Raw genomic sequence first — 49,908 nt, 5'->3', positions numbered from 1 at the left:
TAAAACTAATGTACCACTTTTATAAAAGATCTACTATATCATAAAAAAGTTATATCAATAACCAACGACTGCCGCATCAACGATACGCGGATCAGACGAGCCATAGACACCATTTGGGGTAATCATAATCGACTGGGTTGAGCCCATGGCTGATTTTGGACTGACCGTATGACCCATTGATTCAAGCTTTTTAACCGTATCAATATTCAGTGCTTTTTCGACCCGAATCTCATCAGGCAGCCATTGGTCATGGATACGCGGTGCGTGAGTGGCTTCAGCGATATTCATATCATGATCGATGACGTTCGAGATTATTTGGGTGACAGTGGTAATGATGCGGCTACCACCAGGGCTACCCGTGACGATATATGGTTTACTGTCTTTAAAGACCAGTGTCGGACTCATAGAAGATAATGGGCGTTTATTGGCTTCAACGGCATTTGCTTCACCGCCCAATAATCCATAACCATTAGGCACACCCGGTTTGGCAGAAAAATCATCCATCTCATTATTGAGCAATATCCCCGTACCTTCAGCGACAAGACCTGTGCCATAAGAAAAGTTCAGCGTATAAGTATTGGCTATTGCATTGCCATCTTTATCAACGATAGAGAAATGCGTGGTCTGATCACTCTCATAGGGTAGAGGGTTGTTGGCTTTGATGGTAGACGCTGGCGTGGCTTTGTCTGGATTGATTAAGGTGCGCAGTTTATCCGCATAAGCCTGAGAAACTAAACCGCTGGCAGGCACATCGATAAAGTCAGAATCACCTAAATACTCTGCGCGATCTGCATAAGCTAACTGCATCGCTTCCGCCATTAAATGAATGGTTTGCGCACTGTTTTGCCCGTATTCTTTTAGCGGATAACCTTCTAAAATATTTAAAATCTGCACGATATGAATGCCACCAGAAGACGGTGGTGGCATGGAGACAATCTCATAACCACGATAATCGCCTTTGACGGGCTCGCGAGCGATAGCTTCATAATTTGCCAAATCCTGTAAGCTCATGCTACCGCCAGCCTCGTTGACCGCTTTGACCAACTTACTTGCGGTTTCTCCTTTATAGAATCCATCGGCGCCTTTTGCGGCAATCAGCTTAAGCGATTTTGCCAATTCAGGCTGTTTTAAACGCTCACCGGGTTGATAGGCATTACCATCAGGTTTAAAAAATATCTTTTTGGTACTTGGCCATTTTTGCATGCGATCGCTTAATGCTGTGAGTGACTCAGACAGACCTGCTGTGACTTCTATACCGTCCTCAGCCAGTGCAATCGCTGGTGCCATCACTTGTCCGCGGCTCATGGTGCCATGATCTTCTAACGCTTTAAGTAATCCTGCAACCGTTCCCGGTACGCCAACTGCTAGACCGTGATAACGAGACAAGTCGCTGACCGCATTGCCATCCTCATCGAGATACATATCACGCGAGGCGCTACTCGGTGCTTTTTCACGGTAATCGAGTGCCACCGTTTTGCCTTGCTTGGCGTCATAGATCATCATAAAACCACCACCACCGATATTCCCAGCACGTGGTAATGTCACTGCTAAGGCAAAGCCAACGGCGACGCCAGCATCAACCGCATTACCACCGTCTTTTAAAATCTTGAGTCCAATATCAGAGGCGAGGGCTTCTTGGGTGGCGACCATGCCGTTCTTTGCCCAAACAGGGTGGTGAATCGCATCTTCAGAATAGATGGCTTGATCGGCATTGGCATTGTTAATCGTGGAAGTGAGGGTAGTGGTTTTGGCTCTTGTCACACGCTGAGTTTCAGATATTACAGTAGGATTATCAGCCATAATCGCTAGATTGATGGCGCTAGTGTTAATCGATGTTTGGTTAATGGCAGTTGATTGATTGGTGGTTGGCTCAAGCGCGTGAGCAGATAGTGATACTAAAAATGTGCTACTGATTAACAAAATAGCCGCTTTAATATTTGCTCTACCTTGAGGATTATTGTCAGCAGTGCGTATGTTGTTTTTTGATATCGAGGTTGGCATTGTAAAGTCCTTTTTACTTGAGCGAGAAAGCCATAGTGAGAAAGTTGTTTTGTATAAAAAAATCTAAGTATTTTCTTAATAAATAGGTTCTAATATTACTAAATTGTAACGCATTGTGATATAAATAACGGTACTAATGTACACTAATTATAGACTGGCTATTTATACAAAGAGATTACTATGTCATCAAATCATATTAATAATCATAATCGACAGCGCTACTCTGAGATGACGAGTCATCATTCGTCTATCAATAATAACGACCATATATATCAGGTAGGTAAATTGACGTCTATCGTCTTGTTGGTTGGCACTACGTCTCTGGCTCTTTTGGGCTGTCAATCAAGCCCAGCGGTATCATCGCCTGCGGCATCAAAAAGTATGATTGATTTTAGTACCGCTGATAGAGCGCAGAGCCAAGCACAAGGACGCGCGTTTAATGCCAGCCTCACAGCCAAAGCTGAGCGTTATCAGCAATTATTTGACCAAGAAAAATACCCCAATACTGACAATCAAGCAAAGTCACATTTACTGTCGGCTATTCGTCAGCATCTGGCAACAGAGCACGTGGCAGTCGCGCAAGCCAATTATCAAGCCGTTCCTTTTATTGATCCAGATAGCATTGATGCAGGCTCTAGTAGCTTACTTAGAACAATTATAGAAGCCTATGTTTATAAGCCTGACGGTGACTATGATGAAAGTGATTATGAGGACAGGCAAACTGAGGCTATGGCAGAGTTAGCAGCGGTAAGTGCAGAGTCGAATAAATGCAATGACAATGAGGACGATGACGCTTATGAAGTCTGTGTTGTAGAGGATGTTAACTATGACGAAAACGGTTATAGTCGCAGTGACTATCAATTAGAGAGTTACGGCGAAGGGAACTATGACACCGACGATTATGAATCAGACAGTGCTTTTTCAAAGTTATCAAAATTAAACCCAAAAAGCATGATAGAGCAGTATGAAGCCATACAAACGGCTAAACAACAACCAGAGGCGGTAGAACAAGGTAGCCAATCAGCAACATCTACGGGCGTCATTGGTCAAATGCTGAGTATGTTCCATCGCACGCCGGAACAGATAGCTGCGTCAAATGCTTATCAATATCAAAATTTAACGTTCAATAGTGTCAGTCAATACAAACCCAAACAGCGACAACTGCAGAGCGTCTATAGCTATGATTATGTGACACCAACGATTAGCTCATCTATACAGATACCGCTAGCGTTCGATTTTAACCATAGTACAGTTACGGTAGACCCATCAGCAATCATGCCTATCGTAGCATTGGTTAATCCTGAAAACACCCCTTTACCTAACCAAATGACCTCACATACCGTTAGTTTTGGGTTGCCTGAGAGTATTACTGCGCAGCTGCCGCCAGCAGTGCTTTACGATGCTGCCATTGCTGCCATACAGAGCAGCATGGCAGAGCTAGCGCCTGAGCATTTTAGCGCGGTAGATATTCGCAGTGATGCCTTTGCCAAAGAAGTCGGTGCGAGCCGAGCGGTAAAAGTCTATTTTGGCAGCAAGCAAAGCGGTGAGATGATCGGCAAAACCCTAAAATACATGACAAAGTCACTACAGGATTATGTCGATGCCAATCCACAGAAATATCCTGATGGCGCTATGCTAAAAACTGTGCTGGCGAAAGTGCAGCTATACAATAAAGGCTACCAAAGTGCGGATGTAGGTTCGCTTTTGCAGCTAATTGAAGCCATAGGTCCGATCTCTTTTAATCAGATAAATTACTATTATTTAGACCGCTCAGATCGCCTGCTTGCTAAGCAGCAGCGGGTAAATATCGGTGGTGACTTGATGGGTTCGACAACCAGCGTGCTGAATCAAATACGCTATGATAAAAGCAGCTTTAATAACCATGCACTAACGCCTTTATTGGCTGAGTCTTTTGGCGCAAATGCTAAAACTGCTATCGATGGCAATGCATGGATGGCAGAGCAACGCCAACAAAAAGACAGACTGCAAACGGCACGTGATGCCCGCTATGACTATAGTGGGAGCAGCGATGATTACAATGATGATGATTATAGTAGCGATTATGCAGATGGTGATAGCGGCTATGAGGCAGCAGAATATGACAGTGCTGATAGTCAAGATGACACTGATATCGAAGACGATGCTGACAACAGGGTAGATGATCAATAACGCTATCTTGTTATGTTCAAGCCCATATTTATTAAGGATAAAAAATGAAAAAAGCAGATCAAATCATTGCAAGTCGTCTTTCGTCAGCGAGCCTTGCGTCAGTTCTTAATGGCAATCGCCTATTTGCTGGTGCATTGGTAACAGGAGCACTATTATTAACGGGCTGCCAATCTACCAGTCTTGACCAATTTAATGCTATGACTGCTAAGCAAACGCCAGTAGCAGCAAAGACAGCATTGGCGACTGCGTTACAGAAACAGCGCCGCCAGTCCTTTAGCTATCATAGCAATCTGGAGATCAGTAACGAGCAGCAGTTTAGCGATATTGATACTAAAATAGATGCCAAAGCGCCAGTCGCCTCAGGCTATATCGATGAATACTGCGAAGACACACACGATCAAGCGTATGCCGCCTTAATTACCCAAGCAGAAGCGCAAAATAAAGACATTTTGGCGGCAGATTATGATGCTCAGCGAACGGTGCTAAAAAGCACTTATCTTGAGTGTACGGATGCCTATGAGGCATGGGTAGAGAGTAAATATGATAGTGAAATCACTGTGCCAGTATTTTACCAACAGTTATTTGACAATTACGACGACCGATCGACAGCGCAAGATATCAAAAAAGCAAAGTTGCTAGATGCTTATGTGCTAAAGCCGCTGTCTATCAATGCACAAGGCGTCTATCAGCCAATGGCTGGCAAGGCGACGATGCTGGCGAGCGTGCAGTATCAAGCGCGTAATCATCAAAGCAGCATGAATCAGCCGATTTATCTGGATTTGAAAAACGGTAATATTTATCTATGGGCAGATAATTTTGCGATGTTTAATTCAGAACTGTTAGATGACAAGCTCGGCACAAAGTGGCGCAACAAGTGGTTAAAGCTAGTCATTGATGATGGCACCTTACCCAAAGGCTTTGGTAGTGAGTTGATAAAAAGCCACTTTGCCGCGTTAGATGCCACTTTTGATGCCGCACCTATTAGCCAGTTTGATTATGTCGCCCCTAATACGCTAGCCTCGCTCTCTCCCAAGTTACCCGCGCATCAGCTACCAGCAATGCTAGCAAGTAACCAAGTCATTCGCCGTGTACAAAGCGCTGAGAGTTATGAGCAGTTTTATCAAGATTATATGCGCATCGTTTACGAGCGGATTAGTCAGCGATATCCAGAACTGGTTAAAGAAAGCGCGGCTGACGAGGTAGGCAACACAGATGCTGATACATTTACCAGTAAAGCGTTAGTGCAGCAAATGTTGGCAATGATAAAGAGTGGCATGGATAGTGGCAGTGAGCCAGTAGAGGAATCAATGGCAGAGGCAAAAGAAAAGACGGCAGAAAGTGCAATACTATCAAATGTAGATACGCAAGAGTTGTATGGATTTGATAAGCGTGGTCAGCTCAAATGGCAGCATATGCGCAGTGAGCTTCCGAGCGAAACTGCCGCTAGTAAGAACATGGTCATAGATGTTTTGCAGCAGTATTCCGCTATCAGCGCCAAAAACATGGTATTTCCCAATTTACCAAGTGATGTGCAAGTGCCTAATGCCAGTAATAGTATTGATATGCGCGAGTATGGTAATGAGCTGATGCAGTATTATCGTGATGGCAATGGTACTGCGATAGGAAAGATGATGTTTAGTGTCATGCCGATGGCTAAAGAGAAGTTTGGGGCGATTGATTAAATAAAATTAAATCAGACTAAATCTACGACATTGAGGACGAGATAATGAATTTTGTGACCATTGATGTTGAAACTGCAAACAGCGACGTAGGGTCTATTTGTCAAATAGGCTTGGCTAAATATTTGAACGGTAAGTTAATTGATACCTACTGTACGTTAGTATGTCCTCAGACTTCTTTTAGTCGTCAAAATATAGAAGTGCATGGTATTACCAGTAATATGGTAAAAGATGCGCCGTCTATGTATGACATTTATGGGCAAATATTAAAATTTGTCGGTGAAAATGTTGTCGTTAGCTATACTGACTTTGATCAAAGGGCGTTGACAAAAAGTCTAGAGCTTCACAAATTACCAATACCAGAGCTACAGTGGGTCGATGCCACAGTGTTGGTACGTAAGACGTGTCAGCGTTTTGCGGTCAAAGGTTATAATCTGGCGAATGTCTGTAGAGAATGGAGTTATCAGTTTGACCATCATGACGCGCTAGAAGATGCCAAAGCATGTGGCTTTATAGTTGTAACCATTCTTAGAGAAAATGGTTTATCAATTCATGATTGGGTAGAATATAGTAAATACAGTCGCAATTATCCTCAGCAACAACGTGCAAATAGTAGAAACTACCCCAGTAATATCACAAAAGTTGGAGATGAGTCGGGGCGATATGCCGGACTCAATATTTGCTTTACAGGTAACCTTAGTATCAGTCGAGGAGATATTGCTGAGATAGCAGCCAAAAATGGTTTTAATGTCAAAGCGGGTGCTTCGAAGACATTAGATTATCTTGTGGTTGGTGCTCAAGATTTAACGTTGCTTGCTGGTCATGAAAAAAGTAGTAAGCATCGCAAAGTAGAAGAACTGATTCAGAGTGGTTTAGATATCAAAATTCTTGAAGAAAGCGCCTTTTTACAGTTAATTAAAATATCAAAGTAATGCGAGCCTCAACATTAAAACTAAAAAGCGCACCGTTTATACGATGCGCTTTTTTATGTGTTCATAATCAGTCTTATAGGACATTCAGCATGAATGCAAAACAGCCTATTAATGACGAATTACATGCCTTGATGTGGTTTGCCATGCATTTTACCGTGCTTTGAGCCTTTATAACCTTTAGCCATTTTTTCGGCTTGCAATTTGGCAAGCTTGGCGCGCTGCTCAGCGGTTAATACTTGCGAGATAGCATGTTGAGTTTGTACACGCTCAATAAAGCGTTGTTTGGTTTTAGCTGCTTGCTGATCAGCTAAGCGATTGACTGCGGCTGTATTTAGAGTGCTACTATTAGTCAATGCTTGCATTTGTTGCTGCATTTGCGCCCGTTCTGCTTTGTTTTTTGTACGGTCAGCTTTACGATCGCTGTGTTGTGCTTGCATGATGGCTTTGATTTGTGCTTGTTGCGTTGCTGTTAGATCTAGCTGCGACATTGGATCTCTCATGCCGTCTTTTTTCATACCATCTTTATGCTGCATTTTACTGGTCGTTGGTGTGGTGTCAGTGGTTGCATTAACACTGGTACAAGCCGTTACGGTGAAAATGCTAGACATTGCTAATACTGAGCCCATTAATAATTTTTTCATCATCATTACCTTGATTTATGGTGCAAACGTTATTGGTTGCGAAAAAGTCAGTTTTTATCTGATCAGCCTATGCATGGTAAGTGTCCCGGATAGCCACTTCCATCATTGCATATCATCAGTATTTGTCGCTGATAGCCGTTATGTTACGACACTTAAAGGTTACGAACATTTATGAAGTATTAAGAAAGGTAACGTTTATAGCGAATCGATAAGCAATTGACTGATAATATGGCTAATAAAGCGATATAACGCTTAAGGAGACAGATGTGCCACACATATTACTAGGCGATGATGACGAAGAATTGACCCAGTTATTACAAGAGTACTTGCACAACCACGGGGTGACATGCGACTGCGTTCACGATGGTGAGGCGGTCATACAAAAACTTAAAGCGGCGATGAATAATGAGGCTGCTTACGATCTGCTAGTGTTAGACATTATGATGCCAAAAATCGATGGTCTTAGTGTGTTGCGTCAGTTGCCCAATATCAGTGATATCCCCGTGATTATGCTGACTGCCAAGGGAGAAGAGATTGATCGTATTATTGGGCTGGAGCTGGGTGCTGACGATTATATTACCAAGCCCTGCAATCCACGAGAGCTTTTGGCACGTATCAATGCCGTCATCAAACGCACCAATGCAGCGGTATCAGAGCATATGCCGTTACCAGAGAGCCGTTTAACGCTGGATCAAAATCAGCGGCTTTGTCAGATAGATGGCATAGAGCTACAAGTCACCGGCACAGAGTTTGATCTCTTGGTCGCGCTACTTAAACAAAAAGGCGAGGTCGTGAGTAAAGCGTGGCTGTCAGAGCATGTGTTGCAGCGAGAGTTACAGCCATTTGATCGTAGCCTTGATGTCCACGTCTCGCGATTGCGCAAAAAACTTCAACCTTTCCACGATGAGCCGATAAAAGCGATTCGTGGTAAAGGCTATCAGTTGGTGCTGTGATGACGGACTCCTCAATAAAAGCGTCAATATTTAAGATACGTATGACTCTATTTTGGCGTCTATTTTTAAGCTTATTGGTGACGATTTTGATCACCTCGGTTTTATCCATTATGGTGGAGCGCTGGCTCAGTGAAAAAGAGCTGAACGCTCGGATGGATGTGCAGATTGAGCGCTTATTGGTCAAGCGTGAAAAGCTGGTTGCAGCGTTAGAAATAGGCGATTTACCCACGGTTAGAGATATGTATCGTCAAGAGCGACGATTGATGAGTCAGATAAGTGTTTACGATGAAGAAGGGGCGATTATATTTCCGCGTTATCGCAATAGAGATGAGCGTAGGCAAAAAGGTATGCAGGGTAGTCGGCGTGAAGTAGATCAACTATCAATGCAGCCATCAGTGCAATCAATGGCAGCTCAGCCCAATGTGGACAAGAACAGGACTAATATTCACGATAATAATAATAAAATGTCGAATGATAAGTCGTCATTCTTAAACCATATTCTGCAACCGATGATGCCAAATAGCGCTACGCTAGCTGATTTCGACAGTCGCCCTGAGCTGGCTGATGTGACGGTCATCTTACCAGATGAGCAGTCTGTCATTATACAGTTACGTCCGCATTTGCGTTTTGCTGATGTTATGGCGCTGCAACGTGGCAACTTTCCCATACGTTTGCTATTTATTCTCGTTTTTAGCGTCTTGGTTTGTATTTGGCTGAGCCGTACAATGACTCAGCGTATCCGCCGTGTACAAAATACCGTACACCGTCTGATTGATGGCGATTATCAGACCCACCCAGACCTATCAAAAATGGGAGATGATGAGCTTGGTTTACTCGCAAAAGACGTGGCTAAACTATCAAAACGGTTGGCCGAGAGTGAGCTGGCACGCAAACAGATGCTCAGTGATATCTCGCACGAGCTACGATCGCCACTGGCGCGTCTAGACGTTGCGACTGAGCTGACTCGCGACTTTGCACCGAATGCCAGTCGTTATCTCGACCGTATCGATAAAGAGTCGGCGCGGATGAATGAGTTGATTGAGCAAATCATTCATATTCAGTCTCTACAAATGCAGCAATATACCATCGATAATATAGAAAACGAAGCGGTTGATATTTCTGACATCATCAGTGAAATTGGACAAGACGTTTGCTTTGAGTTTCAGCATAAAAACGTGCGTTGGCAATGGCAGCCGAGTCATGCATTGGTGGCAGACGCTTCATCTACCACTGATTCAACAACCCCTTGGACAGTGCTTGGCAATCAAGAACAGCTGCATAGTGCGCTTGAAAATGTCATTCGTAATGCTTTTATGCATACAGCCTCTGACTCAACAGTTATTGCTGACATTAAAAAAGTGGAGATGGAGGGTAATAAGCCTGCACTTCAAATCAGCATCACAGACGAGGGTGGTGGCATCGCGGATAATGACTTGGCGCGTATTTTTCAGCCCTTTGTACGGCTTGACTCGGCTCGCCATCGTGAAACGGGGGGTTATGGTTTGGGGCTGGCAATCGTTCATGCCGTGGTAATGGCACACAAGGGTCAGATTCATGTCTATAATCGCCAAGATGATATCCAAGGGCTGGTGATGCAAATAACATTGCCTGTTAACTCTGAAGGGGACTAAGAGCAGCATAAAGTGGCGAACACGCGCTTAAAACATCTCTAAAGTGTGTGTATAAGCGTGTGTTTTATTAAGTTTCAAAGCGGATTATTTCAAAAAAAGTGGGAGCATTTAATATAAGCAAGGAGCAAAAAACATCTATATATTCATTTTTTGTTATATAATTGGATGAACGGTAATAAATGCCCGATGAGCGGCATTGTCTCTCTCTATATATTCGGTAATACTAATATATAGAGAGAGCGATTAGGGCTTTTCAAGATAAAAAGTGTTAGTTGTTGGTTAACAAGATAAATGATGAACTAAAAACATTTACTCATTGCCAGCCGATAACGTGTTTTATTTTGTGATATCGACTCTCTGCAAGATGGATATTATCTCTGATTTTTAAATCTGACCAGTCTGTAAGGGAGTGCACACTATGAACCGCATCTATAAAGTAATATGGAATGAAGCCTTGAGCTGTTTTACCGCAGTTGGTGAATATGCAAAGGGGCGCGGCAAATCTTCCAAATCTAGCGTGAGCGCAAACGCGACCATCAATACGACTTCTAATCTTTCTTCTACCCAATTTTTCCGACTATCCACGATCGCCATAGGGATGCTGGCGGCTGGATTTACAATGTCACCGCAAGCTTTTGCGCAAGTGAACGTCGGCGGTGGTACGGGATCTGGTACAGCAATTTCTTCTTGTAATACAAACAGTACTGAAGCGAATGCTGAAGGCAGCTATTCGATTGCCATTGGCTGTGAAGCGGACGCTGGGCAAAACTTCAATCTGGTCGATAGAGGCAATCCGTCATTTACTTGGACGGGTGGTTCACAAAACAATTCTGGTAGTACCGCCATTGGCACTGGGACAGAAGCCGGTGACGTCGCTACTGCTCTAGGCACTCAAGCAAAAGCTATTGGTCGGTCATCTGTGGCAATTGGGGCGGCAGCGTATTCTAATGGAAATACCTCGTTAGCGCTTGGACGTCAATCGGCAGCGACTGCTGACTTTGCTCAGGCTATTGGTAATGTCTCATCAGCAACGGGTCAAGGCTCTTTAGCTGTTGGTCATTCAGCACTTGCCTCAGGCAAACGTGGCATTGCGATTGGTTCAACTGATTTTGAAAATGCAGGTACAGTGGCTGATCAAGCAAATGTAGGTTATAGAGCGAATGGACAGACTCAAGCAGTTGGCAGTGATACGATTGCCTTTGGTAGTAATGCAAAAGCGACTGCTGATAACAGTCTTGCTTTTGGTGTCGGCTCTCGATCTAACGCAGTAAATGGCATCGCATTAGGTGCAAACTCTATTGCAAATCGTGCTGGTGGTGCCAGTGGTTTTGTGCCAGTAGGAGCAGATAGCTCAGTCATCCAAGCAACGGATAGCGTTACGCTTGGCGCGGTCTCTGTAGGAACAGGAGCAGCGGGTGGCAACCGTCAGATTGTAAACGTCGCAGCAGGTAGTAGTGCTAGTGATGCTGTCAATGTGGCTCAGCTAACGGGGCTGTCGAATACTGTCGCTAATAATAAAACCAAGTATTACAGCGTGGACTCAGCTGCTGTCGGTAATGCTAATAACGACGGAGCGACAGGTTATAACGCCATGGCGCTGGGCGGAAATGCAAAAGCCACAGGCAGCCAAACTATTGCGATTGGCAGCTCAGAATTTGGGCAACAGACGATGGCAAGTGGTGAGCAATCGATTGCTATCGGTGCTAATGTCGTGTCTAGAGGGGCATCCTCGATCGCGATAGGCGGTGATGATCTAGATTTTGCATCGAGAACCAATATCGATGGTAGTCCGTTGTCACCACTAAATAGTGGCACAGTTAACGATGTTTTCAAATCCTACGTAGGTAAAGATTTGGTAGAAATCAATCAATACGATGTCAATACCGAAGCTGGAGGTGCTGCGTCGATAGCCATTGGTGCAAAATCGCTATCTAAAGGTGATTTGTCTACAGCCGTTGGTGTTCATTCCAATACCTCGGGAACGGCTTCTTCAGCGTTCGGTGTTGGTGCGTCAGCGAGCAAAGACGGTTCAGTCTCTTTAGGTGCAGGCTCAACAACAGCAACAAGTGCGAGCTCTGAAAAGACGATGACTGTTGGTGGCGTGGTATATGATATCGCCGGTAATGTCATTGATGATAAGGGCATGCTACGAGAGGGTGCGCAAGTATCCGTGGGCGTAGTAGGATCTGAACGTCAGATCAAAAACGTCGCTGGTGGAGCTGTCACTGCGGCTAGTACAGATGCAGTGAATGGTAGTCAATTATATGCGACCAATGAAGCGGTCGGAAATAATACCACAACTATTAACAAAGGCTTTGCGCTAAAAGCCGCTGATGGTAATACAGTACAGAAACCATTGGGACAAGCCGTTGAGGTGGTTGGCTCTAACAGCAACATCGACACCCGAGTAAAAAATGGCAAAATCGAAGTTGAGCTAAATGACAACTTAAACCTAGGTACAACAGGCAGCGTTAGCACAGGTAACTTATTAAACGGCACAACGGTTAATGGTCTAGGTATTGTCACTGGAGGAGTACTTACTGGCGTCACTACCGTTAGTGGTGCAGGTGTCACAGTAACGGGTGGAAGCATATTTAACCCTACCAATGCCACGTTAACCAGTAATGGTCTGACCATTTTAAATGGTCCAAGCATCACCAAAAGCGGGGTCAATGCGGGTAATAAGAGAGTTATTAACGTTGATGATGGGGTTAACGCAAAAGATGCGGTGAATTTTAGTCAGCTAGAAACGACTAATACTAATGTCACGACCAATACTAACAACATCTCAACCAATACCACCAATATTGGTACCAATACTGACAATATTGCTAAAGGCATCAAGTTTAACGTGAATGATGCAAGTAGCGGCGGCACTCTCAAAAAAACCTTCGCCTTGGGTGAAGAAATTAAGTTTGATACGGATAGCAATTTAACCACCACTGGCTTATCAACGGGCGATGGAATCAAACTTGGCTTAGCCAATAACTTAACAGGTCTGGATAGCGCAAGCTTTAATAGCGGCGTTAGTATCTCATCTACTGGTATCAACGCAGGTGATAAAGTCATCTCAGGCGTGGCTAGCGGTGGCACAACGGAAACCAATGCGGCGAATATTGGTGATTTGAATAGTGCCATTACTGGTGTATCCACCTCAGGCTTTGCGCTAAAAGCCGCTGATGGTAATACAGTACAGAAACCATTGGGACAAGCCGTTGAGGTGGTTGGCTCTAACAGCAACATCGACACCCGAGTAAAAAATGGCAAAATCGAAGTTGAGCTAAATGACAACTTAAACCTAGGTACAACAGGCAGCGTTAGCACAGGTAACTTATTAAACGGCACAACGGTTAATGGTCTAGGTATTGTCACTGGAGGAGTACTTACTGGCGTCACTACCGTTAGTGGTGCAGGTGTCACAGTAACGGGTGGAAGCATATTTAACCCTACCAATGCCACGTTAACCAGTAATGGTCTGACCATTTTAAATGGTCCAAGCATCACCAAAAGCGGGGTCAATGCGGGTAATAAGAAGGTCGTCAATGTTTCTAATGGTACGGTCAGTCTAAATAGCAAAGACGCCATCAATGGTGGTCAGTTATTTAATACCAACCAACAAGTCACGACCAATACTAGCAACATCTCAACCAATACCACCAATATTGGTACCAATACTGACAATATTGCTAAAGGCATCAAGTTTAACGTGAATGATGCAAGTAGCGGCGGCACTCTCAAAAAAACCTTCGCCTTGGGTGAAGAAATTAAGTTTGATACGGATAGCAATTTAACCACCACTGGCTTATCAACGGGCGATGGAATCAAACTTGGCTTAGCCAATAACTTAACAGGTCTGGATAGCGCAAGCTTTAATAGCGGCGTTAGTATCTCATCTACTGGTATCAACGCAGGTGATAAAGTCATCTCAGGCGTGGCTAGCGGTGGCACAACGGAAACCAATGCAGCAAACATCGGTGATGTACAGATGGCAGCTGCAGGAGCGAGAACCAAAGTAGTTAAAGGTACGAATGTTGCCAGTGTTGACTTTTCAACCGATAGCGATACTGGACAGGATGTCTATACTGTCAATGCCAATGGCACCAGTATTTCTACTGCAGATGCTAATGCACTAACAGTTAGCACTAGTGTCAAAGATCCTGATACCAATATCACCGACTATCAAGTTGATCTAAGCGAAGGTAGTAAGGCAAGCTTGGTAAAAGCCGATAGTGCGATGCAAACGGTAGTGACACAAATCAATGGTGCTGATGTCAAGACTTTGGATAAAGACAATAATACAGCCAATTTTATTACTGGTGACAATATTGTCTTGACCGCTGACAATGGCGGTATCAAAGTTGCTACTGCTGCCGACTTAGTCTCAACCAGCTTGACCACAGGAACTACAGTCGTCAATGCTGATGGTGTCACATTTATGGGTGGGACTAATCAAACGGTCAGACTCAGTAATAGTGGGCTAGACAATGGTGGCAATCAAATTACCAATGTCGCTAACGGTACAATAGCCAGCGATGCTGTAAACTTTGGTCAGCTACAAGCCACGACCACGACCATCGATAAAGGTTTTGATTTCGATGGTGACACGGGTACTACCGTTAATCGTCAGCTTGGTGACAAGCTGACAATCAAAGGTGGCGCGACCGTGGAAAGTGACTTGTCAAATGGCAACAACATTGGCGTCGTTGCTGACGGTACCAGCACATTGACCGTGAAACTTGCGAAAGATTTAACTGGTCTTAACAGCGCAAACTTTGGTAGCGGTGTCAGCATCTCAGCCAATGGTCTAAACAACGGTGGCAATAAAATTACTAACGTTGCAGAAGCGACCACAGGTAAGGATGCGGTAAACTTCGACCAATTGTCAGCAACCAATAGTCTCGTGGCCAAAGGCATCAAAATCGGTGATGGCAATAGTGCCAACGACCAGCAGTTTGCTTTAGGTGATACCATCAACGTCACTGGTGATAGCAACATTACGACGATGGCCTCAGCAACGGGTGTTCAGGTGAAACTGAATAACCAGTTGAATTTAGGCAATGAGGGTAGCATGCAGATTGGTAATAGCATTATGAATAGTAATGGCTTTACCTTTACCGATAATGGTCCGGGTAAAACGGTTAGACTGAGCAGTAGTGGTCTTGACAATGGTTTTAACAGAATCACCAATGTAGCTGCTGGTATTGCAGATACAGATGCGGCGACTGTCGGACAGTTGAACGCCACGACGTTTGCCCTTGATCAAGGTTGGGGACTAACGGCTCAGGGTGATGTTGCCACTATGATCAAACAAGGCAGTGCCATCGATCTAAACAGTACAGATGGTAATATTAAAGTGTCTAGATCAGCGGACAATAATGTTAGCCCTGGCCTACTTGCTGCTGCACCATTGGCAGGCGCCAATGACATTAGCTTCGATTTAAATCCAGACCTGAATTTAGATAGCGTAACGACGGGTGATACCATTATGAATAATAATGGGCTGACTATTACAGGTGGACCTAGTGTCACCAAAGCGGGTATCAATGCTGCTGACACTAAGATTACAAACGTTGTGAATGGCGATGTCTCTGAAGGTAGCAAAGATGCCATCAATGGTGGTCAGCTCTATGCACAAGGCAGTGGCATCAGTAGTATCATTGGCGGTGAGACAGTCTACAATCCTGTAGATGGTACCTTTACCAATAGTAATATTGGTGGTACTGGTCAACATAGTATCGACGGTGCGATTGCTTCTATTAAGCAAGGAGAAGTCGTTATCAATGAAAACATCCAAGCCAACACTACCAATATCCAAACCAATACCACGAATATTGCCACGAATAAAACAAACATCGATACTAATACGACCAATATCAAAGTGAACAAGGATAAAATAGATGCGGGTCTCAATTTTGGTGCTGATAGCGGTGCTACCATCAACAAACCAGTAGGCGATGGCAGTGTCCTCACCTTCACAGGTGGTAATAACATCACCACAACAGCAGCAGGCAGTAGTATTAAGTTTGATCTAAACGGTAATATTAATATCGATAGCGTCAAAACTGGCAATACGACAATCAATAATAATGGCGTCAGCATTGTCGGTGGTCCTAGTATGACTGCAAGCGGTATCAACGCCGCTGGCAACAAGATCACTGATGTGGCTGATGGCATGGCACCCAGAGACGCTGTGAATATGGGTCAATTAGATGCTGTTAGTCAAAGACTTGGCAACAACATGAATGAGCTAGGTTATAAAATTGGTGAAGTTGAAGACGATGCAAATGCTGGTATTTCAGCCGCCATGGCAATGTCTTCACTACCGCAAGCTTACATCGCTGGTAAATCCTTAATCGGTGGCGGTATAGGAACGTACAATGGGGAAAGTGCAGTTGCTATTGGCTTCTCGAAGTTATCCAATGATGGTCGTTGGGTCATGAAGGTAAACGGCACCGCTGATACCCAAGGTAACGCTGGCGGCTCGATTGGTGCAGGCTTCCATTTTGATTAAAGCAATCAAGCCTACTATCAAGTAAAGTGATTTGTTAGTTATAAAAATTAGTCATAAAAAAGCAAGGCATCAGATGCCTTGCTTTTTTGCGACATGAGCATGAAGACGTTTTCAGCGTGATGATTTGGTAGTCACTATTTGGTAGTCACTATTTGGTAATCACTATTTGATAATCACTATATGATTTTTACCAATGATTTGTTTTTCTTTGGCTCAATAGCCAAGCGATAAAAAGCCCTCATTCTATGAGGGCTTACTTATTTTTATAAAAGCAATTCTATACTCTGAACATGGCTGCATTTGGGGTCAATCCGACATAAGCCATGCCAGCTTGCTCCATCCAATGTGGCTGCACGATACCATGTTGTAAAATAGCATGAATGTCTCGATGCGCTCTTTCTATTCTATGTTTTTTATATAGCGAGACCGTACCAGCGACCGCATAAATCTCCGATACCATGCCTCTGGCTTCTCTCGCTGCCTCACAGGCTGCTGCCCACACATCAGCCAGCTGTGTATCGGTAAAGGCATTCTGTTGCTGTGCTTCGTTCCATAATACCTCGACACTATTGTGTAATTGTGCGCGCCTAGATGCTAATAGCGTTTTGCTCCTAGCGATAGTCGCTTGTACTGCTGCACGATCACGCAAATCTGGGCTTTTGCCGGGCGTTACTTTCTCAAGGCAAATTTGGATTAACTCATCTGTCGCTGCTTTTAAGACACCCAGTGCTATTGCTGCACAGCCAGCGGCATTAATACAGCCGATTGGTAGGCGGCTATACGTATTATCGATGGCGACAGGGCTATCAAAATCGACCGCATAACGCTCCTGCACAAACGCGTCTTTGATAACGACGTCATGACTGCCTGTACCATTTAGTCCACCAACATGCCAAGTATCAATCACTTCCACATCTTCTTTTGGAATAAAGAACAACTTTAAATTTGCACCCGGTCCAAGGGTAGTAGGCGAGCCTTCGGATATTACCAAGCAGCGCAGCACAAACCAGTCTGCCAACTCACAACCTGATACTAATGTCCATTGACCTGAGACCGTATATCCTTCAGCGGTTTGTTTAGCAATCCCTTCAGGGCGTGCTGAGTTGGCATAGACATGAGAGGGGTCACTATATATCTCCTTCATGCTAGGCTCGTCTAAAAACCGTCCAAATGTGCAGGCCAAATGATTGTTCCAAACGATCCAAGCAACTGAGGCTTCAGCACTGGCTAGCGTCTCATAAACCTTTAACGTTTCCACAGGATTGCCTTGCCATCCTCCCAACGATTTTGGCAGTCCCATCTTAAATAGCGACAACTCTGACAGTTTTTTGACCACTGTCGGTGCAATTTTTCTACAGGTTTCTGTTTCTTCTCTAGCCGATAGGGCTAAATCATAAATATCTTGAGCGGCATGGGATGGTAGAGCGTCTTTGTTATTTGATAAAGGTGTATAACTCATAATATCCAACCTTATTTTAATGAATAAAACAGTATGTTTATCTAAAATCAATTCTAAATTTGAGATATAACAACGCCTATACCAAGAATAGCCAACAGTTGACTGCTATACAACCAATAATTTGAATATATGGAATATTATATTGAGATAAAAAGTGGAAGTGATGATTCGATGAAATATTGAATGCTGTATTTGGCTTAAGAGTATCGATGCTTTGTCTATTTTCAGGCAGTCATTCGTTTTGATTGCTTTGTCTGAGCCCTGAGCCCAGAAATTATAAGGGCGTTTCGTTATTAAATTCTCTAATCATTTAATTTTCTAGTCATTTAATAGTAAAACACCCTTACTGAAAGCACCCTTTTGATTATTTATTGAGACTTGGGCGCATCAGGTTGCATGCTAGGATCAGCGTCGGCAAATGCTTTGAGCGTACGGCAATGCGTGTCAATTTCGACGATATTGGGATAAGCACTTAAATCCACGTTAAAACGTCGCGCCGAAGAGACCTGAGGAATCAAATAGCAATCTGCAAAAGTAGGGCTCTCACCGTAGCAAAATTTTCCACGGCTTTTGTCTTTTGCTAGTATTTTCTCTAACGCCGCAAAGCCCTCACTCATCCAACGGTTGCACCACGCCATGACTTTTTCTTCGTCTACCGCCAGCTCATTGCGTAGATATTGTAAGATACGGCGATTATTAATAGGATGAGTATCACAACCAATCATAGCGCTAATGGCACGTACTTGCATACGTCCAGCCGCGTCTTTAGGCAATAGCGGGTTTTCAGAATGAACCTCTTCTAACCATTCTAAAATGGCTGGGCTTTGATATAGTAATAAATCATCAGTCTGTAAAACAGGCACCAATCCTTGTGGATTGAGTGATTTAAACGTATCTGCTAACTGCTCATCTTTTGCTAAATTGACCGAAATATAGTCATAATCTAAGCCTTTGAGATTCATCGCGATACGAGTACGATACGAGGTGCTGCTGCGAAAGTAGCCATAAAGTATCATCATTGTGAATTCCTTTTATTATGGTAGGTTGTGAATGAGATAAGCGGTTATAATTAGTGATACCAAAGGTATCTTATACAATTAAAAAACTCTTATGACGTTACCTCTTCATTTCAGTTTTTATGAATATATTAGATTAATATGCCAAGTAAATTACTCATTGAGCAAAATATGCCAGCAGCTGAAAACCCTTTAGAAAATCCCGTGACAACCAATAAAAGTCAAAGTGGCGTCCAGTCACTGGAGATTGGATTGTCGGTATTAGACGTTCTTATTGATCATAACGAGCCGATGATGCTAAAAGATATTGCGCAAGTGATGCAAATGCATCCAGCAAAGTGTCACCGCTATTTGGTCAGTCTCATTCGTAAAAACTATGCGCGTAAGCTTGATGATGGTCGCTACGGGCTAGGCGATAGGGTTAACACATTGGCAGCATTGGGGCACTCTGGATTTAGTCAAAACAATATTTTAGAGCGGCTGACGCACATCGCTAATGAAATCAAAGACACCCTGAATTGCGGTGTACAGATTGCCAAATGGTTTAGCGAAGGTCCTATTATTATTCAGTCCGTTGAACCAGATAGCCCGATTAGTATTATCACTCGTATCGGTTCACGTATGCCGCTGACGACATCGGCGACGGGGCAATTATTTGCCAGTTATCAGCCAGATGCCGTCATTCAGCCATTGGTTACAGCTGAATGGCAGACAGACAATGAAGCAATAATCACAGAAAAATGGCAGAATTTCAGTCACTTGCAAGCCAAGATTCGTACCCAAGGCTATGCGACAGTTACTGGTGATATGCTCATGGGGATTAATGCCATTACCATTCCTGTCATAGTGCCGCAGTTTGCTAATAGCGCTGTTAATCTATCTGCTGTTAGTGGCAAAACTGCTAGCAAAGGACTACCATTAGAATACGCCATCACTATCATCGGAACGACAGAGCAATTGCCCATGAGTGAGCAACACAACGTGGTTGAGCAAATACTAGTAATCGCGCAGCGTTATCAAATTGCGTAGCTGGTGTTTTTATTATATAAGTTTTGATCATATAAATTGACCGGCTATCGCGTAAACGGGTTATTGTCCGAATATCGTTTAATGATATTCACCCTTTAGACCATACAGGCGCTACTTGCTGCTTTTGCTTTTTCGTATACATTATTAGCATCTAGACCAGTGGCATTGACTTCATCTAGATAGTGCTGCGAGCCTTCCATTAATGGCCCCTTCCAGTCTGGGTCATTGAGTGGGTCAGGAATATCGATCATGATATCGCCTTTTTCTTTAGCGGCAGCCATTGCTTTGGCGTTACTGACGTCAAATACTTTGGAGACACGTACTGCCATCTCCGCCCCTGAATTATTATCAATTACTTTCTTGAGATCATCAGGCAAATTGTCGTATTTCTCTTTATTCATACTGATAACAAAAGTAGAGTTATAAAAAGGAATGTTGGTGTGCGTATTGATTAACTCATCAAGACGAAATGCTTGAATGGGCTGCCAAGTAAAGCTAAGTCCGTCAATGACACCGCGTTGAAGGGAAGTATAAGTATCACTGGCAGGCATGCCAACGGGCGCAGCGCCCGTCGCTTCGATAATGTGACTGGCAACCGCAGAAGGTTGGCGAATACGCAAACCTTTCATATCAGCTGGCGTGCGAATAGGCTTATCTACGGTATGCAGCGCACCTTGTCCAGTGCCTATCAGCGCTAGCAGGTGAGTATCTTCGTACTCATTTTTAATGACACCATCATCATACAGTTTATGAAGTATGCAGCTCTGCTGCTGTGCAGTATTGGTGATACCTGGCAGCTCTACAATTTGAGTTAAAGGAAATCGCCCTGCTGTATATCCTTGCGCTTGCATACCAATATCAACAATACCTTTCGCGGTAGCATCATAGGTAGCGCCCGGTTTGCTAAGAGTAGCCGAAGGGTAGATCTCAATCTTTAAGCGGCCTTTTGATTCTTCTTCAATTTTCTTTGCCCATGGCTGCAATGCTTCGGTGTTTATGTTGTCATTGGCAGTCATAAAGTGTGAGAATCTTAGAGTAGTCGCATCGCCTGTATCTACATCAGCGTTTATTGCTGGGTCGTTATTAGAGCAACCAGTCATTGCGATCGAGGTCGCTAAGAGTATTCCTAAAGGGGTTTTTATTTTCATCATTGAATCCTTTCATGATGGTTGGATATTGTTCGCTACCTAGGACGTATCATCAATTAGTATATTGATGCATTTAGTGGTCTTAAAATGATGGTACGCCCTAATTAGTCATATAAAAAGAGATAGCGAACACAATAACAGGTCAATCACTCACCTGCAGGCGCGACTTCTCGTGCTTGCGCCAGTTCCTCTGCATGTAAAAACTGAGTATGAGCGGGTGCACGCTTGGTACGCGACCATTCTTCTAACATCTCATACTTCATCTCTTCCGTAATCATCGAGACCTTTTCTTCTGAGGTAATATCATCGTAGGTGAGCTCCATACGATGGCCATTAGGATCAAAGAAATAGATAGAATGGAAGATACCATGATTGGTCACGCCGACCACGTCAATACCATTTGCTTCTAAATGCTTTTTTGCGGCCATTAAGGCATCACGGTCTTTTACTTTCATGGCTAAGTGTTGTACCCAGTTTGGCGTATTGGGGTCAAAGCCCATTTCCGGTTGATTGGGCACTTCAAAAAACGCCAAGACATTGCCATTGCCCGCATCTAAAAACACATGCATATAAGGGTCAAAGGCTTTGGTCGAAGGTACATGGTCTTCAGCAAATGCTAAAATGAAATCCATATTGAGATATTTTTTATACCATTCAACGGTTTCTTTAGCATCCTTGCAGCGATAGGCCACATGATGGATTTTTTCAATTTTAAAACTCATATCAAACTCCTTTTGATAAAGCGTGCTACTTAATAAGCTGTCAAACCTGTATTAAACTAAATGGTGATAGTTGTCCGACAGCCTAAGTAATTTTTTTACGCCTGTTTTATTTGTAAGTGCTTTATATGCTAGAACTATTTGTCAAAATCGAATGTGAGCGCAGGCAAGACCTTACCGCGTACTTCACCAAAGCCAATACGAATGCCGTCTTTTTCGCTATAGCCCTTCATAATCACGGTATCACCATCTTCGATAAAGCTGCGTGTCTCGCCGCCTTTTAAAGTGACAGGTTTGGTCGCATTCCAAGCAATCTCTAACATCGAGCCATAAGAATCTGGCGTCGGTCCTGAAATCGTCCCTGAGCCCATCATATCGCCGACTTCTACTTTACAACCCGTGATGGTGTGGTGGGTTAGCTGCTGCGCCATTGACCAATACATATATTTAAAGTTGGTCTCACAAACCACCGTTGCTTCGTCTGCATTTTCAGGCAATAACTCGACTGATAAAGTGATATCAAAGCTGCTATCAGAGGCTTTTTCATTGAGATAAGCCAGTGGTTTTGGCTCTTGCGTTGGGCATGAGGTTTTAAAGGGTGCTAAAGCATCCATAGTCACAATCCAAGGCGATACTTCAGAAGCAAAGGTTTTGGCATTAAAGGGACCTAAAGGTACGTATTCCCATTTTTGGATATCACGGGCTGACCAATCATTAAGTAGTACCATGCCAAAAATATGATCCGCGGCTTCATCGACTGCAATTGGTTGACCGATATTATTGCCTTTACCGACGACAAAGGCGGTTTCAAGTTCAAAATCTAGACGCTTACAAGGCGAGAAAATAGGACGGTCATCAGCATTGGGTTTTAGCTGACCCGATGGGCGTATCACATCGGTGCCACTAACGATAACGGTGCTGGCGCGTCCGTTATAACCGACTGGCATTTCAGTCCAGTTAGGCAGTAGGGCGTTATTTGGGTCGCGGAACATAGTGCCAACGTTGGTCGCATGCTCTTTAGAAGAATAAAAGTCGGTAAAACCGGGCACTTGCACGGGCAGATGCATGGTGACGTCTGCTTGCTTAAACAGGGCTTTTTGCTGCAAGTCTGCATTGTCGCGCAAGGTATCATTATCAGCAGACAATAGCGTTTGAATGGTGGTGCGAGCCTTGGTCCAGTTTTCGCGACCAGAATCAATAAAGGCGTTTAGGGTTGGTTGATCAAAGTACGGACCGTCAGCCAAACTTAATAACCCTTCTGCTTCGAGTACTGACAAGTCTAATACCTGCTCACCGATAGCAACGCCAGCGCGACGGTTGTTATTACCAGTAGCGTCTTTGGTTTCACTAAAAATACCATAAGGTAGGTTATGAATGGAGAAGTCAGAATCAGCGGCGATATCGATAAAGGATGTGAGGGTGTTGTCAATCGTTGACATAGGTTGCTCCTTGCTAAAGCATATAATGAATTACGTTATAATTAACTACTTACGCATAATGTAATTTATCAAAGTGGAGATTGCAAGGGTTTTTGTGCAGTGTTTTCTTAAAATAGACGTGATACTAGGGACGTTGATGTTCTTTGGTAAAACAAATAGGAAAAATGTAGGACATAAAAAAAGGCTGAGCACTCGCTCAACCTTCTTATGAATCTCTATTACTGACTACCGCACCGTTTTAATGCGTGCTCACTCAGTCTTTTAAGACGTCTGCCATGGCATTGGCAACATAGTCGATGTTGCTGGTGTTCAGTCCAGCCACACACATACGTGAGTTGGAAACCATGTAAATGCCAAACTCGCTTTGTAAGCGTTCGACTTGCTCAGGCGTTAGACCAGTAAAGCTAAACATACCGTTTTGACGGGTAATATAGTCAAAGTTGCGGTTCGGGATTTTGGCTTCTAATACTGATTTTAGCTGTAAACGCATGGCTTTGATACGGTCGCGCATCGCATAAACTTCGCCAACCCATTGCTTGTGTAGTGCTTCGTCGTTCATAACGATATCGACCACACGACCACCATGTGATGGCGGGCTTGAGTAAATACGGCGTACGGTAGCATTTAGCTGACCGAAGACGCGCTCTGTCTCGTCAACCGTTGGACAAACAACTGATAGACCGCCAACACGCTCACCATATAGCGATAAGTTTTTAGAGAATGAGTTGCTGACAAACAATGGCAAGCCCATATCGACAGCTTTACGAATCGCATAAGCATCGCTGTCCATGTCTTCGCCAAAGCCTTGGTAGGCAATATCCATAAATGGAATCAGTTCGCGCGCTTGAATGACGTTCAGCACGGTATCCCATTGCTCACGGGTCAAATCTAGACCTGTTGGATTGTGGCAACAAGGATGCAGCAAGATCACATCATTTTTGTTCAACGTCTCAAAAAACGCAATCATTTCATCGAATTTGATGCTGCTGTTGGCTTTGTCGTAGTACGGGTATTTACCCACTTCGACATCAGAGCCTTCAAAAATGGCAATGTGGTTGCCCCATGTTGGATCACTCACATAGCATTTAGATTGTGGGAACCATTCATGGATGAACTCAGCGCCAACTTTTAACGCGCCAGAACCGCCGATCGTAGCGATAGTAGCGACCAAACCGTCTTTTAAAATCTGTGCGTCTTTACCGAACAGTAATTCCTGACAGCCTTTACGATGTCCTGATAAGCCTGCCATCGGCAGATATGGACGCGGCGCAATAGGATCGGCAATGCGTTCTTCGGCTGTTTTTACACAGTCAAGTACAGGCAATACACCATTTTCATCATAATAAATACCAATGCCTAAATTGACCTTTTTAGGATTGTTATCTGCTGTATATTTTTCCATCAGCCCTAAAATTGGATCACCAGCGTAATAGTCGATACGTTCAAACATGTTGTTTCCTTATGAAATATAAATCAAGCCGCCAAAAATCATAGAGCAAATTGACGGTTAACTCAATATGAGATTCAATTATCTTGCATAATTAATAAAATAGTTGGTTAAAGCCATTGTGTTTAAAGGCTTTTTAAGCACCGATCATGTCTGTGTCAGCGATACTTAAGTATGCTGTAAGTCATTAAAATGACTGGAAAAATAGCTCTGCAAGAAGTCTTTGAAAGCAATGGTAGCAGGCGATAACGCACGAGAAGAACGCTGATAGATAAAAAACTGCCGCATTTTAACGGGTTGTGCCAGCGGCCTCATTTGTAAGCCATTGGCGCTAACCCAGTCGATGACTTCGGGCATGTAGGGCAAACATAAGGTAATGCCGAAGCCTTGACGGGTCATCTCAAGCGCGGTGGACATAAAATTGACCTTGTAACGTGCCTGTTGGATATGGCTAGCGATCTGGTCATCCAACTCGGCTGTCACTTGTTCAATGAAAGGGCCTTGCAGCGTGATGAGCGGAATGTCTAATAAATCCTGCCACGTTATTTCATGTTTTTGTGCCAGCGCATGGTTGTCAGGCATCACCACACAAAATGGTAGCTGATATAACAAATCAGCATTGATGTCGTCCTCAGCCTCCATAAATCCAAGCTCAGTACCGACACCCAAATCTACTTCAATGTCCTGAATATGTCTGAGTAAGTTTTCTGCCGAACAATCTAATAACGATACGCCAATCTCGGGGTATTGTTTGGAAAACTGGGCGATGACCGCTGGCATAGAGGAGGCTGCAAACTGCGAGACAGCAAGCCGTACTTGACCCTGTGCCAAGCTTGTTAAACTGCTCGCCTCATTTTCAAACAGCTGCATCTCATTCAAGATACGCCGTGCTTGCGGCAATAAATGCCGTCCTACTACCGACAAAGACAGCTGGCGGGTAGTACGGTCGAACAGCACAATACCGAGGCTGGACTCTAGCTCTTTAATCAAGCCGCTAACGGCAGATTGGGTCAAATGCATCTGATCGCTGGCACGGGTAAAACTGCCATTGTCAGCGACTTGGATAAAAGCGGTTAATTGGCGAATGCTGATATTCATAAGTAAACCTGATAAATAAATTATAAAAAACAATTAGTCTTATAAATAAACCTAATCTAATATAAATACATCGTCAATAAGAATTATTGATTGAAGACATTTTTTATCGCATTTTTACCACCAATTGAAATTAAGGATGATTACAATGGCAGATTTATTTGACAACCCAATGAGCCTGAATGGGTTTGATTTTGTTGAATTCGCCTCACCTCAACCAGATGCGGTCGACGCATTGTTCAAACAGCTTGGCTTTGCCCATGTCGCTAACCATCGCTCAAAAGATGTAGCGCTATACCGTCAAGGTGACATCAATCTTATTCTAAATCGTGAACCAAAAAGCGAAGCCAGCTATTTCGTTGAAGAGCATGGTGCTGGTGCTTGTAGCATGGGTTTTCGTGTGCAGAATTCCAAAAAAGCTTATGAGCGTGCCATCGAAATGGGCGCGCAGCCAGTAGACGTACCCACTGGTGTGATGGAGCTGCGCTTGCCTGCTATTAAGGGTATCGGTGGCTCACTGATTTACCTAATCGATCGTTATAAAGATGGTGAGTCTATTTATGACGTCGATTTCGAGTTTTTTGCTGATGTAGACCGTCGTCCTGTCGGGCATGGTTTTAAAGTCATCGACCATTTAACCCATAACGTCTACCGTGGTCGTATGGCCTATTGGGCAAACTTTTATGAGCGCATCTTTAATTTCCGCGAAATCCGCTTTTTTGACATCAAAGGTGAATATACGGGTTTGACCAGTAAAGCCATGACAGCGCCTGATGGCAAAATCCGTATTCCATTGAACGAAGAGTCAAAGCAGGGCGGCGGTCAAATTGAAGAATACTTGATGCACTTCAACGGTGAAGGTATTCAGCACATTGCTTTAGCCAGCGATGATTTGTTTGCCAGCATTGATAAATTAAAAGCAGCGGGTATCCCGCTCATGACTGCTCCAACCGCGACTTACTATGAAATGCTGAGTGAGCGTCTACCAAATCATGGCGAAAATGTCTCTGAGCTACAGATGCGCGGTATCTTGTTAGATGGCACCACTGAAGGCGGAACACCGCGTCTGCTGCTACAAATTTTCTCTGAAACTATCTTAGGTAGCCCTGTCTTCTTCGAGTTTATCCAGCGTAAAGGTGATTACGAAGATGGCTTTGGTGAAGGTAATTTCAAAGCCCTATTTGAATCCATCGAGCGCGATCAAGTCCGTCGTGGCACGGTTGGTCAGCCAGAAACTGAAACACCGTAAGCGCCTCTACATTTAGGGAAAAATCCATAAAATAAACGGGCAGGGCAAAAGGAGTTTGTCTTGTCCCTAATAACCACTGCGCTCTGTAATGCCGTGTGTTCAATGCGATGACTGAGCTATGGTTCAGTCATGATTGAAAACGAATAGCAAAAATTCAGAGTGCCATTTAGAGTGCCAATGGCAATAAAAGGAATACAGGCATGGAACGCCTACCACATACGAATTCTGTTAATAAAGCTATCGGTGCCAACAGCGTTGCTTGCAAAACGCTAGGCACTGATGCTGCCAGTCACGATGATTCTGCTCATAAAAAGCAGGATTCTATGCCTAAGAAACAACCTTACGTGTCGCATCAGCCAGATAGCCATGGTCATATTCACTATAGTGATGATGAAAATGGTATGTGGCAGGCATTGCTTGAGCGTCAAGCCGAGCAAATACCCAACCGTGCCTGCTCAGCTTATCTAGATGGTTTAAAAAAACTGAATTTGCCCGCTACGCGTATTCCGCAGCTGCAAGATATTGATGCAGTATTGCAAGCCACCACTGGCTGGCAAACTGCCGCTGTCCCTGCATTAATCAGTTTTGGTAAGTTTTTTAACTTGCTTGCCAATAAATCCTTTCCGGTGGCAACTTTTATCCGTCGATTTGATGATATGGACTATATCGAAGAGCCTGATATTTTTCATGAAATCGTTGGACATTGTCCGCTTTTGACCCATCCTGCCTTTGCGACGTTCAATGAAACTTATGGCAAGTTGGGTCTTAATGCCACTAAAGAAGAACGGTGGTTTTTGGCACGGCTCTATTGGTTTACCATCGAGTTTGGTTTGGTTGGAAAGACACAAGATAACCGTAGAATCTATGGCGGCGGCATCTTAAGCTCACCGTCTGAGACAGTTTATGCGCTCAATGCTGATTCTGAGCAGCAAGCCGAACCTCAACATCAACCGCAAAATCAACCAGAGCACCGAGCGTTTGACTTGCTTGATGTGTTACGTACCCCTTATCGTATCGATCATATCCAGCCGATTTATTATGTCATTGATGATTTGGATACATTATTTGATATCGTCAATAGCGATATCATGGGAATGGTCAAACAAGCCATGTCACTAGGATTGTTCGAGCCTAGTTATGCAGTAAAAAACGCCTAATGCATGGTTAAGACAAACGGCATCATTTGAATGATGTAGCCGTAAATGACAGCGTCAACATGGACGTAACTGTATTAAACATAACAGTATTAAAAAAATGAATAGTTAACATAAAAGGACATTATAATGACGACATTATCACAAGCCAGCTGTGAGGCCTGCCGCATTGGCGCGCCAACGGTCAGCGACATCGAAGCACAAGAGCTATTACATCAAATTCCAGATTGGTCATTGATCGAGGTTGATGGCATTAAGCAATTACAACGTCAATATAAATTCAAAAACTTCGTCAAGGCGATGGAGTTTGCCAATCAATTAGCAGACATCGCCGAAGCAGAAGGGCATCATCCTGGCATACTGGTAGAGTGGGGCAAGGTGACGGTTACGTGGTGGTCACACAGCATTAAAGGTCTGCATCGCAATGATTTTGTCATGGCAGCTAAGACCGATAGTCTGTTGGATCAATAATGAGGGTAGCAATCGCTATTGCAACTCATTAAACTTGTCCGACTCAAAGCCAACCCTAACGCCAGATTTGACTGGCAAGCTAAGGATGTGTGATGCCTCCAAAAATATTAACCCAAATTTCACCTCAACTGGCATTTATGATTTCTGCCATTGTCATCGCTATTATGGGTGTTACCATGATAGGTTTTGGCTGGGTACCGCATTTATCATTGATACTCGCTATTTGTGTCTTGCTGGGCATTGGTCTGTTTAAAGGCTTGACCTTTGATGACATGCAAGCGCAAATGGCATCGGGTGTCATGCGTGGTATCGGTGCGATCTATCTATTCTTCTTTATTGGTTTGATGGTCGCCGCTTTAATGATGTCTGGTGCTATTCCAACGCTGATGTATTTTGGTTTTCAGTTGATATCGCCAGAGTATTATTACATTTCAGCCTTTGTATTGACCTCCATTATTGGTATTGCCTTGGGCAGTAGTTTGACCACCGCGGCGACATTGGGCGTGGCTTTTATTGGTATGAGTAATGCCTTTGATGCCAACGTGGCGATTGCGGCTGGTGCTGTGGTTTCAGGGGCGTTTTTCGGTGATAAAATGTCGCCGTTATCAGACACCTGTACCATTGCTTCATCGGTGGTGGGTATTGATTTGTTTGAGCATATTCGCAATATGATGTATACCACGGTACCAGCGTGGATACTCACGGTCATTATTTTTTGGTTTTTTTCTGGGCAGACTGCAGGCTCTGACTTGAGTCAAGTAACCGTATTGCAAGGTCAGTTAATTGAAAGTGGTTTGGTACATGGTTATGCGGTATTGCCATTTGTGGTACTGGTTGGGTTGGCGGTTTTTCGTGTCAATGCCATTTATACGATTATCTGTACCATTGTGGCAGCATTGATTATTACTTATTTGCACAGCTCGCCGAGCTTTGGACAATTAGGCGGCTATTTATTTGCAGGCTATGCACCCGCTGAATCGTTAGAGCTGGGTGAAGTCGGTGGTATGCTATCGCGCGGCGGTGTGCAGAGTATGTTCTTCACTCAAGCGATTGTGATATTGGCACTCAGTCTTGGTGGCTTGCTCACAGCATTGGGTATTTTGCCAGCACTGTTATCAGGGATTAAAGACACATTGACTACATCAGGACGCGCCATATTTGCCGCTGCCATGTCTGCTCTGAGTATTAACGTGCTTATTGGCGAGCAGTATTTGAGTATTTTATTATCTGGTACTGCCTTTCGTCCAACGTTTGAGCGTTTGAATTTACATCCTAAGAATCTGTCTCGTACCATTGAAGATGCAGGTACGGTCATCAATCCTCTAGTGCCTTGGAGTGTGTGCGGCGTGTTTATCAGCCAAGCATTAGGCGTGCCCGTGCTTGATTATCTGCCTTATGCGTTCTTCTGTTATTTATCGCTGTTACTAACGATATTGTTTGGCTTTACGGGAATTACCATCAGCCGACTCAAGAGTCAGTGACCTAAAAAACTTTTGTCTCTAAATTCTGCATTAAAACGCTAGGGCTTGTGTCTTCTAAGACAACATAACAAGCCCTAGTTTTTATTTATACCCTTGCAATTATCTAAGACAAGCTGATGGATGTGGAGCACGATATACCAGATTTGCAGCTCGCTAAGTTGAGTAGTAGGTGCTGTATGTGGGATTAAAAACGTTTGTTCAAGAGATTGAGCAGACGTTTTTTTGTGTCTTTTAATAATACTTGTACAGCCATCGCTTCGGCATAGATAGCCGTTACTGACGTTGGTACTAGATAGCTCTTTGGTGGTTAAAGAAATAAAAAACACTAAAAAACCAATCAGCTTATCTCAACTCATCGAAGTGTTCTTCATTGATATGAGTAATGGTTTGTGCGAGTTCAAAAATGATAAAGGTGATAAAGAATAATGCTTGTATTTAAGGGTTGCGTGTCACAGATAAAAGAAAATCGGTCGTATATATACTTACAAGCAACAGCGAGCGGGAACAAAAAGAATAATATTTTAAGTTAATGATAATTGTTTTTATTATCGTTTACGAGTAAAATCGGTTTTTATTGGCTGTCCAATATAAATACAACGATTTAAATTAATGATGAGTACAGATATGTTACGTGCAAACCAATTGACCATCAGTCGCCAAGGTAATACCTTACTAGACAATGTAAGCTGTGAGATTGATAGCAACCAATTGGTCGCTTTGGTTGGACATAATGGTTCAGGAAAATCGACTTTAATCAAAGCGCTGGCAGGCGAGATGATAAGTAATGGCGGTAGTATCAGCTTGGATGAGCGCCGTATCAGTGATTACAGTAGCAAAGCGCTGGCGCGACAAATGGCATATTTGCCACAGCAACTACCAGAAGCCGCTGGGTTTTCAGTACGTGAGCTGGTCATGTTAGGACGTTATCCGCATCAAAAATGGCTGCAAAAGCCCAACCAAATAGACAAAGATAAAGTAATAGAAGCCATGCGCATCACCCAAACAGAGGCGTTCGCTGACCGCATTACGGCCACGCTTTCAGGTGGCGAGCGCGCTCGCGTTTGGCTTGCTATGTGTCTGGCACAAGACACCAGATATTTATTACTTGATGAGCCATTAGCCGCGCTTGATATGCACTATCAGCTTGAAGTTATCCAGCTTATACGTCGTTTGGTGGATGAGCAGGGCTTGAGTGTGGTTATTATTTTGCATGATATTAATTTGGCCGCGCAGTATGCCGATCGAGTTATCGCCTTAAAAAACGGTCGTATTTGCCATAACGGTGATATCGGCAGCACCATGCAACCGACAGTATTGCACAAGATTTTTAACGTCGATATGCAGCTGCTTAGTCATCCTATAACGGGGCAGCCAGTCGCCGTTGCTTAGTATAGGGCATATCATCAATCTGAACGAAAATGAATAAGTAGGCTAAAAAGGGTTAAATTTTTATAACCATTTTTAAAATGAGGGCATGCCCTAGTATTTGCCTCATCTTTTTCATTTCTTATTTTCTCTTATTCGCGCAAAAGATAGGCCGCTATGTTTCCTGCTCTTTATAAAGCTCTGTTCTCTTTAATAGCCATAAAATCTTTCATAAAACCTTCCATAAAAGCTGGCTCAAATCTCAATATCAGTAAATATAAGTGGTTGCCGCTTATAGCAAGCTTAACACTGACCGCCTGTCACCAACCAATAACGGCGCAAAAAGATGCTCAAGTGGGCAATGCAGATAACGCTGACATCAATATAGTCTCACCTGATTGGGGCAATGCGGCAACCTTGACCGCCATGGGTTACCCCCCGATAGCGACGGGTGATGTGAGGGTGTGGGACAGATGGGTAGGTACGCCTGAATTGCCAGCCTCAATCATTGATTTGGGTATTCGCTATCAGCCTAATGCGGAATTGGTTGCCCAATTGCCTGTCGATTTGGTCGTCGATAACTTTTTTTATGAGCATGCCCGCAATCTCTATGGAGATGTGCCCTCTGAGTCAGTCATGTTCGCCGCTAAAGGTGATACTGCAACTTGGGCAGATTATACTGAGCCAACTCGTCAGTTGGGACAGCTAATTGATGAACCAGCCTTGGCTGAAAGCTATATTAAAAAAAGTCAGACAGATATCAAACTGGCAAGTGAGCGTCTGCATCAGCGCTATCCAAAAGTAAAGAGATTTGCCGTTGTGCAGTTTGCTGATGCCAATAACATGCGTATGTATGTCAAAAATAGTTTGTTTCAGCCCGTGCTAAGTCAGATGGGCAAAGGGCTTGATGTATTAGGCAAAGGCAATCAATGGGGGTTTGTCCCCATTCGAATGGGCGACTTGGCTCAATTGGATAATGAGACCTGCCTATTAATCATCGACCCTTTAAGCCCGATAACCCGAGCTGAGATTAAAGACAGTTTGGTTTGGCAGCGTCTAGGCTATGGCGATGAGCGCTGCGTGGGTGAGCTGCCACCCATATGGATTTATGGTGGCATGTCGTCACTGGTCGGCTTGGCAAATAATTTATCAATAGTGACATTAAAAGGTGGGGCAGCATCATGACTATTAATACTGCCGCACAGACTCATCACTCTCATACCAATAATACTACTGATTATGTCAAACCTATGACTTCACTTGCAGCGTCTCAGTCGCCCACATTGAAAACACCATCAGAGCAACACTCCAAGCTCATGCAAAAACCTCCCAATCCAGCACCAAAATTACCTCGGAAATCACCTTCGGTATTTGCAGATACATGGCGCATCTGGGCAGTAATGATTATCCTTGTGGTGTTGTCAGTATGGAGCACGTGGGCATTAATCGCTCAGGAGTGGACACGCCCAATCAGTGATTTGTTTATTCCAAGCTCGCAATTGGATATTAACAGTCTTGCGACGCAGCTGCATATAGTGGCGACCAGCATAGTGGCGCTATTGGCAGGTGGTCTGCTTGGGGTTGTCAGTATTTTGCTACAGCAGCTGGTCAAAAACCCATTAGCGTCAGACACCACATTGGGCATCGGCGTTGGTGCACAATTGGCCATGCTCATTGTGACCTTGTTTTTGCCAAGCTTAGCGATTTATGGCGGACTTTATGTGGCCTTTGTCGGCGCGCTGATTAGCATGGGACTGGTCTTTGTATTGTCAGCACCCAGTCGTTTTAATCCGCTCATTTTAATATTGGCAGGCTTGGTGGTAAACATTCTACTTGCCGCCGTTGCCAATGTTTTGGTGTTGTTTTTTGCTGAACGTAGTAATGGCATGCTGTCGTGGGCGGCGGGATTTTTGGCACAGAATAGCTGGCATACCAGTACGATGCTAGCGATAACGGCCGTCGTGATGGCGGTTGTCTGTCTACCCTTGTTAAAACCATTAACCTTGATGAGTCTCGATGACTCACAAGCCAAGCGCTTGGGCGTGCCGATTAACGGTATCCGTGCATTGGTGGTGCTTATTGTGGCAGTTGTTACCGCTTTGGTGGTTAGCGAAGTTGGTCTAATCGGTTTTATCGGTCTTGGCGCTGCCAGTCTGGTCAATGCGCTGGGAGTTGCTTCTATTAGCAAACGTCTGCTTGCAGCCTTTGTCTTAGGGGCGCTGCTTTTATGGCTGACTAGCAATGTTGCTTTATTACTCGAACCCATACTAAATATGCAAATTCCAGCAGGGGCGATGACGGGTATTCTTGGTGCACCACTGATTATTTGGCTGATTTTGCGTCAGCGCCGTGAGCGGATAGAAACAGTAACCCCGATGCTAACGGGCAAGCATGCACCTGTGGCATGGTGGCGCTGGGGTATTGGCGTGGTAATGATAATCATACTTGCCTGTCTTTTTGTCCAAGACGTCAGTGGCTGGGGACTAAGTGCCGATTGGGCGATCACCCAGCAGTATCGGCTACCGCGCAGTTTGAGCGCTGCGGCAACAGGTCTGATGTTGGCCATCGCTGGTGTGTTATTGCAAACACTCACCCGCAACCCGATGGCAAGTCCAGAAGTGTTGGGTGTGAGCTCGGGCGCGGCGCTTGGGGTTATCTTAGGGTTTTTACTGCTACCAAGCTTAGGGCTATCTGCCGGAGCTGGTACTTTATTAATCTCAGGATTATCAGGAGCGATGGCTGTGTTATTGCTGGTTATTTGGCTGGCACGTAAGGTAAGTTCTGGCTATCTATTACTGGTCGGTATCGGTATTGCCGCGATGATGGATGGGGTGATGCACATGGTCAAGCTGTCTGGCGATCCACGCCTAGAAGCGATGCTTAGCTGGCTATCGGGAACGACTTATAGCGCTCAGCCTAGCACCGTGTGGTATCTTATCGGCATTGCCCTCATTTTATTTGCCCTCAGCTTACTGCTTATCAAACCCTTAAGAGTGCTTGGTTTGGGTACAGGGGTCGCTCGTAATTTAGGGGTGGCAGTGACACCAGTGACACTCGCGTTATTGGTGTTGGTGGCGGCGCTAAGTACTGCCAGTACGCTTGCGGTTGGGCCATTGAGTTTCATTGGTCTAATGGTGCCACATTTGGCGACGTCACTCGGTGCGGTAAGGCTTGAGCGCCAATTGCCATTAGCGGCTTTGTTAGGCGCAGGGGTGATGATAATAGCAGACTGGATTGGGCGTTATATCATTTTCCCTTATGAGCTGCCTGCGGGTACGATTGCGGCTATCATTGGCGGTGCGTACTTTTTATGGCTGATTCGTAAAGTGCCAGTCGCAGTAAGTGGATAGTTTTTGTGGGAAATTAATGACTGACGAATAACTATAATCAGCCATCATGATCAGTCATTAATACATACCATCTAGCGCTTAAATAGCGCTATATCTTAAAATCACCAATGTTCGTCATATTCAGTAAGTCATTTGACATTACTTTGAAGGGATTTTAAGCTTTTTTATTCAAGCTCTTTTTTAATAAATGATCGAATATAAACGGACCAAGGGGCAAAAAGGATCCGAGTACCCCTGCTGGCATCGCCCAAAGCGGCATTTTGATTTTGGTGGTGGCTATCAACAGCATTAAAATATACGCGATGAACAATCCGCCATGAGTCATCCCTATGTAGGTGACCGCTTCTGCAATACCCATCATGTACTTTAGCGGCATGGCGATGCAAAGTAGTAATAAGAAGGACGTACCTTCTAAATAACCCATGATCGTAAGAATCTTTAATACAGAGTTCTGATCTTTTGTGAGATGAGGTGTTTCTGTGATAGTTGTCTGAGCCTGCGACACTATATCTTCCTTTTGTTTATAATAAATAAGGTAAAGGTTTTTCAATGCCGCTATGATACTGGCTTTGTTCAATGCTTTGAAGTATTAATTTTACCAACCCTTAATAGAGATCAGTAACGAAACTAAATGACTCTTGATGTCAGTGACTCTAAGGCTACCGATCTCGTTTTAACTGTGAAAAAATATATGACTGCTTACTCCCTTTCTTGTCTTTACTCTTTTCGTCGCTGTCCTTATGCCATGCGCGCGCGTCTTGGTCTGTTGTTTGCCGAGTTGCCAGTAGAGCTACGGGAGATCACCTTAAAAAACAAACCTGCCAAAATGCTAGCGATTAGCCCAAAAGGCACCGTGCCAGTTTTACAGCTCGCTGATGGTGTTGTGATTGAAGAGAGTCGGGAAATAATGGAGTGGGCGCTTGAACAGCAAGATCCACAAGAGCTGTTGAACATTAAGACTTTGCATCAAGGTAATACGTTAATTGAGCAAAACGATCAGGAGTTTAAGCATTGGCTAGATCGCTATAAATATGCTGACCGTCATCTTGAAATGACCCAAACAGAATATCGGCAAAAAGGTGAAGCATTTCTACAGATTTTAGAAGCACTGCTTACTAAAAATACTTATTTGCTAGGAGACAGTGTGACCATTGCCGATATCGGTATTATGCCATTTGTCCGCCAATTTGCTCATGTAGATCGCGACGTTTTTTACAGTTTGCCTTATCCTAAACTGCAAATATGGCTAAAAAACTGGCTAGCGCATCCATTATTTATACAAGCCATGACCAAGTTTCAACCTTGGCAAGATGGCGATGAGCCAGTGATTTTCCCTTCTTAGTAAAAGTAGCTCATTCATTTCTTTGTAAATATTTCATCAATCTATTTTAGATATGTCTAGCAAGAATCCACGCGTCATTAAACAATTCCTAATAGTGAGGGAGTTGTTTACCCTCATCATTTTGATAGACCTCAACAGTACTATTCTCAAAATAAATATCAATCTATGGCGGTTTGATAGCCGCTTTTCATAACCTTTGTATTAAAAGGGTTGAATGCCTATTGTGTACACTTGTACTCTTAGGTTAAAATGAACATAAGTGTATCATTATATAAATGTTCTTGAGTGACCTCTATTACGAATTGATTGTCATGGTTGTGAAAGTAACTTTTATACGAGTGTGAATATAAGAGTGCGCAAACAACGAATCCACTTGCTAATTATAGTGACGCCGATGGCTTTGCTTTTTATATGCGATAACCACTTAATTCATCCCTAATCCCAACATTTACGAAGGACTGTTTGAAATGTTAAAAAGTGCCATTAAAGAGACTGACTTAGAAAAAATCGACATCATGTTAGTAAAAAATATTTTAGAGGTTGGTATTCAAGATGATTATGCTGACAAGATAGCGGCTGATTATATCGAGACGTTAGCCCGCGCAAAAAGTGATAAAAACAGTCTCTTATATAAATCATCTAAGGTAAAAGAGTGCTATAGACAGTCGGATCTGCATAAATCTATCAACCGTATTATTTATAAGATCGAGCCTTTAAGGGTTGCTATTATGCGTGAAAGTCTAGCATTGCAGCAGGCAGTGGCTGAAGGCAATAAAGAGATAGCTGATGAGATTATTAAGGTTGTCGTTAGAATGAAGCTAGAAAAAAGTAAGCTTGAGAAAAATCTTAGCGCACTTATGGGTAACGTAAAAAAGCTTCAGCTCGCTAGCTAATAAATTAGGGCGTGTTGAACATTGGCAACGTCATCTAAGAAAGCTAAAAACCCTTTATACTATTTTTCGCATAGTATAAAGGGTTTTTAGCTTTCTAACTTGCGACTTATTCATATGAGATATCATATGAAATAGCTGTATTGTAAGTATTACAAGAATTAGGTGTTTTCTACCTAATGAGTCATAGAGCACATTAATATTAAAATAACGCTTGGCGCTGTAGCCAAATATTCGGCGCGATCAACATGCGTGACCAGCATTGAACCTATTGAATTTGTGATAGGGATACAATGATTAGCAATTAATATATGATTTGTTGAAAAACCAATGCAAGTCAAGATACTACTTGAGCGTAGTCAAGCTAACGAAGATGTAGTATTGATAGCCCATGCTAAAACCAACTAAAAATACCTTAATATTTAATATTATGGATATGCTTTTCTACAATAGTTGGCTATAGGGTGACATCAAGCCAGCAACAGCGCAGACTAAGATAAATACATTGATGTTTTTAGAGGCGGCTTACGTGATTCAAGCTCATGTGTGGCACCACTCTAATATGGAATAGGGAATTTCAACATGTTCATGAAAACGTTAGTCTCCATGGTTGCTCTTTCTGGGATTACCATTCTTATGGCGCGATTTGCTTTTACACTTCCGGAAATTGAAGGGCGAATCGATACAACAGTGTTGCCAAAAGCGATGAATGGCCCGTTGGCTGACGCCTTGATTGAGCTTGAAGCTGTACATAAGGGGCGCACTGGAATTGCGCAGCTACAAAATGGCGCCGACGCGTTTGCTGCACGAATACTTCTCACAGACGTGGCTATATCGAGCATAGATGCTCAATACTATATTTGGCGCGCTGATTTGACGGGTACGCTGTTGCTCGATGCTTTGGTTAGAGCTGCTGATCGAGGTGTGCGGGTGCGTCTTTTGCTCGATGACAATGGTACAACTGGGCTTGATAACGAGATAGCGGCGCTTGTCGCACATCCGAATGTTGAGGTAAGGCTATATAATCCATTCAACCTTAGAATATTTAAGATGTTGTCTTACGCGTTTGATTTCTTCCGATTGAATCGACGCATGCACAATAAATCTTTTACTGTGGATGGTCGTGCCACAATACTTGGTGGTCGAAACGTAGGCGATGAGTATTTCGGAACGGGTTCAACGCCGCTGTTTGTTGATCTTGATGTGCTGGCAGTCGGCGCGATCGTTTCGACCGTCGCCGCTGATTTCGATCGTTACTGGGCAGCCCCATCGGTGCATCCAGCAGGTTCAATCGTTGGGCTACACAAAGACACCGACCCGATTTCTAAACGATTGGCTGGTTTTAAGAATGACCTGCAAATGTGTGAGTATAGAAGCATTCTGGATCACTCAAAAATCGTAGCAGCTCTTGCTGCAGGAGAGCTGAACTTAGAATGGACCACAGCCATTTTGGTGAGTGACGACCCAATAAAAGGTCAGGGAGCCGTTCCGCGTGAAGAGTTATTAGCGACACGCTTGACGGAAGCTGTAGGCGAAATCCAGACACGGTTCGACGGAGTTTCGGCTTATTTTGTCCCCGGTGCTGCTGGTGTCAAAGCTTTTGCAACGCTTGCGGCGCGTGGTGTCAAAGTACAAATATTGACTAATTCGATGGAAGCAACGGATGTGCTGCTGGTTCATGCAGGGTATGCTAAACGCCGCAAGGCTATGCTTGAAAGTGGCGTCAGCCTTTTTGAGCTACGTAGCCAAGCTGCGTCTGGTGCACCCGCTGACCATCTAGGACCGTTCAGATCGTCAAAAGCCAGTCTTCACGCGAAAACCTTTGCGGTAGATGGAAAGCGCATTTTTATTGGCTCGTTCAATTTTGACCCCCGTTCGACTGCGCTCAATACCGAAATGGGTTTAATGATCAACAGTGAACAGATGGCACAAAAACTGCACAAAGCATTTGACGAGGGCATGGTTGGCGTTACTTGGCGGGTAGAGCAGCGTAATGGAAGGCTCGTCTGGATCGATTCCTATACTGGATCGATGAGCGTCTCGGAGCCTGGACAAAGTGCCCTGCTTAACATTATATTGACAGTAGTAGGGTGGCTACCAGTTGAATGGCTTTTGTAGCTATAGAGAATAGTACTATATATGATGAACAGTGCTATATAGGATTATGAGCTATAATATCCAATATCTGACACATTCATTCAGTAATGTGATAAATATAAAAAATTGGCTAATGCTATGCCTGTCATAGTGCTTGGAATGTTTTTACGTTATTTTAATTAAAAAAAGCAGCGGTGCTACAATTATTAATAATTATTTTTACTATTTTTTAAGATGATTTGTTAGCCTCTCTATCCTGCTTGTTTTTAATCGTTTATGCTGAGGTACTTTACAAATACTCACTAAGATATCTAAAAAATAATTAAGGAAAATTTATGCATATCACTGCTAATTTCGATGCTGGTAATATTGAGGTTATTAATTTAGAAGATAAAAAAAATATCCAATTGGCTATTCGTCCGGACGTCGGTGGCGAGTTTTTTCAGTGGTTTAATTTTCGCCTGACAGGTCAAGTTGGCGAGCAATATGTGCTCAATATTATGAATGCAGGGGGTGCGGCATTTCCTGCAGGGTGGGAGAATTACCAAGCGGTGGCGTCGTACGATCGCGACTATTGGTTTCGTCTGCCCACCTCTTATAAAGACGGCAAACTAACCATAACGGCAGAGTTGGAATGTGAAACTATTCAAATTGCTTTTTTTGCCCCTTACAGTGATGAGCGTCATCAAGATTTATTAGCAGCGGTGCAAATGCATCCATTAGTGACGTTAGAGCATTTGGGAGAAACCCTTGATAAGCGCGATTTAACCTTAGTCAAAATTAGTGATGGCGCTAGCAATAACGATGCGCCTAAACGCAATATTTGGATTACGGCACGTCAACATCCTGGTGAAACGATGGCTGAGTGGTTGGTCGATGGACTACTGCATAGCCTGTTAGATGGTGATAATGCCACGGGTAAATTATTATTAGATAAAGCTAACTTTTACATCGTGCCCAATATGAACCCAGATGGCAGCGTGCGCGGTCATCTGCGTACTAATGCAGTCGGGACTAACCTAAACCGTGCTTGGTCAAATCCAAGTTTGGAAACCAGCCCAGAAGTCTTTCATGTCATTAATAAAATGGAAGAGACGGGTGTTGACCTGTTTTATGATGTACACGGTGATGAAGAAATACCTTTTGTATTCCTTGCTGGCTCTCAGGGTACGCCAAATTATAGCGACCGCCTCGCGCGTCTACGCGATAGATTCTCAGAAGTGTTAAAGCTCGCCAGTGCTGACTTTCAGACGGAAGAAGGCTATGACGTAGATGCACCGGGTAAAGCGAACATGACGCTTGCGACTCACTGGGTTGCCGAACGTTTTGACTGCCTTGCCAATACCTTGGAGATGCCATTTATAGATAACAATAATGTCCCCGATGCCGATACGGGTTGGTCACCAGAGCGCTCTATGAAATTAGGGGAAGCCTCATTAGTGGCTATGTTGGCGGTCGTGGATGATTTACGTGAGTGAATCATTTAGGTGGATTGTTTGGGTTATGAAATCAGTCCATCCACTCAAGGGTTACTTGTTCAACACTCTCTATGCCATTCCAAATTTCCTTAGATACGCCATCAGGTTGATCTGCTGCCAGACCTTGCGAGTGCCATAACGGCACTTGCAATCCTACCGGACGCGCTCACTCTTACCGATATAACAATCGTTATGCTAACTGTGCTGTGAGCGTTTGGGTAGGCGAATCTTACTCATAATGCTATTTCTCCATAAAACTATCCCAGATTATTTTGCTTATCTAAGACAGCCCTGAAGATTAAACATCCTTTAATATAAATATACAGGTATGTTAGCTTTGTGCTTTAATAAATGACAGTTGTCATTTACGAGCATGGTTAGTGTAAGTGGCATAGATAGCCTTGATTTTATCGACGAGTAGTTTTTGGACTTATGGAGCGAGCTATGAATAAAGTATTTAAAAAGATTTGGAGTCAATCACTAGGTTGTATAGTGGTGGTATCTGAAAATACTAGAGCGCTGGTAAGACTAGCGGCACGACTGGCACTATCGCCCAAATAGCTCGCTCAAATGACTATAAGATGTTGACACTAAAAGGGCTTGCCTTCAGTATCGCAGCGATCAGTGGTTCGACAGTGTGGGCAGGCGTGGTATGCGTATCGGATCCTGTTTCTGGAGGAAGTACGGCAACAGGTGTAATTGCAGTAGCCTGTGGAATAAATAATGCAGCAGACGGTCTCAATAGCAGTGCTTTAGGTATTGACAATGAAGCGACTAGTGCGCTAGGTCATGCAAATGAAGCAACAGGTAACTCTAGCAATGCAGTGGGATTTTTCAATAAGTCCTCGGGTGGTTATAGCAGTGCGGTTGGTTATACTAATGTAGCATCAGGTGATTATAGTAGTGCGTTAGGTGCTAATAATGAAGCATCAGTTAAGTATAGTAGTGCCGTTGGTTATAACAATACCGCATCGCGTATCAATAGTAGTGCGGTAGGATCTAATAATATCGCCTCAGAGGGTTATAGTAGTGCATTTGGTTATAACAACACGGCATCGAACATAAATAGCAGTGCAATTGGCTATAAAAATACCGCCTCGAATGTAAATAGCAGTGCCGTCGGTTATAATAATAAAGCATCAGGTAAAGACAGTAGTGCCGTCGGTTTTGAAAATACATCAGAGGGTGACTACAGTGTTGCAGTTGGTTATCAGAATACCGCATCAAGTACAGACAGCAGCGTGTTTGGCAGTAATAGCCAAGCCACTGCGACAGGCGCAACCGCCATAGGTAGTTTCTCCATTGCAGATGAAAGAGATACGATTTCAGTTGGTAGCAAGGGTTTCGAAAAACGTATCACTAACGTGGCAGATGCGACAAATGATAAAGATGCGGTAAATAAACGATACACCGACGACAAAGCAACTGAAACTTTAACCGCCTCCAAAGGCTATACCGATGGTAAAGCAACCGAGACTTTGACTGCCTCCAAAGGTTACACCGATGGTAAAGCAACCGAGACTCTAGCATCGTCACAAAGTTATACTGATGGCAAAGCCACCGAGACTCTAGCATTGTCACAAAGTTATACAAATGATCAGGTGCTAATCGTTAAACAGGACATTGCTGCACAGCATAAATACCTAAGCATCAATGGTGGTACGTCTGCAGAAGCGATTGCTAGTGGAGACAACGCAATGGCTTTAGGCGCTAACGCGGCGGCGCAGGGCAAGCAATCTATTGCAATAGGAGATGGTGCTCAAGCAATCGGCGAGCAAGCTATCAGCATTGGCACTGGTAATAAAGTGACTGGAAATCATTCAGGTGCAATTGGCGATCCAAGTACGGTCAGTGGCAATAACAGCTATAGTATGGGCAATAATAATACCGTGTCTGGCGATAATACTTTTGTGCTCGGCAATAATGTCAATACTACTGCAAAAAACGCCGTGGTACTCGGCAATGAATCTAGCTCTAGCCGTGAAAACACAGTGTCGGTTGGCTCGGATCTTAACCAGCGTCAGATTATCAATGTTGCTAATGGTACCGCTGATAATGACGCAGTCAATGTCAGTCAGTTACAAGACGCAAAAACAAGCGCTATCGAAACCTCGAACACTTATACTGATACTAAATTTAATGCTCTAAATGACTCTATTCACAATTATCTGCAAGACAATGGACAGCGTTTTAAGGAAATTGATGATCGTTTTGATCGTCAAGGTGCGATGAGTGCTGCGATGTTAAACATGGCAACCAGCACGTCAGGTTTACAAGGTAAGAACCGTATAGGCGTGGGTGCAGGTTTTCAGGGCTCCGAGCAAGCGGTTTCCTTAGGGTATCAGCGTGTCATTAATCCCAATACCAGCTTTAGTCTCGGTGGTGCTTTCACAAAAGATGAGAACTCTGGTGGCATGGGTATGGGCTTTAGCTGGTAAGCATTAAGTAAATCAAAAGCCAGAAAAAGGACATTAATTTGTCCTTTTTCTCTGATGACCATTTTTACTTATTATCTCAAGCTTCTTATAGCCCAAACCTTTTTGAATGCTAATCCTGCTGTGAGCTAAGCGGTCGCTTGAGCGGCCTTATTTCTTTAAGAGTTTCTTTAAGAGCTGTCATAAGCTCAGGGGCATAAGGCAATTTATATAATGTCACCTGCGTGCATTTTGGTAAGTATGGCATCAATACTCATTGTTATGATAGATCGCTGCACAGCCAGCCACTTCAACTTACTACCGTGTTAAACAACTCTGTGTATAAATTAACAAAGTTACCCTAACAGCACACCGCATAAACCGACAACAGCTATAACACGTTGAATAATCAAACTGTCTTGCAGGTGAGTGTTTAGATAAGTGGCAAATCCTTTGCCGATAGTATATAGACCTAGCATGGCAACAATCATACCCGTAAAGAAGCCAGCGGTATTACTGTTTGCAGGCACTTCGATTGCATGAGCTGCACCGTGGAACATAGCAAGCGCACCAAAGCCAATGACTAAGAATTTATACACGGTTTTGACGGACATCTCGTGGCTTTGATTCAATGCCACATTAAAGTAGCGGCTCATAAGTGCCATAGTCAGGAGTACGATGGAGAGTAGAATGCCGTATTCAATAAACAGGCTATTCAAGCTCACACTTAAACTCAGTAAAAATCCTGTTACTAGACCAATTAACAGTGCTACAAAGCCTTTTTTAAAGCTGTACATTTGAGTAAATAGCATGCCCATGCCCAGCGCTAACATCAGATGGTCGAACCCAGTCAAAGGGTGCAATATACCAGACAATATTGAAAGGCTAAATGAGCCATCTGCTGCCATCAAGCCATGCCCAGGATGAGCAAATGCGAGTGTTGGTAGCAACGATAACAGTGCTAAGCTACTGATTATGGTGGTTTTTTGGAAGATATTTTTGCGTGTCATCGTTTTGGCTGTGTCTGTTGTCATGATAAATCCTTAATAAATAAACAAATCGATATAAAAACTGAATGATAATCCACTGATCCATCAGCGGTTTGTAGAGCACTTATTGATGCCATTACCTAAGGCATTCTACGCCACACTTAACATGCCTTTATCTAAGATAAAAGCAACAATGTCATCAAGACCTTCGCCTGTTTTCATGTTACTAAATACCACAGGCTTATCACCGCGCATTTTTTTGGCATCATGTGCCATCACCTCAAGTGACGCGCCTACGAAAGGGGCAAGGTCGGTTTTATTGATAATGAGCAAGTCCGATTTCATGATACCAGGGCCGCCTTTGCGAGGAATTTTATCGCCTGCAGACACGTCAATGACATATAGTGTCAAGTCGGACAATTCAGGGCTAAAAGTTGCTGCCAAATTATCACCACCCGACTCGATGATAATGAGCTCAAGACCTGCAAATTGCTGCTGTAATTCGGCGATGGCAGATAAGTTAATTGAGGCATCTTCACGGATGGCAGTATGCGGGCAGCCACCGGTTTCAACACCGCGAATGCGCTCAGCTGGCATCGCCTCATTGCGGGTTAAAAATTCAGAGTCTTCTTTGGTATAAATATCATTAGTTACCACGGCCATATTGATGTCATCCCGCAGGCGTTGACATAGTCTCAGCGTCAATGCCGTTTTTCCTGAGCCTACAGGGCCGCCAATGCCTAAGCGTAGCGGAGAGAGCGTCGTTTCTAAATTTTTGTTTTTGACTTTGGGTGTTAGTGCCATAAATAAAGTTCCTTGATGAGAGTTGTGTATATTAGCGATTAAGAGCGAAATAGGCGGCTATATTGCCTTTCATGCTGGCAAGACAGTATGGCTAAATTTGGTATGTTGGCGGACATATGTAGCTGTTGATAGAGAAGATTTAGCTCAAATGTTGTTATATCAGAGCAATCAGTCATTAACGCCATACGTTGAACGTGCGAAAATTTTTGCTGGACGTTGGCAGCCAGTGGCTGTATTTGCTGACTTAATAACTGTTGCAGCTGCCAAATGATGCGCTGTCCTGCCATTTGTCCAAGCGGTACGGTTTTGACCGCAGCCAGCACCATATTTTCTATTTGACCAAAAGCGTAGGTGGTCATGGCTTGTACAGGCTTAAGTTGCCAGTGCGAGCTGATATGAGCAAACAGTGGCAAAAATCCATGAGCGAGTAAGCTATCAGGCACATTGAGCTCAAGGACATTATCTAGCCATGCGGATAAAGACAGTGCCAATTGACTTGACTCATAGACGAACTCTTTGGTTTCGCGGCTAGCGTGGTAATCTGCACCTAAAGCATCAGCAAGTGCGACGTCATCAATCATAAGTGCCTCTATCATCAGCGCCAATAATGGTAGCTCATAACGACACAATGCCAGCTCCAAGTAGTCACTCATAAATGCTAAGCAACTGCTTTCATCATGAATAAGCCCTGACTCGATAGCAGGCTCTATGCCTTGCGAGTAGGTATAACTACCAATAGGTAGGTTGCTTGACGCCAGCATGAGCAAACGTCCAGTTACCTCTGTATTATTCAGAACATTTATACCTTGTGCGGTACTGGCAGGATGCTGGGAGTGCGTGGCATGATTAGTCATGAGAGTTGCCGTGGGTGTGTGAATGGTCGTGATAGTGATGACTATGATTATGACCATGAGAGTGAGAATGTCCGCCTTGATTGCCTTTATAAGCACCAGTCTCTGGCTCAAATGGCGCTTGTACGGCTTGGGTATGTAGGCCAAGTTGATGTAACATCGCTTCTAAAACATGGTCAGGCTCAAAGTAGAGTGCATTAGGTGTCAGCATTAAAGGCACATGGCGGTTGCCTAAATGGTAAGCGCCCTTCATAAGGTCAAAATCATTATCGGCAGTCACTTCGATTAATCCCTGCTTGGCAGCCATAATCTGTATTAAATTGCCTTGATGGTCTGCTAGCACACTGCCATTCTTAATGGTTTCCGTACGTGGCAAATCAACACCAATGGATTCTTGGTGCTGAGTTTCTGCTTTAAAACGGCTACGCTGACGGGTATCGAAATCTAAATATAAAAAATTTTCTGCCTGTTTTTGCTTATCAATAATTGCTTGTTGTTCAGCGCTAAGGGTTGATAGATCAAGACGTTGCGTATAAATGTTCATAATTATGTTTATAGTCCGTTAAAGTAGATGGTTGACAGCTGATGGTGGATTATCAGCACGACAATAAAAAGTAGCTAGAATAAAAAATAGCGCTGTGCCATCGGTAGATAGTCGGCAGGCTCACAGGTCAGCAGCTCACCATCGGCGTACACTTCATAGGTCTCAGGATTGACCTCCATCTTAGGACAGTAGCTATTAAACTTCATGTCTTGTTTACGTACCTTACGAATGTTGTGTACCGCTTTAATGACCTTTTCTAACCCTAATTGCTTATCAACACCCTTATCAATAGCCGCACTTGACATAAAGGTGATGCAAGTCTGCGCCACTGTTTTGGGGAAGCTACCAAACATGCTGCGATAGTGCACAGGCTGCGGGGTTGAAATGGAAGCATTGAGGTCGCCCATGGACGCTGCCGCAATCAAGCCGCCTTTAATGATAAGGTCGGGCTTTACGCCAAAAAATGCCGGCGACCATAAAATTAAATCCGCCCATTTATCTACTTCAATGGATCCCACTTCGTCACTAATGCCATGAGTGATGGCAGGATTGATGGTGTATTTTGCGAGGTAGCGTTTGATACGAAAATTATCATTGCTGCTATCAGAGTCAGTGGGACTTAGCATGATATTTTCTAAGGATTGCTCAGTTTTAGCCGATTGATCAGGAGCCAGATGACCACGTTGGGTTTTCATTTTATCAGCCGTTTGCCACGTGCGAATAATGACTTCTCCCACGCGTCCCATCGCTTGCGAATCACTACTCATCATGGAGATGGCACCCATATCTTGTAAAATGTCTTCGGCGGCAATGGTTTCTTTACGAATACGACTTTCGGCAAAAGCGACATCTTCAGCAATGGCTGGGCTTAAGTGGTGACAAACCATGAGCATGTCGAGATGCTCGTCAATGGTATTAATAGTAAAAGGGCGCGTTGGATTGGTTGATGAGGGTAAAACGTTGGTTTCGCCAATAGCTTTTAAGATATCTGGGGCATGACCGCCGCCAGCGCCTTCGGTATGGAAGGTGTGAATACAGCGGTCTTTAAACGCGCCGAGAGTGCTATCTAAATAGCCGCTTTCATTTAACGTATCAGTATGAATCGCCACTTGCACATCATATTCTTCGGCCACGCTAAGGCAGTTATCAATGGCTTTGGGCGTGGAGCCCCAGTCTTCATGAAGCTTAAGCCCGATAGCTCCTGCTTCGATTTGCTCAACAATTGGCGCTGGTAAACTAACATTGCCTTTACCTAACAATCCAATATTCATCGGAATAGCATCAGTGGCTTTTAGCATGCTGTGAATATGATAGGCACCAGGCGTACAAGTGGTGGCAAGAGTGCCTTCAGCAGGTCCCGTCCCACCGCCTAACATCGTGGTTACACCAGACATCAATGCCGTTTCACACTGCTGCGGTGCAATGAAGTGAATATGACTATCGATCCCGCCAGCAGTTAATATTTTACCTTCTCCTGCGATAATTTCGGTAGCCGCGCCAATAGGTAACGTCACGTTAGGCTGAATATCAGGGTTACCGGCTTTACCGATGCCGCTAATGCGACCGCCCTTAATAGCGATATCTGCCTTATAGATACCGCTATAGTCGACAATCAGAGCATTGGTAATAATGGTATCGGCAACTTGGTCACCCAGCAGCTGTGATTGACCCATCCCATCGCGGATTACCTTGCCGCCACCAAATTTGACCTCTTCACCGATGCTATCAGTACGTTGGTCACTGTGACTGGTCAAATCATATTCAACCTCAAGCCATAAATTTGTATCGGCTAAGCGTACCTTATCTCCTGTAGTAGGGCCAAAATGTTCGGCATAAATACGTCGGTCAATGCGTTTTTTCGAGGTATTTTGAGAGATTTTAGGGTCTACAACGCCCATAACCTTGCCTGAAAAACCATAGATGTGTTGTTTACCGGCGATAGCGACTAGCTCAACTTCTCGTGCTTGGCCCGGCTCAAAGCGTACCGCAGTACCAGATAAGATATTGAGTCGATAGCCAAGCGTCCACTCTCGATCAAAGCTCAGTGCTGCATTGACTTCATAGAAGTGATAATGAGAACCGATTTGAATAGGGCGGTCGCCAGTATTGATTACCGTTATGGTTTGAACATATCGACCAGCGTTCAAAGCCATATCGCCTGCTTTAATATTATATTCGCCTGCTTTCATCGTCATTTTTATTATCCTTAATCGTCTTACGGCAATGGCTCTCGTTCAATATCGTTTTATACGGCTTTACAACAAGCAAGCTATACGATGGGGTTATGTACCGTCACCAGCTTAGTGCCATCGGGGAAAGTGGCTTCAACTTGGACATCATGTATCATCTCTGCAATGCCTTCCATGACGTCATCGGCAGAGAGGTAAGTGGCTCCTTCACTCATTAGTTGCGCCACGGTTTTGCCATCACGCGCGCCTTCCATCAGTAGCATGCTGATATAAGCGATAGACTCAGGATAATTAAGTTTTACACCGCGATTTTTACGACGTTCCGCCACCATGCCTGCGGTAAATAGTAAGAGCTTATCTTTTTCGGTAGGATTTAACTGCATAAAACTTCCTTAATAATTATTGTCTTTTGAAGGCTATGATTCGTTTTTAATCTTTATAAAGTAAATAGGCTAAGTTAAATGTACTAAGTAGAGTCATTCTGATTTTATTAAGCATTGTTCAGGGATGAGATTAAGTGGGAGCACATGGTATTAGGTATCCCAAATCCTTGGTCGATGAGGCTCAAGTGCGTACCATTTAGACCTGATAAGCTCGCGGACTTGGTAAAAAGCCTCGAAGCAAGCGCGCACATCTGCTCCTAAATAACGGCAATTAATACCTTGAAAATTGTGAGTACAGTGAATAGGTAATGACTGCGTATCAATGAGATGGCGTAGCTCGGTAATAGTGGCATCTAAATATTGACCAAGCTTGAGCGGATTATTCTGTAACTCAGATGCAATGACCTCTGTGCTAGGTATTGCCCAAAAAGAGCCATGTACATGTTGATTGTTCAGTCCTAATGGTGAGATAAACCAGCGCGTATTTGCTTGCTGGGAGGTGCACTCACTGACCAATAAATTACTCTCACGCCATATCTCTAAGCGGTTGGCATAATGACCATTAGCAAAAGTCTCTTGATACGCTTGACGTCCGAACACAGCAATATCCCAAGTCAACAAACTTGCTGTCTTAGCTAAATAAAATCGGTTATTCGCATTAGAGTTGGAATAATCGTAATAAATACTTTCTTGAGGTAGCCATTCTAAGACAGCGTGGTCATCGAGGCGGGCGTCGATATGCTGTTCTGCGCTGACACCATCATTAAAACAGTCGTTAGAAGTGTTGCTGTTTGCCGATTGAGTACCGTTATTAAATTTTGATGAGTCGCTAGGTCTAGAGGATCGTAACGATTTGCGTTGCCCGTACCATTTTTCAGCTCCAGGAGTAGTAATCACCGCATGGCTATTAGAGTGTAGGTCAAATTCCAATGTTAAACGGTCATCATCGGCGATACCAGCAGGAGGATACAATACATAAATATGGCAA

The 49,908-nt window shown here is 43.8% G+C and carries 37 protein-coding genes (1 of these 37 running past the window's edge); 20 read left to right on the top strand and 17 right to left on the bottom strand.

The window, feature by feature from the left end:
• Positions 1 to 54 precede the first annotated feature (54 nt).
• Positions 55 to 2,001, bottom strand: a complete 1,947-nt coding sequence (gene ggt, locus INT03_RS02710; RefSeq protein WP_226950154.1) for a gamma-glutamyltransferase — start codon at positions 1,999 to 2,001, stop codon at positions 55 to 57.
• 180 nt (positions 2,002 to 2,181) lie between these two features.
• Between ggt and INT03_RS02705 the strand changes: the two genes are divergently transcribed.
• From INT03_RS02705 to INT03_RS02695, 3 genes are read left to right on the top strand one after another with little or no spacing between them, the layout of a single operon-like run.
• Complete coding sequence (locus INT03_RS02705) at positions 2,182 to 4,170, top strand: hypothetical protein (protein ID WP_193007464.1); 1,989 nt, start codon at positions 2,182 to 2,184, stop codon at positions 4,168 to 4,170.
• 44 nt (positions 4,171 to 4,214) lie between these two features.
• On the top strand, positions 4,215 to 5,852 hold the full coding sequence (locus INT03_RS02700; RefSeq protein WP_193007463.1) for a hypothetical protein: 1,638 nt from the start codon (positions 4,215 to 4,217) through the stop codon (positions 5,850 to 5,852).
• Between the two features lie 44 nt (positions 5,853 to 5,896).
• Positions 5,897 to 6,781, top strand: a complete 885-nt coding sequence (locus INT03_RS02695) for an exonuclease domain-containing protein (RefSeq protein WP_193007462.1) — start codon at positions 5,897 to 5,899, stop codon at positions 6,779 to 6,781.
• Positions 6,782 to 6,900: 119 nt separating this feature from the next.
• Here the strand turns inward: INT03_RS02695 and INT03_RS02690 are convergent, their stop codons facing one another.
• Positions 6,901 to 7,422, bottom strand: coding sequence for a Spy/CpxP family protein refolding chaperone (locus tag INT03_RS02690; protein WP_193007461.1), 522 nt, complete (start codon positions 7,420 to 7,422; stop codon positions 6,901 to 6,903).
• A 266-nt stretch (positions 7,423 to 7,688) separates the two neighbouring features.
• On the opposite strand from INT03_RS02690, the gene INT03_RS15055 reads away from it, so the two are divergent.
• The 3 genes from INT03_RS15055 (at position 7,689) to INT03_RS02675 (ending at position 16,517) form a co-directional block, all read left to right on the top strand.
• Positions 7,689 to 8,375, top strand: coding sequence for a response regulator transcription factor (locus INT03_RS15055; RefSeq protein WP_193007460.1), 687 nt, complete (start codon positions 7,689 to 7,691; stop codon positions 8,373 to 8,375).
• Positions 8,376 to 8,416: 41 nt separating this feature from the next.
• Complete coding sequence (locus INT03_RS02680) at positions 8,417 to 10,006, top strand: sensor histidine kinase (RefSeq protein WP_226950155.1); 1,590 nt, start codon at positions 8,417 to 8,419, stop codon at positions 10,004 to 10,006.
• Positions 10,007 to 10,424: 418 nt separating this feature from the next.
• Entirely contained in the window at positions 10,425 to 16,517 is a 6,093-nt protein-coding gene (locus tag INT03_RS02675; RefSeq protein ID WP_193007458.1) for a YadA-like family protein, read from the top strand.
• Between the two features lie 277 nt (positions 16,518 to 16,794).
• Here INT03_RS02675 and INT03_RS02670 read toward each other — a convergent pair whose 3' ends face one another.
• On the bottom strand, positions 16,795 to 17,976 hold the full coding sequence (locus INT03_RS02670) for an acyl-CoA dehydrogenase family protein (protein ID WP_193007457.1): 1,182 nt from the start codon (positions 17,974 to 17,976) through the stop codon (positions 16,795 to 16,797).
• 368 nt (positions 17,977 to 18,344) lie between these two features.
• The gene (maiA, locus tag INT03_RS02665; protein WP_226950172.1) at positions 18,345 to 18,992 is read right to left on the bottom strand and encodes a maleylacetoacetate isomerase; all 648 of its coding nucleotides are present in this window, start codon (positions 18,990 to 18,992) and stop codon (positions 18,345 to 18,347) included.
• A 141-nt stretch (positions 18,993 to 19,133) separates the two neighbouring features.
• Between maiA and INT03_RS02660 the strand changes: the two genes are divergently transcribed.
• The gene (locus INT03_RS02660) at positions 19,134 to 20,021 is read left to right on the top strand and encodes an IclR family transcriptional regulator (protein ID WP_226950156.1); all 888 of its coding nucleotides are present in this window, start codon (positions 19,134 to 19,136) and stop codon (positions 20,019 to 20,021) included.
• Between the two features lie 95 nt (positions 20,022 to 20,116).
• Here the strand turns inward: INT03_RS02660 and INT03_RS02655 are convergent, their stop codons facing one another.
• From INT03_RS02655 to INT03_RS02635, 5 genes are all read right to left on the bottom strand, one after another.
• Positions 20,117 to 21,169, bottom strand: a complete 1,053-nt coding sequence (locus INT03_RS02655; RefSeq protein ID WP_193007455.1) for a TRAP transporter substrate-binding protein — start codon at positions 21,167 to 21,169, stop codon at positions 20,117 to 20,119.
• 146 nt (positions 21,170 to 21,315) lie between these two features.
• Entirely contained in the window at positions 21,316 to 21,891 is a 576-nt protein-coding gene (locus INT03_RS02650; RefSeq protein WP_193007454.1) for a VOC family protein, read from the bottom strand.
• 134 nt (positions 21,892 to 22,025) lie between these two features.
• Complete coding sequence (gene fahA / locus INT03_RS02645) at positions 22,026 to 23,327, bottom strand: fumarylacetoacetase (RefSeq protein WP_226950157.1); 1,302 nt, start codon at positions 23,325 to 23,327, stop codon at positions 22,026 to 22,028.
• Between the two features lie 253 nt (positions 23,328 to 23,580).
• On the bottom strand, positions 23,581 to 24,777 hold the full coding sequence (locus INT03_RS02640; protein ID WP_193007453.1) for an aromatic amino acid transaminase: 1,197 nt from the start codon (positions 24,775 to 24,777) through the stop codon (positions 23,581 to 23,583).
• Positions 24,778 to 24,942: 165 nt separating this feature from the next.
• Complete coding sequence (locus tag INT03_RS02635) at positions 24,943 to 25,872, bottom strand: LysR family transcriptional regulator (protein ID WP_193007452.1); 930 nt, start codon at positions 25,870 to 25,872, stop codon at positions 24,943 to 24,945.
• A 145-nt stretch (positions 25,873 to 26,017) separates the two neighbouring features.
• On the opposite strand from INT03_RS02635, the gene hppD reads away from it, so the two are divergent.
• The 7 genes from hppD (at position 26,018) to fhuB (ending at position 34,939) form a co-directional block, all read left to right on the top strand.
• Positions 26,018 to 27,118, top strand: a complete 1,101-nt coding sequence (gene hppD / locus INT03_RS02630) for a 4-hydroxyphenylpyruvate dioxygenase (protein ID WP_045447873.1) — start codon at positions 26,018 to 26,020, stop codon at positions 27,116 to 27,118.
• Positions 27,119 to 27,318: 200 nt separating this feature from the next.
• On the top strand, positions 27,319 to 28,275 hold the full coding sequence (phhA, locus tag INT03_RS02625; protein ID WP_226950158.1) for a phenylalanine 4-monooxygenase: 957 nt from the start codon (positions 27,319 to 27,321) through the stop codon (positions 28,273 to 28,275).
• Between the two features lie 126 nt (positions 28,276 to 28,401).
• Positions 28,402 to 28,743, top strand: a complete 342-nt coding sequence (locus INT03_RS02620; protein ID WP_193007451.1) for a 4a-hydroxytetrahydrobiopterin dehydratase — start codon at positions 28,402 to 28,404, stop codon at positions 28,741 to 28,743.
• Positions 28,744 to 28,835: 92 nt separating this feature from the next.
• Entirely contained in the window at positions 28,836 to 30,224 is a 1,389-nt protein-coding gene (gene nhaC / locus INT03_RS02615) for a Na+/H+ antiporter NhaC (protein WP_055124079.1), read from the top strand.
• Positions 30,225 to 30,848: 624 nt separating this feature from the next.
• Positions 30,849 to 31,613 (top strand): ABC transporter ATP-binding protein, encoded by a 765-nt coding sequence (locus INT03_RS02610; protein ID WP_060492203.1) that lies wholly within the window; start codon positions 30,849 to 30,851, stop codon positions 31,611 to 31,613.
• 153 nt (positions 31,614 to 31,766) lie between these two features.
• Positions 31,767 to 32,774 carry an ABC transporter substrate-binding protein gene (locus INT03_RS02605; RefSeq protein WP_193007450.1) on the top strand — a complete coding sequence of 336 codons (1,008 nt, stop codon included), beginning with the start codon at positions 31,767 to 31,769 and terminating at the stop codon, positions 32,772 to 32,774.
• Complete coding sequence (fhuB, locus tag INT03_RS02600; protein ID WP_226950159.1) at positions 32,771 to 34,939, top strand: Fe(3+)-hydroxamate ABC transporter permease FhuB; 2,169 nt, start codon at positions 32,771 to 32,773, stop codon at positions 34,937 to 34,939. Before INT03_RS02605 ends, fhuB begins: the two co-directional genes overlap by 4 nt.
• A 154-nt stretch (positions 34,940 to 35,093) precedes the next feature.
• Here the strand turns inward: fhuB and INT03_RS02595 are convergent, their stop codons facing one another.
• Positions 35,094 to 35,444 carry a DUF3817 domain-containing protein gene (locus tag INT03_RS02595; RefSeq protein ID WP_296293574.1) on the bottom strand — a complete coding sequence of 117 codons (351 nt, stop codon included), beginning with the start codon at positions 35,442 to 35,444 and terminating at the stop codon, positions 35,094 to 35,096.
• Positions 35,445 to 35,630: 186 nt separating this feature from the next.
• On the opposite strand from INT03_RS02595, the gene INT03_RS02590 reads away from it, so the two are divergent.
• The 6 genes from INT03_RS02590 (at position 35,631) to INT03_RS02565 (ending at position 43,184) form a co-directional block, all read left to right on the top strand.
• Positions 35,631 to 36,281, top strand: a complete 651-nt coding sequence (locus INT03_RS02590) for a glutathione S-transferase (protein WP_193007449.1) — start codon at positions 35,631 to 35,633, stop codon at positions 36,279 to 36,281.
• A gap of 467 nt (positions 36,282 to 36,748) precedes the next feature.
• Complete coding sequence (locus INT03_RS02585; RefSeq protein ID WP_193007448.1) at positions 36,749 to 37,174, top strand: hypothetical protein; 426 nt, start codon at positions 36,749 to 36,751, stop codon at positions 37,172 to 37,174.
• Positions 37,175 to 37,753: 579 nt separating this feature from the next.
• Positions 37,754 to 39,289 carry a phospholipase D family protein gene (locus INT03_RS02580; RefSeq protein ID WP_226950160.1) on the top strand — a complete coding sequence of 512 codons (1,536 nt, stop codon included), beginning with the start codon at positions 37,754 to 37,756 and terminating at the stop codon, positions 39,287 to 39,289.
• A 314-nt stretch (positions 39,290 to 39,603) separates the two neighbouring features.
• Positions 39,604 to 40,746, top strand: coding sequence for a M14-type cytosolic carboxypeptidase (locus INT03_RS02575; RefSeq protein ID WP_193007447.1), 1,143 nt, complete (start codon positions 39,604 to 39,606; stop codon positions 40,744 to 40,746).
• Positions 40,747 to 41,178: 432 nt separating this feature from the next.
• Complete coding sequence (locus tag INT03_RS15115; protein WP_413469373.1) at positions 41,179 to 41,307, top strand: ESPR-type extended signal peptide-containing protein; 129 nt, start codon at positions 41,179 to 41,181, stop codon at positions 41,305 to 41,307.
• A gap of 20 nt (positions 41,308 to 41,327) precedes the next feature.
• Positions 41,328 to 43,184 (top strand): YadA-like family protein, encoded by a 1,857-nt coding sequence (locus INT03_RS02565; protein ID WP_193007445.1) that lies wholly within the window; start codon positions 41,328 to 41,330, stop codon positions 43,182 to 43,184.
• Between the two features lie 332 nt (positions 43,185 to 43,516).
• Here the strand turns inward: INT03_RS02565 and INT03_RS02560 are convergent, their stop codons facing one another.
• From INT03_RS02560 to INT03_RS02530, 7 genes are all read right to left on the bottom strand, one after another.
• Positions 43,517 to 44,194: a HupE/UreJ family protein gene (locus tag INT03_RS02560; protein WP_193007444.1), complete on the bottom strand. Its 678-nt coding sequence runs from the start codon at positions 44,192 to 44,194 to the stop codon at positions 43,517 to 43,519.
• Between the two features lie 105 nt (positions 44,195 to 44,299).
• Positions 44,300 to 44,953, bottom strand: a complete 654-nt coding sequence (gene ureG, locus INT03_RS02555; RefSeq protein WP_193007443.1) for an urease accessory protein UreG — start codon at positions 44,951 to 44,953, stop codon at positions 44,300 to 44,302.
• A gap of 38 nt (positions 44,954 to 44,991) precedes the next feature.
• Positions 44,992 to 45,807, bottom strand: a complete 816-nt coding sequence (locus INT03_RS02550) for an urease accessory protein UreF (protein ID WP_193007442.1) — start codon at positions 45,805 to 45,807, stop codon at positions 44,992 to 44,994.
• Positions 45,800 to 46,348 carry an urease accessory protein UreE gene (ureE, locus tag INT03_RS02545; protein ID WP_193007441.1) on the bottom strand — a complete coding sequence of 183 codons (549 nt, stop codon included), beginning with the start codon at positions 46,346 to 46,348 and terminating at the stop codon, positions 45,800 to 45,802. Before ureE ends, INT03_RS02550 begins: the two co-directional genes overlap by 8 nt.
• 74 nt (positions 46,349 to 46,422) lie before the next feature.
• Entirely contained in the window at positions 46,423 to 48,543 is a 2,121-nt protein-coding gene (ureC, locus tag INT03_RS02540; protein WP_193007440.1) for an urease subunit alpha, read from the bottom strand.
• 74 nt (positions 48,544 to 48,617) lie between these two features.
• A complete protein-coding gene (gene ureA / locus INT03_RS02535) occupies positions 48,618 to 48,920 on the bottom strand; it encodes an urease subunit gamma (RefSeq protein ID WP_010200554.1) in 303 nt (100 codons plus the stop codon).
• A 150-nt stretch (positions 48,921 to 49,070) separates the two neighbouring features.
• Positions 49,071 to 49,908 carry the 3' portion of an urease accessory protein UreD gene (locus INT03_RS02530; RefSeq protein WP_193007439.1) on the bottom strand. It continues 152 nt past the right edge of the window, so the window shows 838 of its 990 coding nt (coding positions 153–990); its start codon lies off the right edge, out of view; the stop codon is at positions 49,071 to 49,073.

Source organism: Psychrobacter sp. PG1 (genome assembly GCF_014897815.1).
GTDB lineage: Bacteria > Pseudomonadota > Gammaproteobacteria > Pseudomonadales > Moraxellaceae > Psychrobacter.
Note: the sequence above shows the minus strand (reverse complement) of the source record. Positions and strands in the feature narration are given on the sequence as shown.

Bases quoted from the DNA above. Each gene is read 5' to 3' on its own strand.
- INT03_RS02675 (WP_193007458.1), top strand. From the start codon at position 10,425: ATGAACCGCATCTATAAAGTAATATGGAATGAAGCCTTGAGCTGTTTT.
- INT03_RS02680 (WP_226950155.1), top strand. From the start codon at position 8,417: ATGACTCTATTTTGGCGTCTATTTTTAAGCTTATTGGTGACGATTTTG.
- INT03_RS02660 (WP_226950156.1), top strand. From the start codon at position 19,134: ATGCCAAGTAAATTACTCATTGAGCAAAATATGCCAGCAGCTGAAAAC.
- INT03_RS02580 (WP_226950160.1), top strand. From the start codon at position 37,754: ATGTTCATGAAAACGTTAGTCTCCATGGTTGCTCTTTCTGGGATTACC.
- INT03_RS02620 (WP_193007451.1), top strand. From the start codon at position 28,402: ATGACGACATTATCACAAGCCAGCTGTGAGGCCTGCCGCATTGGCGCG.
- fahA (WP_226950157.1), bottom strand. From the start codon at position 23,327: ATGTCAACGATTGACAACACCCTCACATCCTTTATCGATATCGCCGCT.
- INT03_RS02640 (WP_193007453.1), bottom strand. From the start codon at position 24,777: ATGTTTGAACGTATCGACTATTACGCTGGTGATCCAATTTTAGGGCTG.
- INT03_RS02700 (WP_193007463.1), top strand. From the start codon at position 4,215: ATGAAAAAAGCAGATCAAATCATTGCAAGTCGTCTTTCGTCAGCGAGC.
- INT03_RS02655 (WP_193007455.1), bottom strand. From the start codon at position 21,169: ATGAAAATAAAAACCCCTTTAGGAATACTCTTAGCGACCTCGATCGCA.
- ureC (WP_193007440.1), bottom strand. From the start codon at position 48,543: ATGACGATGAAAGCAGGCGAATATAATATTAAAGCAGGCGATATGGCT.
- INT03_RS15115 (WP_413469373.1), top strand. From the start codon at position 41,179: ATGGAGCGAGCTATGAATAAAGTATTTAAAAAGATTTGGAGTCAATCA.
- INT03_RS02575 (WP_193007447.1), top strand. From the start codon at position 39,604: ATGCATATCACTGCTAATTTCGATGCTGGTAATATTGAGGTTATTAAT.
- ureE (WP_193007441.1), bottom strand. From the start codon at position 46,348: ATGAACATTTATACGCAACGTCTTGATCTATCAACCCTTAGCGCTGAA.
- INT03_RS02560 (WP_193007444.1), bottom strand. From the start codon at position 44,194: ATGACAACAGACACAGCCAAAACGATGACACGCAAAAATATCTTCCAA.
- nhaC (WP_055124079.1), top strand. From the start codon at position 28,836: ATGCCTCCAAAAATATTAACCCAAATTTCACCTCAACTGGCATTTATG.
- phhA (WP_226950158.1), top strand. From the start codon at position 27,319: ATGGAACGCCTACCACATACGAATTCTGTTAATAAAGCTATCGGTGCC.
- INT03_RS02650 (WP_193007454.1), bottom strand. From the start codon at position 21,891: ATGAGTTTTAAAATTGAAAAAATCCATCATGTGGCCTATCGCTGCAAG.
- INT03_RS02695 (WP_193007462.1), top strand. From the start codon at position 5,897: ATGAATTTTGTGACCATTGATGTTGAAACTGCAAACAGCGACGTAGGG.
- INT03_RS02670 (WP_193007457.1), bottom strand. From the start codon at position 17,976: ATGAGTTATACACCTTTATCAAATAACAAAGACGCTCTACCATCCCAT.
- INT03_RS02590 (WP_193007449.1), top strand. From the start codon at position 35,631: ATGACTGCTTACTCCCTTTCTTGTCTTTACTCTTTTCGTCGCTGTCCT.
- fhuB (WP_226950159.1), top strand. From the start codon at position 32,771: ATGACTATTAATACTGCCGCACAGACTCATCACTCTCATACCAATAAT.
- maiA (WP_226950172.1), bottom strand. From the start codon at position 18,992: ATGATACTTTATGGCTACTTTCGCAGCAGCACCTCGTATCGTACTCGT.
- ggt (WP_226950154.1), bottom strand. From the start codon at position 2,001: ATGCCAACCTCGATATCAAAAAACAACATACGCACTGCTGACAATAAT.
- INT03_RS02635 (WP_193007452.1), bottom strand. From the start codon at position 25,872: ATGAATATCAGCATTCGCCAATTAACCGCTTTTATCCAAGTCGCTGAC.
- INT03_RS02610 (WP_060492203.1), top strand. From the start codon at position 30,849: ATGTTACGTGCAAACCAATTGACCATCAGTCGCCAAGGTAATACCTTA.
- INT03_RS02550 (WP_193007442.1), bottom strand. From the start codon at position 45,807: ATGACTAATCATGCCACGCACTCCCAGCATCCTGCCAGTACCGCACAA.
- INT03_RS02585 (WP_193007448.1), top strand. From the start codon at position 36,749: ATGTTAAAAAGTGCCATTAAAGAGACTGACTTAGAAAAAATCGACATC.
- ureA (WP_010200554.1), bottom strand. From the start codon at position 48,920: ATGCAGTTAAATCCTACCGAAAAAGATAAGCTCTTACTATTTACCGCA.
- INT03_RS02605 (WP_193007450.1), top strand. From the start codon at position 31,767: ATGTTTCCTGCTCTTTATAAAGCTCTGTTCTCTTTAATAGCCATAAAA.
- INT03_RS02690 (WP_193007461.1), bottom strand. From the start codon at position 7,422: ATGAAAAAATTATTAATGGGCTCAGTATTAGCAATGTCTAGCATTTTC.
- INT03_RS02705 (WP_193007464.1), top strand. From the start codon at position 2,182: ATGTCATCAAATCATATTAATAATCATAATCGACAGCGCTACTCTGAG.
- ureG (WP_193007443.1), bottom strand. From the start codon at position 44,953: ATGGCACTAACACCCAAAGTCAAAAACAAAAATTTAGAAACGACGCTC.
- hppD (WP_045447873.1), top strand. From the start codon at position 26,018: ATGGCAGATTTATTTGACAACCCAATGAGCCTGAATGGGTTTGATTTT.
- INT03_RS02565 (WP_193007445.1), top strand. From the start codon at position 41,328: ATGTTGACACTAAAAGGGCTTGCCTTCAGTATCGCAGCGATCAGTGGT.